Raw genomic sequence first — 57,671 nt, 5'->3', positions numbered from 1 at the left:
GAGTACGCAACGGCAAGAAGCGGCGCCCGATGTTGTATTTGCCCACGAGGCATCCTTCCTGCATCCATCTCCCTGAGGACTGGTGTGACATGCAACTCTGGAACGATTATGAAGGACAAACGATCGCTGAAGCCTACCCCCTGAACAAGCTGATCCGCCCCGAGGGCCGCAGCGCGTTCTTTCTGACCACGAACGGCACGGGAACTCCCGCGATGGTGCGCGTCATCGAGGCGCACTTCGATGAGTCGGAGATCCTGAACCGCTGGCGCGCGGTTTCGGAGATAAAGCAGGAAAACCTGGTGGCGATGCGGAAGTTCGGCGAGACGGAGCTGGACGGCACACCGCTGGTGTACGCCGTGATGGAGCCGACCGAGATTAGCCTGGCCGAGCTGCTCGAGAATCGCACGCTCACGGTGGACGAGGCCAAGCAGCTTGCCGCCAGCCTGGTGGCGGCGCTGACAGCGCTGCACGAGCGTGGGCTGATCCACGAGCACATCGATCCGGCGAACATCCTCGCGGCAGGCGAGGTGGTGAAGCTGCGCAGCGACTGCGTGCGCCAGGCCATCGCCGATCCTGAGAGCGGCCTGGGGACCGTGGCGGAACAGAAGGCTCGCGACGCGCACGCGCTGGCCGTGCTGCTGCTGCAGGCGCTCACCGGGAGGCGCAGCCTTCAGGGCTCGGCCACGCTGCTGCCGCCGCCGTTCGACGGGATCATCCGCAACGGGCTGAGCGGCAAGTGGGGGCTGGCAGAGATGGCCACCGCCCTCGGGCCGGTGAAGCCCGCGCAGGTGGCCGCGGCAGTCCCGAACGCCCAGGCCGTGGCGACACAGCCGAGCGCAAGCAAGCCCGCAGATGCTCCATCCGTGATGCCTGCCGCCACCCCGGCTACAAAGCCTGCCGTAGCACCTGAGACGCGACCTGCTGCGGCTCCCGAGGCAAAGACTCCCGTAAGCTCACGTGCGGCAGCTGCGCCGAAATCTAACGCTGAGCCCGCGGCCGCTCCGGTGCCGAGGCCCGTGGCAGCCGCGCCGACGCCGCAGCCGATCGCCCCGGCGCACGCTCCCGATGTGAGGCACCGCATCGTGAGGCCGGTAGAGCCGGCCCCGCGCCACACGCGGCTCTTCTGGATTGCTGGAGCAGTCGGTGTCGTGCTGCTGTTGCTCTTCTGGCGGATGATGCACAGCGAGTCGGCCAACGGAGCGAAGGCAGCCGCGCACCCGATCACAACGCTGGGACCGGCCAAGACCGGCGAGGGTCCGACCACGCCGCCCGATATTCCAACCCCTGCGGCAAAGCCGACAGCCGCCGTCGCCGCCGCAACCGTGCATGCTCCTGTCACGGGACGAACGCAGTGGCGCGTGGTGGCCTACACCTTCAACCGCGAGAGCCAGGCCCAGCAGAGGGCGGAGTCGCTGGCGAAGCGCAACCCGTCGCTGGCCCCGGAGGTCTTCACCCCCAACGGACACGCGCCCTACCTCGTCACGGTGGGCGGCCCCATGACGCGCGAGCAGGCCGAGGCCTTCAAAAGGAAGGCCATCAGCGCCGGGCTTCCCCATGACGTCTACGCGCAGAACTACTCACGCTGATCGCTATGTGGGAAAAACACTGCACCACCTTCGAGGCAGCTCGAGAAAAGCGGTAAAAAACTGAATCTCGCCATTTTGAGGGGAATCGAACTATCTAACCCATGGCCTCGACGACCCTCGAACTCCCCGGCGCGCAGCTCCCCGAGGCGCCCAAAGCAGATTCGCACTCCCACGTTGGATGGCGCCCACGCGTCAATCCGTGGGTCGTCGCCATGACGGTGACGCTGGCGACGTTCATGGAGGTGCTTGACTCCTCGATCGCCAACGTCGCTCTGCCGCACATCGCAGGCGGCCTGGGCGCCACGCAGGACGAGGCGACCTGGGTGCTGACCGCGTACCTCGTCGCGAACGCCGTGATCCTGCCGGCGGGAGCGTACATGACGAGCTTCATCGGGCGCAAGAAGTTCTACATGATCTGCGTCGTGCTGTTCGGCGTCAGCTCGGCGCTCTGCGGTCTCGCGCCATCGCTTCCGCTGTTGGTCTTCTTCCGCATCCTGCAGGGCATCGGCGGCGGCGGGCTTGCACCGTCGGAGCAGGCGATCCTCGCCGACACCTTCCCGCCGGAGAAGCGCGGACAGGCCTTCGCGATGTACGGACTCGCCGTGGTGGTTGCCCCGGCCATCGGTCCCACGCTGGGCGGCTACATCACGGACAACTTTGACTGGCGCTGGATCTTCTTCCTCAACGTGCCCATCTGCTTGCTCTCGCTGTTCCTCACCTCGCGCATCGTCGAAGATCCGCCGTGGGTGCACGACCAGGTGAAACAGTCGCAGAAGGGCGGCATCAAGCTCGACGTGCTGGGCTTTGGCCTGCTGGGCCTCACCTTCGGCTCGCTCGAGTTCATCCTCGATAAGGGCCAGGAGGATGACTGGTTCTCCTCGCCGGTCATCACCTTCTTCTTCGTCGCGATGATCGTCGCCTTCGTCTTCATGATCTGGTGGGAGCTGCGGCAGCTTCGTACAGGCCATCGGCCAATCGTTAATCTGACGCTGTTCAAGCGCGCGAACTTCTCCATCGGCTTCATCCTGATGTTCGTGCTGGGCTTCTCGTTGTATGGCACCACGGTGCTCATCCCGCAGTTTGTTCAGACGCTGCTGGGCTACACCGCACAGCTCGCCGGAATGGTGCTGTCACCCGCCGGTCTGATGATGATGGCGATGATGCCCGTGGTCGGCTTCCTTTCGAGCAAGGTGGACCCGCGCAAGCTGATGGGCTACGGCTTCTTCATGCTCACCACGTCGCTGATCGTGATGCACACGATGGATCTGCAGATCAGCTACGGACGCCTGGTCTTCCTGCGCGTCTTTCAGGCCTCGGGACTCGCCTTCCTGTTCATCCCGATCAACATGATCGCGTACATCGGTGTGAAGCGGTCGGAGAGCAACGACGTTTCCGGCCTCACCAATCTCGCGCGCAACATCGGCGGCTCGTGCGGAACGGCCTTCGTCGCCACCATGCTGACGCGGCGCACTGCGGCGCACGAGACCAACATGGTCCGCAACCTCACGACCGGCAACTTCGCATTTGTCGACCAGGTGAAGCATCTCAAAGAGATGTTCGGCGGCGGGCACGGTGGAGGCAACCCGTTCATCGGCACCGGCTCACACACCGCGCAGGCGTACATCTACAACCAGATGCATCGCCAGGCAAGCATGCTCGCGTACCTCGACATTATCCAGTACCTCGCGATCTTCTGCGCGTGCATGCTGCCGCTGATCTTCTTCATCCCAAAGCCGCCGAAGAACGCCAGCTCTTCGGCAGGCCACTAGCACAGTCGCTACTGCCCGGTTGCTGCGTCGAGGTTCGGCTTGTCCAGTCCGCGCAGCGTGCCGCCCATCTTTCCCTGCGCGTCGAAGACGATCACTTCGTTGCTGCCCTGCTTGAGGAACAGTGCGGGGGTGTAGAGCGTGCGCTGCGGTCCGATGTTCCATATGCGGCCGAGCGCAAGGCCGTTGAGCCACAGTTGACCCTTGGTGAAAGCTCCGGTGTCGAGGAAGGTGTCTCCTTGCGAGGAGATGTCGAATCCGCCGCGATAGAAGCACGGACCCTCGCAAGTCTTCTTCGCAAACGTCAGCTTGTCGACGTGCGTCATGGGGAGCGGATAGATCTCCCATCCGAGCAGCGGCCTGCCAGCAAGCGTGACCTGCTTCGTAATGCCAGCGCGCTCGCCGCCGATCGTCCTGCCGAAGTTCACGCGGCCTGTGTTCTCGACCAGGATATCGAGCTGCGCCCCCGCCTTCGCATCGAGCCTGATGCGGTCCTGATTGAGCCGGCGGTCGATCGTGCCCGCGAGCCTCTTGTTCAGGTACACCTGCGCGTAACTGTGCAGCTGGTCGAGCACCAGCTCGCCCTTAGCATCGACCTTCAGATGCGTGCGGTAGAGAATCCATCCGTAGGCCTGGCCGATGTCTTCCATGCTCTGCACATTTTCCGAGCTGATGGCGAGCGGCAGGTTGTCCCACAGCGATGCGGCCTCGGGCAGCGTGATCTCGGGCGCGGTGATGGCTGCAGGCACAGAGGGAACCGAAGGTGGCGTTTTGCCTGTCGCCTTCGCGATGATGTCGCGCATGGCGAAGTACTTCGGCGTGGGCCTGCCGCTCTCGTCGAGCGCGGAGTCGTAGTCGTAGCTCGTCACGTCGGGCTCGTAGTTCTTGCCGTTCGAATTCGCACCGTTCATCCAGCCGAAGCTGGTGCCGCCGTGAAACATGTAGATGCTCACCGAGTAGCCCTGCTCGAGCATCCACTTGAAGTTGGCAAGCTGCGCCTCCGTGTTGGTGTGCGCATGCTTGCCTCCCCAGTGATCGAACCATCCCGCCCAGTACTCGCTGTTGAGGAACGGCCCGTTGGGACGATACTTCTTCAGTGTCGCGAACGCCTTCTGCGCGTCTCCGTTCTTCTCGCCGCCAAAGTTGATGCCGACCGGCAGATCGGGCAGCGAACCATCGGGAACCTGCTCGGGCCCGTCGGCCGTGTAGAGCTGCGACTTGGTGAAACCGGCATCGACGAGCATCTGATGAATCTGCCGCATATACGCTTGATCGTGGCCGAAGGAGCCGTACTCGTTCTCGACCTGCGTCAGGATGATCGGCCCGCCGTTGCCGATCTGGAGCGGCGCGAGTTCGCGGCCGAGGCGCGCGAGCCAAAGCGCGGCGGCCTGCATGAACTTCGCGTCGGTGGTGCGCACAGCGATGTCGTGGTCCCTGAGCAACCACGCCGGATAGCCGCCCCACTCCCACTCGGCGCAGACGTAGGGGCCGGGGCGAAGGATGACGTAGAGGCCCTCCTGCTGGGCCTCGCGGATGAACTCCGCGACATCGTTGTTGCCGGAGAAGTCGTAGACGCCGGGCCGCGTCTCATGCAGGTTCCAGAAGACGTACGTCGTGATGGTGTTCAGGCCCATCGCCTTCGCCATGCGAAAGCGGTCGCGCCAGTAGGCCCGCGGGATGCGCGGATAGTGCATCTCCCCGGAGATCACCTGGAAGGGTTTGCCATTGAGTGTGAATTTTCCATCGGCGGCGGCGAAGGTATGTGCGCTCGCCTGTGCCTTCAGAGAAGGAGACACTGCAAGGCAAAGCCCCAGTAACGATGTCAAAACGATGTAATTTCTTCGCACTTCAATCCTCAAAACGATCGATGAACATAGGCATAGATCGCTGTAAATTACAGCACACTCTACGTTTCTTCGCAGCAGGCGTTCGGCATGGCGGCGAAGAATCCCTGGCGGGAGGCGCTCATCCAATAATGACGGGTCGTGAACGGTCACGGTCAAAGGAAACCTATGACAGAAGTCCATCCCATTGAACACAATCGCGTCCCGTCTTCGAGCAAAGTCGTAAGATCCTTTGTGCAGATTGCGGAGATCGAGGTCTCGCCAGGAGTTTGGGAGATTCCCGCATCGTCCGAGGTCAGTCTCGGTTTGTCGCTTAGCGACACCTCGGCGACTTGGTTCGAATCGGCGACGTTGCGGAACGGCACCGTCGCAGCGGGAAACACCAGCATCTGCCGTGTGGAGGAGTCTCGCAAATTTGAGATCAAGTCAGACGCGAAATTTGCACTCTTTTTCCTTCGGCCGGAGGCGTTCGCGCAAGACGAAGGCGCTAGTCGGAATATTCAGCCACACGATCTTCTCGAAGACGGTTCGCTTCGCGCCCTGCTCGGCGTTCTTCTCACTGAGCAGCGAAGCCACTTTGAAAGCGGTCTGCTCTTTCTCGACAGTATGACCAAAACCCTGGCCGAATATCTGAGGAGCAGGTACTCCACCATGCTCTCGACACGATCTCACAAAGGCGGTCTTGGGCGCTCGGCTCTTCGTCGCTGCATCGATTACATCGATGCTCACATTCACCATGACCTCCGGTTGGAGGATCTTGCTCGCGAGAGTGGCGTAAGTACGTCTCACCTCATCCGCAGCTTTCGCACTAGCACCGGAAAGACGCCGTATCAATTCGTTCTCGAACGCCGCGTGGAACAGGCGAAGGGGATGATGCACGACTCCCGGCTCGGGCTAACCGAGATAGCGCTTGCTACCGGTTTTGCCAATCAGCATCATCTGTCGCGTGTGTTTCGTAAGACTGCCGGTCTCACACCAAGTCAATTTCGTCTTGCACTGAGGTAAGCGGGATCTGCAAAATCTGCGCCTCGACCACATGTGTTTCGAAGGTCGAGGCGCAGGCTAGATCCCTACCACCGTCGTGCGGTCCTTGAGTTCCTGCAGGACCTCGCCGCCATCGCTTGAACTCGCCTGCGGGAAGTACATGTCCTGCTTCAGCGCCTCCTGCATCAGCTGGATGTACTCCTGCGGATCGGCGTCGGTGGTTACGGTCTGCGGTGAATCCACGTCGACCTCCTGTGCGAGCCGGTCGAAGAGGACTTGGTGATAGTAGACCGAAAAGCTGAGAAAGCGGCTTGGTTTATCCGTCCGGTTGTGAAACGCGTGCAGCCGGTTGATGGGAACGATCAGCGTCTCGCCGGGGCCGCATCGCACCCACTCCTCCTCCCCCGCTTCGTCGATGGCCACGAAGTCCGTGCGGCCCTGCACGACATAGAACACCTCGGCGTACGGATGGCTATGAATCGGAATGCCGTTCCCCGGAGCCAGATCCATCTCATACATGCTGGTCATGTATCCGGTGTCCTCTCCCATCGCCTTCCAGGTCAGGCGCGCATTGCCAATCTGTACAGTCTTTCCTTCTCTCGGTCCGAGTTTACGGACGCTTTTGCTCGGGATGATCGATTGAACTTTCATTGTTGTTCTCCTCACAGTTCTAGGCCCATTGTTGTGCCTGTTGTGAGTAGACCAACGATCGTCCTTCGCCTTGTATCTCTTCCTCGCGAACTGTATCCGGAATTGCAGCGAAGCTTGCCAACGAACAGATCCTGGCTCGTCAGCAGCCAAAGGAAGAGCCATCCTCAGGCGAGAGGATGGCTGCAAGGAACAGCGGCCTTCAGTTGTTGAAAGAGTTCCGGATTACATTTGCCTCCGTTGTTTTGGAACTTACTGTCGCTTAGAACTTCACGAGAAACGCAAGCGTCATGCGGTTCTCGCTCTTGCGCAGGTCGGGAGTCCATCCTTCAACAATCGAGCCCGGCGCGCCGAAGGTATTTCCTCCCGGAGGCGTCACGCCTCCCGGTCCGCTGAAGTAGGGAACGTTCGCCGCGCGGTGGTTGTACTCGAGCCTGTAGGTGAAGTACTGGCTCGGCATGTAGTCCGCAGTCCACGACACGTCCCACGCCTTGTACTGATCACCGGGGTTCTCCGTGAAGTAGGGCGTTCCCGACGCAGCCGTCGCGCCATTGATGGGCGGCAGCAGCACGAGGTAGCGGCCGGCGTTGTTGATGCGGCCGCCGCCGATGGTCATGGCGTAGCGGTCATGATCGAACCAGAAGCGGTTATAGGCCATGAAGCCGACGAAGCTCTGTTTGGGGCTGCCGTCCTTTCCGGTGCCGAAGCAGCTCACGCCGCCGCCGGTCTCGCAGCCAAGGTCACCGGTCAGCGACATGGCCATCTTGCTCAGGCGCGAGGTCGGGCGGTCGTAGTACTTGAACTGGATGCTGTCGTCGGTGTGGTACCGCGTGCGTTTCGGAACGCCGAGAGCGTCACGCCCAAACGCGTACTGGTTGCCGACGATCGACCACTTGCCGTTCGGGCGCCAGAGGATCTGCCCGCCAAAGCCGGGACGGCTGTTGAAGCGGCCGTACGACTGCCAGCCGTTAATGAACCAGGGCTCGATCTTCAGCTTGGCCGTGGGGAACCACTGCACGCGCACGCCGTTGAAGAACCACGGCGTATTCGACGAGACGTACGACGGCTGATAGGCCCAGTTGTCGAACTGATAGTAGGAGAACAGGCCGACGTAGGACATGAAGATGCCCGCGTCGACGTTGATGCCGTGCTGCACATTGAAGTGGTAGCCGCCATAGGCCTCCGAGACATAGCGGTAGGCGTTATCGAGATTCCACTGTCCGCGCGCGGGGCTGGCGTCGTTGCGCGGAGTGGTCTGCGAGTACATGCCGAACTGCGTCATCAGGCGCGCGCGCACGTTGTCGTAGTGAAAATCGCCGCCCACGCCGAACTGCGTCAACTGCACCTCGTTGGAGCGAAAGACCTCGCTCGATCCGCTGATGGTGTCGTCCTTCGGATGGCGGAAGTCATAGGTGTAGTTGGCGTCGACGCGGATCTCCGGCGTAAAGAACGCCGTCGCGTAGGGCGTGTCCTTGGTGCGCGCGTTGCCGGTCAGCCACGTAAAGTCGGCAAATGCAAACGGCTCGGAGTGAGGATTGTTCGGGTCGTTGTTTGTTTGAACAGGCGCCGTAGCCACTGCCGAGACCTCGGGTCCGGCGCCTGACGAGCTCGACGCGGAGGATGGTACGACTGCATGCGCCGCGACCTGCGGCTGCGCAGGCCCCGCTGCAGCCGGTGTGGCAGACGGCTGAGAAGCCGCTGTTGCGGTCTGCGCCCCGGTACGTGCCTGCTTCAGCGCAAGCAGCTGCTTCTGAATCTCCTCAAGCGTCTGCTGCAACGCGTCGATCCGCTGGTCCGTCGTCGCTGCTGCCGCCGCTGCTTTTGTTGCTGCGTCAGCGGGCCCGGTCTCTGCACCTTGCGCAAACGCGCGTCCGCCTCCCAGCAAGACACCAAACAATACCGCAGCCCCCGACAACGAGGCCGCGATTCTACAAACTATATGATTTTTCACTATTCTTCTCGCTTCCTGGCGATTCCGCCCACGCGTCTTCATGGCCGCGGGGCGGTCGTACTGAGGCCATGCTAGGGAACGGACGATAACGAAACCGTGAGGAAGTCGTAAAGAAGGCATAAAGGGGCGCGAGGCGAGCCGGTGAGTCATCGAAGATTCTCCTTCGTCAACTCCTTAGAGCCGCTTCCGGCCGGATTGCTGTCACATATCGGATAGTTTTCAGCCAACCCTTTGATGACCTGGTTCAAGGACGCCTCTTCGCTGACGGCCGGCGCGCACTCGGGTATGCTGTCTGGCAGACAAACCCCGAGGACCGCGGCCTGACCGAGACGCAAGCGAATCTGCAGCAGCAGAACATCGACGTCTATCGCACCGACGCGATGATCGACCAGTACTCGCTCTACCGGCTCCTTCCGGCCGAACGCATCTTCTTCGCCAAGTACTACAAGCCCGGCGACTCTGTGCTCGACCATGCCTGCGGCGCCGGCCGCACCACGCTGCGGTTGCACGAAATCGGCTTCCGCGTCAAAGGCATCGACACCTCAGAAAACCTCATCCACGTCGCGCAGAGACGCTTCCCCTACATCCCGTTCGAGGTTGGAAGCTACTGCGAGATCGAGGAACCGGATCAGTCCTATGACCACGTCCTCATCTCGTTCAACAGCCTGGACTGCGCCTGGCCGGAGCACCGGCGCGTCGACGCCCTGCGCGAGTGCCGCGTGCTGAAGCCCGCCGGCACGCTCATATTCTCCTGGCACAACATTAAGGCGTTCCACATCTCGCCCGTCTACCTGCAGCGCGAGAACCTCGCCGGCACGGCCGCCGCGTTTCGCGACCAGGCCTACGTGCGCTGCGACTCCTGCGCGACCTACTTCGCCGCGCCGGACTACGTCATCGACCAGACCGAGAAGGTCGGCTTCCGGTATCTCGAACAGATCGGCGTTCGCAAAATCACAAATCCCATGCTGAATCGCTACGTCTCGCCCTACGTTTACTACGCCTTCCGCAAGGTCTAACGGCCTTCGTTCAGTACAAGCAAAACGGCCTCAAGACATTTCGTCCGAGGCCGTTCTGCTTTCGCTTGATGCGATGCTACACAGGCAGCGGGTTGCGCTCCGTGAACTGCGTCTGGTGCCAGTACGGATACGCGCGCGCAAGCTCGCTCGCCGCGTCCAGTTTCTTGACGTGCTCGGCGTCGAGCTTCCAGCCCACTGCGGCAAGGTTCGCCTTCAGCTGCTCCTCGTTGCGCGCGCCGATCACCAGCGTCGACACAGTCGGGCGGCCCAGCAGCCAGTTGAGCGCGATCTGCGGAATCGTCTTGCCCGTATCCTTCGCAACCTCATCGAGCGCGTCGACGACCCTGTAGACGTACTCCATCTCCGGCAGCGGGCCGGCGTCATGCGCCACCTTCGACTGCAGTCGGCTGTCCTTCGGCAGCGGCTGGCCACGGCGAATCTTGCCCGTCAGCCGTCCCCAGCCCAGCGGCGACCACACCAGCGCGCCCACGCCCTGGTCCAGCGCCAGGGGCATCAACTCCCACTCGTAGTCGCGCCCCACCAGCGAGTAGTACACCTGGTGCCCGACGTAGCGCGCCCAGCCGTAGCGCTCGCTCACGCTCAGCGACTTCATCAGGTGCCAGCCCGAAAAGTTCGAGCACGCAATGTAGCGCACCTTACCCTCGCGCACAAACTTGTCCAGCGTGTTCAGCGTCTCGTCCACCGGGGTCATCGCGTCAAACGCATGCATGTGGTAGACGTCGACGTAGTCCGTCCCCAGGCGCTTCAGGCTGCCGTGCAGCTGCTGAATCATATGGTAGCGGCTCGACCCCGTATTGTTCGGCCCCTCGCCAAAGCGGAACGTCGTCTTCGTCGAGATCAGCACGCCCTCGCGCTTGTGGTGCGAGAGCGCCTTGCCCAGCGCCTCTTCGCTCGATCCGTTCGAGTACACATCCGCGGTATCGAAGAAGTTCAGCCCCGCATCCATGCAGATGCCGACGATGCGATCGGCCTCCTCCTGCGAGGTCTCGGACCACGCCTTGAAGAACTCGTTGTTCGCGCCAAACGTTCCCGCACCGAAGCAGAGCTCCGGCACCTTCAATCCTGATCTGCCAAGCAGTCTATATTCCATACGGTTTAGGATGCTCCCGCAGACGGAATCGCTTCAACTCTTGAGCCGTCAGCCCTAATCGAACAGCGAAAAATTAATCTCGCACTTGCAGGAATGCGGTCCCTCGCCCCCGTTCACTCCGTCCCCCTCAAGGCTTGGGCGCCGGTATCGTCACGTCGCGCACAATCTTCCAGCCCTGCGGTGTCTTCTCGAAGACCACCAGGTAGGACCCGCTTGCATCGCCTCCGCCCGCGGTCGTGCGCGCCAGGTGAAACCTTCCCGTAGCCGTGGCGAAGCGGTCGTCCAGCGGCTGCACCTCGACATCGCTGTAGGTCAGCGTGCCCATCTTCTCCCGCGTGGAGAAGACCGTGCGGTACTTCTCCAGCATCTGCGCATAGCCTCGGCTGATCTTCGAACCGATAAACAGTATGTCCGGCGAATCCTTATATGCCGTCGCAAACTGAGTCAGGTCGCCGCGATTCCAATCCGCGGCCTGCTTGTCGAACGATGCACGAATCTCCGCCTCAGCGGATGAGTTCGTTTGGCCAAAGACACAGGCAGGCGAGCCAGCCAGAACCAGCACAAGAGCTGCCGTCGTAAATCGATGTGAGATCAAAGTGTGCCTCCTCAGTTGTATGAGCCCTATCACGCAGTTGTGTTATCAGTGTTCCATGAAAATCCTGTTCAGCCTGGTGCTGTTCTGCGGCTCGTTTGCCTTCGCGGCTCCGAATCCATCTCCATCGGACTACAACGTCAACGTCCACGTTATTGAATCGAAGACACGCTTCTATCTGGGAGCGAAGGATCTAGGGTACCTGCGTCAACGAATCGTAGGAGTTATTGCCGGCTATAAATCTGAGCTGGAGGCTCCCGTTCGAGGTGGTGTTCTTGCCCTCGGCGACTACAAGGCCAGGCTCACCGAGAGGCAGGGAAACGGATATGACATCTTCCGGAGTTATACGTTCCTCCTGCCGGACGGAAAGACGCGAGACTTCGATCTGACCGGTATTCTGCAATAGTCGCACGACCGGTTTGGATCCCATTACTTCGCTGCAAACTCGCGCTCCACCGGAAGCCCCTTCGTCAACGCAGCAATCGCACGCCGCAATCCAGCGATGTCTTCCTCGAAGTTCCACGCGCTGATGCGCGCCAACGCATTGCGTCCCATACGCTCCGCCTCGCCCGGCACCGAGATCACACGGTCCAGAGCCTCCGTCAGCGCGGCGATATCTCCCACCGGATACACGTAGCCCTCAACTCCGTTCGTCACGAGGTCCGGATGCGCGCCGACATCGTCGGTCATGATCACCGGCCGCGCAGCATTCATCACCTCATTCACAATCAGCCCCCACGGCTCATGGCGGGCGGGCAACACGAAGACCGTCGCCAGATCGAAGAACCGCGGCAGCTCCGACTGATTGCGAAAGCCGCAGAACCGAACGTCTTCAAGCCCAGCAGCCGACCGCCCCAGCTCCGCACGGGCCTCACCATCGCCGACGATCACTAAATAAGGACCCGCGCTGCTGCGCTCGATGAGGCGCCTGTACGCCTCCAGCAGATGATCCGCATGCTTGCGATACTGCAGCTTTGAGGCGAACAGAATCACAGGCCGCCCGGCCTCCATCTTCAACTCCGCCAGAAGCTCGCCTCGGCGCGACGCGGCCTCCTCACTGCGCCTCCGAAAGAAATCATTATCGACCGCATAAGGCATTCGAAACAGCGGAACCGAGTCGCCCACCGAAGCCCGCCAGTACCCCTCATTCAGAGTCCCAATAGTCAGCACGCCGTCGATCATCTGACGAAGCCCCGCGAAGAACAGCCTCTTCGCGAAACGCTTCGCACCACCCCGCGGACGGTCAATCAACGTCGAGTCAGACCGCATCAACACCGGAATCCCCAGCGCCTTGGCCGCCACCATCGCCACCATCGAGTTCACCATCGCGTAGCCGTGCACCCACAGCAGATCGTAAGGCGCCTCGCCGCCCCGGCCGCGCAGCCTGCTGAAGATCCCGTAGTTCAAAGGTGCCGCGAACGTCTGCGTCCCCGTGTCGCGCAGCGCAGGTAGAATCTCGTACTTGTAGCCATCGAGCAGGGGTAGGTCCCACTTCAGATCCACGCCAAAGCCATCGTCCTTATAGCCGCGCACCGAAAAATCCGAGCCGTACAGCACCGTCAGGTCGATGTCGGGCTCAGCGGCGATCCGTCGCAGCAGCGGCACCTGGTATTGAATGGGATGGCTGACAAGATAAGCGAGTCGAACGGGCCGTTTCACTTCAGCCATGATACTACCGCGCCCACGCGCCACGGCTCACTCCACCGGCTTGTCCACCTGCGACTGATACACCTCTTCCACACGCTCCACCGTATCAATCTCGCTCACCGGCTTGTCGTCGCGAATCCTCACAATGCGCGGAAACCGGAGCGCGAATCCACTCGCATGGCGATCGCTGCGCATGATGTTGTTGAAGGCCACCTCGAGCACACGCAGCGGCTCCACCGTGCGAGAGAAGCCGCGGTCCTCGAGCGTATGCTCCATCATCCAAGCGCTCAGCTCCGCAATCTCCGCATCCGTCAACCCCGAATAAGCCTTGCCCACATTCAGCAGCTCGCCGTCAGCTCCGCGTACAGCAAACGTGTAGTCGCTCAGAATTCCCGCGCGCTTGCCGTGCCCGAACTCCGCTCCCGTCACCACCACATCCAGCGTCGCCAGCTCGCGCTTCAACTTCAGCCACGCCAGCCCGCGACGGCCCGGCTGATACTGCGACTCCGCCGCCTTCAGCATCACGCCCTCGTTCGCCCGCGCGCGAGCCTCCGCATAAGCGCGATCAATGTCGTCCGCACTCTCCACCAGCCGCGAAGGCGACAGCAACAGACGCTCCACGGCTTCACCCTCCGGCTCCGCAAAGATCAACCCCTGCGCGCCCTTCTTTCGCTCGTCGACCGCAAGCGGCGAGCGCACCACCTCCACCAGCCTCTCCGCCACCGCCTCCAGCCGGTTGCGCCGTTCGCGCAGCGGAAGCTCCACCAGAAGCTCGCCCGCATACATCAGATCGAACGCCATAAAGATCACCGGCACCTGCTCACGCCACGCATTCGAGACACGCTTCCGCCCGATCCTCTGCCCCAGCACCGCAAAAGGCAGCGCACGGCTCTCTTTCAAATCCCACCCAAGAATCTCGCCGTCAAAGATCAGGGGACCCACCCCCGCTTCGTTCACGCGAGCGAATGCCTCCTCCAACTCCGGATAGCTCTCCGTGATCTCCTCGCGATTGCGCGAGTAGATCGCCACCCTCCCAGGCTGCTCCGGATCGCCACAATGCAGTTGCGCCCGCATGCCGTCGTACTTGTCCTCGAGAAACGCCGCGATGTGCGCCGTCTCCACACCCTCCTCCGGAACTCCCGCAAACCGTTCCACCGCCTCCTCCGGCGAATCCACAGGCGAGGCCAGCATGAACCCCAGCGGATGAAACAGCCGCATCCGCGCCTCCTTCAGGGTCCCCGCAAACGCCCGCTGCGTCGCAGACGCCAGGTCCGCCTCGAGCATCACCGCATTGCGAACCTCCGCCACCGGCACATCCGCCGCAACCGCAATCGCCTCCTCCACCAAACTCTGCTTCACCCCAATCCGCATGTCGCCGATCATCAGCTTCAGCAGATACTTCGCCTCAAGCGGCGTCGCCCTCTCCAGCAGCCCCTCCACCAGCGCCGAGCGCACCGCCGTCGTACGCGCCGCAGCCATCGCCGCAAACGCATCCGCAATCTCCGCAAGCGTCAGCGGAGTCCCAGAACCGTGTGCCACAGAATCGGGTGCCCCATATCTGGCGGCCTCATCGCCAGATGTGGGTTCCGTCCGCGCCGAAGAATCCCGCGCCGCCATCAACTCGAACCCCGCCGCGCCCAAATCACCATGCTTGCGATAAGCCGCCGTCAGCTCCACCTGCGTCGCCCCACTCACCGCCAGCAACGCCCGGCTCAGCAGAGCCCCGCCCGCATTCAGCTTCCGCTGATCCGCCTCGGCAAACGGCGTCCCCGCGAGATACAGCGCAAACCGCCCCACGTCCTGATGATCCGAGACTGCGGCGCCACCATCCGACTCCGCCTCGTGCACCCTGCGAATCGCCTCCGCAATCGCCGCGCGCTTCTTCAACCGGCTCGACTCACCCGCCAGCGCCTCGGCCAGCTTCGCGACATCTCGAAACAGAGCCATCCTGAGAAATGACCTCGCATTTACATCCTGATGGATGCAGAAAGCCTTGCCCGCATCTAAAATCTCTTGCAGTCTGCAAGCGGCCCCAATCTATCTCCCAGGAGGACACGTGGGAAAGCGCTACAACAACATTCTCGAAACCGTCGGCCACACTCCCGCCGTCAAGATCAACAAGCTCGCGCCCGAGGGCGTCAACCTCTACGTCAAGGTCGAGGCCTTCAACCCTCTCGGCTCCGTCAAGGACCGCCTCGCCCTCGGCGTCATCGAGGACGCCGAACGCACCGGCACGCTCAAGCCCGGCCAGACCGTCATCGAGTTCACCAGCGGCAACACCGGCATCGGCCTCGCCATGGTCTGCGCGCAAAAAGGCTACCCGCTAGTCCTCATCATGCCCGAGACCTTCTCCATCGAGCGCCGCCGCCTGATGCGCTTCCTCGGCGCCAAGGTCATCCTCACGCCCGCCGCCAGCCGCGCCACCGGCTCCGCCGCCAAGGCCATCGAGCTCGCCCAGACGCATGGCTGGTTCCTCACCCGCCAGTTCACCAACGAGGCCAACGCCGACTTCCACTCCAAGACCACCGCCGTCGAGATCCTCGACGACTTCCGCGACCAGCCCCTCGACTATTGGGTCACCGGCTTCGGCACCGGAGGCACGCTCAAGGGCGTCGCCCGCGTGCTCGCGAAAGAGAGCCCCAAGACAAAGATCATCGTCTGCGAGCCCGCCGACGCACCCATGGTCACGAGCGGCCAGCCGCAGCCGCGCGACGAAAACGGCGACCCGCTCAGCGGTCACCCCGCATGGAAGCCGCACCCCCAGCAGGGCTGGAGCCCGGACTTCATCCCCAAGCTCGCCGGCGACGCGCTGGCCGAAAACAAGATCGACCAGGTCCTCACCGTCGAGAACACCGAAGCCATGAAGTGGAGCAAGGAGCTCGCCCGCCAGGAGGGCATCTTCGTCGGCATCACCTCCGGCGGAACCTTCGCCGGAGCCCTGAAGGTCGCCGCTAAAGCGCCGAAGGGATCAACCATCCTCTGCATGCTGCCCGACACCGGCGAGCGCTACCTCTCCACACCACTCTTCGCCGACGTAGGCGTCGACATGAACGACGAGGAGATCGCCATCTCACGCTCCACGCCCAGCGCCTGGCTCGAACCAGCGAAGGTGTAGCTTTCCCGAGTAGTCATTCCGAGCGAAGCCGAGGAATCTGCTTTTCTCCCGCGCAGCCAACACCGCTCGAATCGCCAAAAATCGGGTGCCCCACATCTCGATTCTGAGATGTGGGCATTCGAGCGAAGCTCGAACCGCTTGACTCCGTGAATTGGTCTAGCGGCCGTTCGACCGAAAGTCGCCAGTCCGCTTTTCTGAATTGATCGAGACTAGAAAGTCACTACAGCGAAATACGGTCACACCGTTCGTTGACGATCGACCATCAGTCGAAGTCTTGTCCGTTCTTTGGCAGTCTGTCTGAAATCCGATGCACAAGGTTCTCGTTCAACGCAAACCGCCCTCCTGCTCGGTTGGAGTCCAGATCGTGCCATTCGTATATGTCAGTGGCATCGGGTTGAAGCACGAGGGGCAGCCAGCCACGCGTAAATTCTCCCGCCTGCTCTGCAGCCGCCGCCGTTGAATAGTGCGACTCAAAATCCTCCTCGCAACCGATGGAAAATATGCAACCTAGTACCGCCGCAACAACGATCTGTTACCGCCTGTGGCTCACGGTTCGTACTTTACCCCACCCGCATCCACACCAACAGGAGTAACATCTAAAGAGAGATGCGATTCGCAGCCGAAATCCCGGTGCGCTTTCCCGGTATGGCCCCCCGGCCCGGCGTGACGCCCAGCCGTCACGACTTCGCCTAGCTGCGCCCGACTTCGCCCTCTCCCTTTTCGAAATCCCCTTTCTACGCATAGATTTAGGAGCACCCATGTTCGACCGCCTCGACCAGATGGAAGCGCGCTACGAAGAGCTCGGCCAGCAGCTCGCCGATCCCGCGCTCGTCACAGACCAGAAGAAGTTCTCCGCCACCGCCAAGGCCCACCGCGACATCGAGCCCGTCGTCGAAAAGTTCCGCGAGTACAAGCAGGTGAAGCAGGGCGTCGCCGACGCCAAGTCCATGCTCGCCGAGGACGACGCCGACATCCGCGAGATGGCCCAGGCCGAGCTCCTTACCCTCGAGCCGCGCCTCGCCGAGATCGAGGAAGAGCTGAAGGTCATGCTCCTGCCAAAGGATCCCAACGACGACAAGAACATCATCATCGAGCTGCGCGCCGGAACCGGCGGCGACGAGGCCGCCATCTTCGTCTCCGAGATGTTCCGCACCTACCTGCGCTTCGCCGAGCAGCACAAGTGGAAGGTACAGATCCTCTCCTCTTCAGAGACCGGCATCGGCGGCGGCATGAAGGAAGTCACCGCCATCTTCGAAGGAGACAAGGTCTACTCGCAGATGAAGTACGAGTCCGGCGTCCACCGCGTGCAGCGCGTGCCGGCCACCGAGACCCAGGGCCGCGTCCACACCTCCGCCATCACCGTCGCCGTGCTCCCCGAGGCCGAGGAAGTCGACATCAAGATCGAAGCCAAGGACCTGCGCGTCGACACCTTCTGCTCCTCCGGCCCCGGCGGACAGTCCGTCAACACGACCTACTCGGCGGTGCGCATCACCCACATCCCGACCAACACCGTCGTCTCGTGCCAGGACGAAAAATCGCAGATCAAGAACCGCGAGAAGGCCATGCGCGTCCTCCGCGCCCGCCTCTACGAGGTCGAGGAAGAGCGCATCCACCAGGAGCAGGCCAAGGACCGCAAGCAGCAGGTCGGCACCGGCGACCGCTCCGAAAAGATCCGCACCTACAACTTCCCGCAGAACCGCCTCACCGACCACCGCATCGGCCTCACCACCCACCAGCTCAACATGGTGATGGAAGGCATGCTGCAGCCCACCATCGACGCGCTCATCGCACACGACATCGCCGAGAAGATGAAGGCCGAGACCACTGCCGCTTGATGTAGTTTGCAGTTGCAGGTTAGCAGTTGTTTTTCCACTCACAACCTGCAACTAGCAACCTTCAACTGCTCTTCGCCAGCCTGATGTCCATCTGGTAGAAACGAAACGTGCGATCGTCGCCCGCGACCGCACTGTATCGGTCCAGCGCGTCATCGATAAAAGTTGACTTCGCCTCCTCGGGAAGCCGCCGCGTCCACTCAACGAAAGTCACCGAACCGAACGTGTGAAACCCTGCGCGTGAACCGAAGTCCCACGCCTTGTCCTTCACGTCCATGCTCACCGCGCGTAACCCGCACTCTGCGGCCAACGCCGAATACTCCTCTGCCGTCAGGTGCAGATACGGGTTCCGATAGCCATCGAAGTAGGTGCACCACTTCGCTGACTTCCTCGTCTCCTCCAGCACATCCTCCAGGCTCTTGCGCTCGCCCTTCGGGACCAGCCGCAACTGCGCCGCGCCTCCCGGCTTCATCGCGGTGTGAATCGCCCGCAGAGCCACCTCCTGCTCCGGAATCCAGTGCAGCGCGTTGAACGAGACCACCAGATCGAACTCGTCTCTGAATCCAATCCTGCGAATGTCACACACCTCGAAGCTCAGGTTCGGCCACACCGCCGCGCCATAACGCTCCTTTGCAAACGCAATCATCTCGCCAGAGGCATCCACGCCCACCACCCTGCCCTCAGGAACGCGCGCTGCGATCTCAGCCGTCACGTTGCCGGTCCCGCAGCCAAGATCCAGAACGCTCTTCGCGTCCCCTAGGTCCAGCAATGACAGCACCTCCGCAGCCATCGCATGCTGCAGTTCAGAGATCCTCGCATACTCCGGCGCGTTCCATTCCGTCACGAAAGCACCCCCACCCCACAGACTGTTGCGCAGGAATCCTAGCATCCCACAGAGTTCGCGCGGGAGCACTTGGCACAATCACCAACTCTCAGCGAGAATTCCCCGCAGGCTACTTTTTCAGGAGCACCGGTGCGGTCGCATCTCGTCATCTCCGTCGTTCTCGCAGCTCTCGTCCCCTCCAGCGGCATCGCGCAGCAGCCCGCCAGCACACCCGCTGCGCCCGCAACTCCGCCACTTCAGGAGATCCTCCTCCACCTCCAGGACAACCTCTGGGACTACCTCACCAACCTCCCCGACATCTTTGCCGACGAGCGCGTCGTCTCCGAACTCAAGCAGGAGGGCGCGCGCGGCGTCAAAACCACCACCGACTCCGTCTTCCGCCTCGTCCGCTCCCACAACGTCGGCGAGGCCCACACCTTCACCGAGACCCGCGAGATCAAGTCCGTCAACAAAAAAGCCGCAAAGGGCGAAGACATCCACGGCCCCGCTCTCTTCAGCGGAGCCTTCTCGACCGCTGTCAACGTCGTCTCGCTCGAGATGTCGCGCTGCTTCGACTACACCCTTCAGCCTACCGGCGTGCTCAACAAGACTCCCGCCATCGTCATCGACTACGCCCTCAAGCCCGACCTCACCCCCGACGACGGCTGCCCCGGCCCCGACAAACAATCCGGCCGCGCCTTCATCGACTCCGCCACCTTCCACCCGCTGCGCGTCGAGATGACCATCCCCAACCACAAGGACAACAACGGCCGCCGCGTCCTCTGGACCTGGTCCATCGACTACGCCCCTATCCCCTTTGACGCGAAACAGTTCTGGCTGCCCCGCACCATCACCTCCCGCGCCGACGCCCACGACGCCTCCGGCACCTGGTTCTTCACCGCCACCTACACCAACTACCACAAGCTCAGCGTCAGCTCCCGCATCATCCCCGACGTCGGCGGCAATCCTCCGCCGAAATAGCAGCGGGCATCTCGCAGAACACCTTGCAGTCTCACTATGTTGTCAGCGAGAATGCCGCACCCAGGATTTCAAAGGAAAGATCTGTGCGCTCGTCCTCTCTGCCTGCCGTTACCCTCTGGTCTGTTGTGCTGCTGGCACCCTCGTTTGCCCAGCAAGCCGCTCCGCTGCCGATTCCTGAGATCCTCAATCGCCTGCAGGCCAACGTCTCCACCTACCTCTCCTCCGTTCAAGCTTCTTCTGCGACGAGCACGTCGACTCCAATCTCGTTGAGCCCGGAGACGCCAGGATTACTACCGCAACTGACTCCATCTTCCGCATCCGCCGCACCGGCGAAGGCAACGCGACCGAGCTCCTCGAGAGCCGCGAGGTCAAATCCGTCAATCACAAGGCCGCCCAGGGCGAGAACATCGCCGGCCCCGCCGTCTTTCGCGGAGCCTTCACCAACGGCGTCCGCATCGTCTCGTCCGACTTCGCCGTCTGCTACACCTTCGAGCGCGCCCCCGACGAGAACACCGGCGGTGTCCCGGCCATCGTCCTCACCTACAAGACTCTGACCGAATCCCTCCTCGACAGAAGCTGCCCGACGATTCAGAGAGGCCGGGTCTTCATCGACCCCGGAAACTTTCACCTGCTGCGCGTCGAAGCCAGCATCCCCGACCACGAGATCACGCGCGGCGTCATCGGCCTCTGGACCTGGTCCATCGACTACGCCCCCGTCGTGCTCGACGGAAGAACCTTCTGGATGCCGAAGACTATCGAGTCCCAGGCCATACCCGACGACCATCGCGTCGCATGGTCCTTCGGCGCGCGCTACGGCAACTACCACAAGCTCGAAGTAACCTCACACATCATCACCGACCTCGACAGTCTTCACTCCACTCCTACCCAGTAGTCTCGCGTTTGACAAACCGGCCGAGTGCCGGGTGCCGGGTGCCCCACATCTCGATTTTGGAGATGTGGGACATTCGAGCAAAGCTCGAACCGTTTTTGAGAGAATCACATAGACAACCGACGCTCCTCCCAAGGACCAACGCCCAATGCTCCAAACCGCGCTGCGCCGCATCGCCACCCTCGCACTGCTCATCCTCACCGCATCCCTCTCCCACGCCCAACAAACCCCGCCCCTCGCCGGCATAGCCCACGTCGCCATCCGCGTCCGCTCCCTCGACGCAGCCCGCGACTTCTACAACAAGCTCGGCTTCGAAGAGGCCTTCACCCTCACCGACAAGGACGGCAAGGTCAACGAGAGCTTTATCAAGCTCAACGACCGCCAGTTCCTCGAGCTCTACCCCGCAAACCCCGACAACCCCAAGCAGGCCTCCGTCGGCTTCCTCCACGTTTGCTTCGAGGGCGACGACCTCCAGGCAATCCACGACGACTACGTCGCCCACGGCCTCACTCCCACGCCGGTCCGCAAGGCCGGAGCCGGCAACCTCCTCTTCACCCTAGCCGGCCCCATCGACGCCGCCGGCGCCGCGCAGAACATCGAGTACACCCAGTACATGCCCGGCTCGCGCCACTACGAGGACCGCGGCAAGCACATCAACTCCGACCGAGTCGCCGACACTCTCATCGGCGTCTCCCTCGCCATGAAGGACCCCGCCGCCGCGCGCGACTTCTACCTCAACCAGCTCTCCTTCAAATCCATCGCCGGCGACCCATTGTTCCTCCACATGCCCGGCGACTCCGGCCAGGAGATTGAGATCGCCACCGCCACCTCGCTCGGAACCAAAGCCCGCCTCACCATGCGCACCGCCAACCTCTCCAAAGCCGCACGCCTGCTCCACAAACAGCAGATCAACGCCATCAAATCCAAAGAAACCCTCACCATCTCCGACCCCGACGGCAACATCATCATGATCCGCGGTGAGTAGAGCTGTGGGGACGCATGTGAGGTTTGTTTGGTGTTGAGTTTTTGAAATGTCTCCCAGGCTGAACGCTCTACGCGGTTGTGTAGCAGCTTTCCGTCTTCGCGCACACTCCAAACCGCGATTCCGGTTATTCTGATTGGCTGTTGATCTGGCGTTGTTCCCATCATGCCGTTGTTCTTGCCCGTGAGACACCAGAGTGTCGTTACACGGCTTCCACTTTCATTTTGGAATATCTCGAGAACCTCAAAGTTCAGGTCGTTGATCTTAGACAAGAATTCCCATGCCCACGCGATAAACTTCTCCCGCCCCTTGACCTCGACGCCTCCAGTCGTGATGATTGCGTCCTCGGTAACGAAATCCGCGATAGCGTCTGGGTTTCTAGACTTCCAGACCGCCGTCCAAAACTCCTCCACAATCTTTACTGAATTCATGTTGCTTCCTTGCCGAATAAATTCCTGAGTGATTCTCTCCATAGAAGGAAGGAATGCCTCCGAATTGACACCGATTTCGATGACGGGAATGTCACATGCGATTCTGACCTGTCCATTTCTCAACTACTCGTACATCACAGATGCCGGTGCCCGTCCTTCGCGGCTCCCTCGCGAAAGCTAAACTATCCCTCAACGCTCCAATCACTAAGCACCATCCATTCACCGCTGCCCCATGACCGCCACCGAAGCCTTCCAACTCGCCACGCAGCAACTCGCCGCCGACCCACACCTCCGCGACTCCGCCCGCCGCGACGCCGAGCTTCTCCTCCTCCACACCCTGACCATCACCAAAGCCGCGCTACTCGCCAACCCCACACGCGCCCTCACCACCGAGCAGCAGAACCTCTACGCATCCACCATCGCCCGCCGCCTCCGCCACGAGCCCATCCAGTACATCACCGGCACCCAGGAGTTCTTCGGCCTCTCCCTCCGCGTCACCCCCGCCGTCCTCATCCCGCGCCCCGAGACCGAGCACCTCGTCGAGGCAGTTCTCCAGCGCCTCCCCCACGACCGCCCGCTCGCCATCGCCGACATCGGCACCGGCTCCGGAGCCATCGCCATCGCGCTCGCCGCGCACCTCCCTCAGACCCACGTCACCGCTCTCGATCTATCCGCCGAGGCTCTCCGTGTCGCCCAATCGAACGCCGCTGAACATGGCCTCGCCCACCGCATCAGCTTTCTCCTCTCCGACCGCCTCACCGCCATCCCACCCCCCGAGCGCGCCCAGCACTTCGACGCCATCGTCAGCAACCCTCCCTACGTCCCCACCGCCGATGCCGCCTCGCTCCACCCCCAGGTCCGCGAGCACGAGCCCGCCCTCGCCCTCTTCGCCGGCCCCGACGGTCTCGACCTCTATCGCCTCCTCATCCCGCAGGCCCGTCGCGCGCTCAAACCCGGCGGCCTCCTCGCCCTCGAGATCGGCCACGGCCAGCGAGACGACCTCGCCCGCCTCCTCGCCGGCTGGGTCGACATCACCTTCGTCGACGACCTCCAGGGCATCCCCCGCGTCGCCCTCGCCCGCAGGTAACCCGCCCGTAACCCCATCGGACAATCGTTTTTCTCGTGCACTCTTCACCCTGAAGGCCTCCCAGGACCCCTCCATGTGGTCCTACCGGGCTCTCCCTTGGTTACTCCCCTTTTTTCAAAAGAAGAACCATTTCTGTTGACAGTCCAGAAATCGCATCCATATAGTCCTTTCGCGTCCGCAAGGCCCCTTCGGCCTGTCGTGAAAAGTGGGCTTTTACTGACGCAAAACGTTTCGCTTCGAGGCCTCTTCCATGCTGAATACATTCATAAGTGGACTGTCCAATAAGACCAGACTGCTCCTGGCAGCCATCCCCATCCTCCTCTCTGTGGCGCTACCCGCAAACCTTCACGCTCAGGCCGCCGGCACCGCCAGCGTCTCGGGCTCCGTAACCGACGCCACCGGAGCCGCCGTACCCGGCGCCACCGTCACTCTCACGCAAACCGCCACCGGCGTCACCCGTGCCACCACCACCGACGGCCAGGGCCTCTACGCCCTTCCGAACGTCGCCGTGGGACCGTATTCTCTCTCCGTCGCCGCGCAGGGCTTCCAGACCTTCACCCAGACCGGCGTCCTTGAGGTCGGCAACAACATCTCCGTCGATCCCCACCTCAGTGTCGGCTCCGCTAGCGAGCACGTCGAGGTCCAGGCCTCCGGCGTCGCGCTCGAGACCGAGACCAGCTCCTTCAAGCAGGTCATCGATCAGGCACGTATCACAGAGTTACCGCTAAACGGCCGCCAGGCCACCCAGCTCGTCCTCGTCTCCGGCGGAGCCGTCACCGCGCCCTCCGGCGACATGGTCGGCTCCAAGAACTACTACAGCTCCACCGTCATCGCCGTCGCCGGAAGCCAGGGCAACTACAACAACTACGTCCTCGACGGCGGATACCACACCGACAACTTCACCAACGTCAACCTGCCCTATCCCTTCCCCGACGCGCTCCACGAGTTCTCCGTCGAGTCCAACTCCCTGCCCGCGCGCAACGGAATCCACCCCGGATCGCTCGTCAACGTCGTCACCAACTCCGGAACCAACCAGTGGCACGGAACCGTCTTCGACTTCGTCCGCAATAACGTCATCAACGCAACCAACTTCTTCTCCACCTCCAAGGACACCGTCAAGCGCAACCAGTTCGGCGGAACCTTCGGCGGACGCATCATCACCGACAAGCTCTTCTTCTTCGGCGGCTACCAGGGCACCCGCGAGCACAAGACCAGCTCCGCGACCGGCTACTGCGTGCCCACGCCCGCCATGCTCGCCGGTGACTTCAGCCAGATGCCCACCAGCGGCAACTGCGCCCGCAGCTCGATCGCTTTCAAGGACCCGTTCGCCAGCGCCACCGGTGCCACCGTACCTATACCCAGCCGCAAGCTGAACCCCGCAACCTACAGCCCCGCCGCCCTCAACCTGGTCAACTACCTCCCGCTCTCACAGGCTGACGCCGTCGGTCGCGTCAATGTCGCGCTTCCCGGCAACAACTCCGAAGACCAGTACATCGGCCGCGTCGACTACACCTGGAGCCAGCGCCACTCCATCTTCGGCCGCTACTACATCACCGACTACAACCTGCCCGCCTACTACTCGCCCACCAACATCCTGCTCACCACGCTGCCCGGCAACGACGAGCGCGTGCAGAGCTTCACCCTCGGCGACACCTTCATCTTCTCCCAGCACCTGGTCAACACCTTCCACGGCACCTACTCCCGTCGCCGAGATGACCGCGGACCGACAGCCGGCGGCATCAACGCCACCACGATCGGCGTCAACAACTTCGTCTATGCCCCCGTCGACCTCCGCATCCAGATGAACAGCGGCTTCGCGACCGGCTGCGGAACCTGCACCCCCGGCCACTTCAACGTCAACACCGAGCACTTCGCCGACGACGTCGACTGGCTCATCGGCAAGCACCAGATCGCCTTCGGCGGCGAGTTCATCCGAACCGGCGACAACACCCGCACCGGCTACCTCTTCAACGGAAGCTACTCCTTCGGCGGACAGGCCTCCGGCGAGACCCTCGCCGACTTCCTCACCGGTCAGATGACCACCTTCGGAACCTCCTTCGCCTTCAGCCAGAGCCGAACCCAGGACACCAACTATCGCCAGAGCATCTTCGGCCTCTACGCCCAGGACACCTGGCACATCACCCCCACCCTCACCGTCAACTACGGCGTGCGCTGGGAGCCCAACCTCTACCAGGTCGACAAGTACGGCCGTGGCGCCACCTTCGATCAGGCCGCCTTCAACGCCAACAGGCGCTCCACCGTATTCCCCAACGCTCCCGCGGGCGCCTTCTTCTATGGCGACCCCGGGGTTCGAAAGTCCTTCACGAAGAATCAGCTCGGCAACGTCTCGCCGCGTGTTGCCTTCACCCTCGATCCCTTCGGCACCGGAAAGACCGTTCTGCGCGCTGGCGGAGCCCTGATGTACGACTCTCCGTCCCTCTACATGTCGCAGCGCGTCGCCTCCAATCCGCCCTTCGTCAATGAGATCGACCTCAACGGTCAGACCCCCTTCGACGAGCCCTGGCGCGGCTACCCCGGCGGAATTCCCTTCCCCGGAGTCTTCCCGCCCGATGCCTCAGCCACCTTCCCCACCAACACGCTCTGGGTCCTCCTCCAGCCAGAGATGAAGACCCCCGTCATCTACCAGTGGAACGCCAGCATTCAGCAGGACCTCGGCCATGGCTGGATGTTCTCCATCAACTACCTCGGCAACCAGCAGGCGCACCAGTGGCTCGGCAACGGCATCAACGCAGGCGTCTACATCCCCGGCAACTGGACCGGCCCCGGCTCCTGCCAGGGAATGCCGCAGATCACCGTAGGCAGCGCACTCTATCCTGCAAAGGTCGGCGATCCTTGCTCCTCCATCGGTAACCCCAACGCGCGCACACCCCTCACCCTGAAGAACAGTGCCAATGGACAAGGCTACAGCCCAACCATGACGCTGATCACGGATGGCGGAACCAGCACCTACAACGGCATGATCGCCGCCATCCAGCACCGCATGTCGAACAACTTCAGCTTCCTGTCCAACTACACCTGGTCCAAGTGCCTCGCCGTCGCCGACAACCCCGGTGACATCGCGGCCCCGGCCTTCCAGCACACCCTCAACCCGCGCCTCGATCGCGGCCCCTGCGGCTTCGACGTCCGACACATCTTCAACACCACCCTCGTCGCCTCCAGCCACTTCGCCTCCCTCACTGGATGGAAAGGCGCCATCGTCAACAACTGGCAGGCCGCTCCGCTCATCCGCATCCTGAGCGGCGCTGCCCTCAACGTCACCTCCGGCGTCGATAACTCCCGGACAGGCATCGGGCTCGACCGCCCGAACCTCATCCCTGGAGTCGACCCCTACACCCACAACAAGATCCAGCGCACGGGCGCGAACCTTGCCTACATCAACAAGGCCGCCTTCACCCAGAACGCCGTCGGGACCTACGGAACCCTGAGCCGCAACGCCTTCCGTACGCCCAGCTACTACAACGTCGACCTTGCGATCAGCCGCATCTTCCCCGTCCACGAACAGTTGAACTTCCAGCTCCGCATGGAAGCCTTCAACATCTTCAACCACCCCAACTTCACCGCCACAAGCGCGAGCGGAAGCTCCGCCTTCACCACCGCCTTCAACTCCGGGACCTTCGGCAACGTTACGGGAGCCGCCGACCCCCGCATCTTCCAACTGGCCGGAAAGTTCACCTTCTAAAACCCGCATCGAAGCATCAAAACCCATGGCTGCCGGAGACCCCGGCAGCCATTCTTCCATGCCCTCCCCCGCAAGTAACCCTCCCTCACCGGCAAGGCACACCCACCTCCCGCCAGCAGCCCCCCCGTGGTCCTACCGGTTCCCTCATCGACAACCCACCCAACAAAAAAGAAAAATCATTTCTGTTGACAGCCCTGAAAACTCATCCATAAGTCCTTGCCCGTTTCGAAGACCCTGCCGCCGAGCTGCCAAACGGGCGCGCCGGCACCCCGGTTATGGAAAATACGGAAACATCAGCAGAAACTCCTTCCGCGGCCCACCAACTACCAGTTCGACGCCCAGATCTCCCGCATCTTCCCCATCCACGAGGGCTTGGCCGCAACCCTCCGCCTCGAGGCCTTCAACGTCCTCAATCACCCCAACTTCAACATCCCCACCGGCGGAACCTCCGGAACCCCCGGCGGAACCACCGGCGGCGCAGCCGTCCTCACCTCATCCACCTTCGGCCAGATCCCCTCCACCGCTAATCATGCCCGCATCTTCCAGGGATCGGTCAAAATCACCTTCTAGAGCGGCCAGAATCACCTTCTAACCCGCGAAATCACCCTCTAAACCCCACCACTCCAACAAAACCAATGGCTGCCCGCAACCCGGCAGCCATTTTCTTTAAACCTTGATGAAACTTCTTCCGCCCCATTTCACGTCATACTAAACACCATGACAGCGCCTCAGTTACAGGAACACCTGCATGCGCTCGAAGAGCGTCTACTCCACCCCGACCGCGAGAAGGACCGGAAAGACCTGTCCTCCCTCCTCGCTTCCGACTTCCGTGAGTTCTGCACCTCCGGTCGCATCTTCGACCTGCATCAACTCACCAACGCCCTGTCGGCCAGCAAGCCGCGCCCCGCCACGATGAGCCACTTCTACGTCACTCCGCTCGGCGAAAACTCCGCCCTCGCCACTTACCACATCACCACAAACAACTCCACCTCCCACCACTCCTCCATCTGGGTCCACCGCGACGGCCGCTGGCAGATGCTCTTCCACCAGGGAACCATAGCCGCATAAAGCGAGTGGTTAGTGATTAGTGGTTAGTGACTGGACCGTCCCAAACTAACCACTAACCACTAACAACTGCCTCACGAAGGCTCCCGCCCCCGCTCCTCCCACTCCCGCTCACGATAAGGACGATCCTTCTCCTCCCCCTTCTCCCTGAGCTTCCGCCGCCACTCCTCTTCCTTCCGCTCTTCGCGCCCATCGCTCATCTCGCTCCCTCCGCTAAAACAAAGTGGAACAGCCGGCTCGGCCCGTCCTCCGGCAGCAGGTAGAGGTCCTTACCCTCGATCGCCATCCCCTCTTCTGTGTACAGGCGTCCGTGATCGGTCACGCCCGCGCGCAAGCTGCGAACCTTCTTCATCGAAGGCCACGCATACCAGTCCACCGACCCCGTCTTCCACGTCAGCTTTCCCGACGCCACCAGCATCCCGCCTGCAAACTTGAGGTCCTGGTACTGATTCAGGGAGTGATTCTTGATCACCCTCGTCTGCCTCCCCTCGTGGTCGAAGACATAGAACCTGCGGCTCCCCCAGTTCCCCGCAACCAGCCCATCCGGAGTCACCGCCACGCAGCCCAGGTGGTCCTTCACCGAAATCCTTCGCTTCACCGCGAGCGTCCGCTTGTCCAGCTCCAGCAGCACCGCCGAACTGTTCGGCCTGTACTTCGCCACCGGAACCCACAGCGAGTCGCCGCTCACCGACAGCCCTCCCGGATGAAAGTCCTTCCCTTGGGTCACATCCACCTGGCGCTCAAACTTATGCGTCGCCCGATTGAACTGGTGCACATATCCTCGCTTGTGCTCGGTATCCACCGACGTCACCCAGATGTGCTCCTTGTCGAGTGCGATCCCCTGAACGTGATACAGCGTCCCCTGCATCGCCTGCACGTCCTCAAGCCGCGCCCCCTCCACGCCCTTCACCGCTGGCCACGCAACCTGCGAAGTCCACACCACCACCACACTTAATAGCAGCGTCCACAATCGAACCATTTGTTCATCCCATCACGAAACGGCCACTGCTTTTTTCTCCTCGTGGTAATCCTGCTCCGTATTGATCCCCCACAGAGCAGCCTTATCCACGAACCCACCCTCAGCCAGCCCATCCACGACCGTCATCGCCGTCAGCATCGAGTGGTCCTGATTGTTGTACTTGTGCATCCCGTTCCGCCCCACCAGAAACAGATTCTCAAAGCCGTCCGTAAACTCCCTCAGCTCATCGAAGCGATCATACGTCCCGAAGTACGCCGGATACGTCTTCGGAACCCGCACCACATGCGCGTCGCACACATCCTCCGCATTCAAGATCCCGATCTTCTCCACCTCGCCAATCGCGAACCGCTTCAGCTCATCATCCGGCATCGTCCAAAGCGCATCCGTCTCGTAGCAAAAGTACTCCAACCCAATCCAAACCTTCGACGGATCATGCACCAGGTGGGGGCTCCAGTTGTTGAAGATTTGTAACCGTCCCAGTTGCACATCCGGCTCCTGCACATAGATCCACGTGTCCTTCAGCAGCCCTCCATCCGCCTCTTTCACCTTCAACCGATCCACCAGCAGCCCCACCGTGATGAAGTCGCGATACTCCAGCCCCTCGCTCACCTGCCTCACGTTCGCCGGAACCTCAGCGTCCATCGCCCGCACCAGATCCTTCATCGGCATCGTCGAGAAGAAGTAGTCCCCCGCAAACCTCTCCCGCTCCCCGAGCGCATTCACCGCCTCAATCGCGACCACGCGATCCCCGTCACAGCACACGCGATCCACCTTCCACTCGCAGTGCACCTCGCCCCCGCCCCCGACCACCAGCCCCGCCACATGCTCCCAGAGTTGCCCCGGCCCGAGCTTCGGATACATAAACCGCTCGATCAGACTCGTATCCGTGCCCTTCTGCGCAACATCGTTCTTCGCCGAGCCCTTGCCTCTCAGCGTCTTCTTCACAAAGTGCTTCACCGCCGTCGTCAGGCTCAGACCCTTGATCCTCTGCGCTCCCCACTCCGCCGAGATCGCCTCGCACCTCGTCCCCCAAACCTTCTCCGTGTAGCTCTTGAAGAACGTCCGATACAGCTCGCGTCCGAATCGATTGATCAGAAAGTCCTCAAGGCTCTTCTCCGGCGTGATCTGCCGCACGCGCGACCACAGATAGCTCAGCCCCACCTTCGCCGTCCGCACCGCCCCCAGGTTCCCCAGCGTCCTCCCCGACAGCGCAATCGGATAATCGAAAAATCTCCGCAGATAATAGATCCTGCTCTTCCGCGGCCGTATCAGCATCACCAGATCCGGATCGGCCGGCTCCTCCGCGATCATCGGCTCCACATGCCCCGGCCCGTACAGAGCGTCGAGGTCCTCAAGCTCCTCCGCGCCCTCATCCGCGTCTTCCGCCAGTGGCCCCATCCCGCGCAGCGGAGGATGCTCCGGCAGGTCCACCGGAACCTCCACCACTCTCTGCTTGCCCTGATAGCAGATCGTCGTCTCGCTGTCTGTCTCCTCCGGAGGCACGCCCTCGGCCACCGGTGGCATCAGGTCGATCCACCACTGCATCACGCGATCGCTCTTTGAAAAGAAACGGTGCCCGCCAATATCCATGCGGTTGCCCTTGTACCGAACCGTCCGCGAGATACCGCCGATCTCCCGCGTCGCCTCCAGTACAACAGGCTGAATGTCCGTGCGACGCAGCAACTCCAGCGCCGCCGTCAGGCCCGCCGGCCCTGCTCCAATAATGATGGCTCTCTTCATACAAAAAGAGCGGGGCACAGTTCACACCCCGCTACTTCATTAGACGACACTCACCGTCAGAAGTTCACCGGAAGCGCACCTTCACCACATCTCCGCCAAAACCCTCACCCACCGGCGTCACCTCCACCGCCTCCTCCCGGAAGGCCTCATCCGTCCAGCTCCACCCCGAGTGGAACGTCGCAAACACGTGCTCCCCCGGCGTCTTCCGCAGCTCGTCGTACGACACAATTGGCTGATTCGAAAAGCGCTTCGTGTGAATCGCCGTCAGGTAGTGCGTATCGTGATCGCGGCGCCTCATCTCCTCCTCCAGCGAGTACACTAGCACCAGCCGCGACCTCAGCTCCGCATCCGGTTTCATACTCACTGGCAAACTCCCACTGCCCGACATCCTGAAAATAAATTCTGCGATCGGCCACCGCGGCCTTCACCTGCTCGCTCAGTTTCAGCGCCTCCAGCTGCGCGCGTCCATCCGCGGCCGACTCCCTCACCCGCCCCGCATTCACCACCACAATCCCCACCAGCAGCGCAGCCAGCACGCTGTAGAACACGCCCGTCTTCCGCACCGGAACGCTCAGCGCCATTGCAATCAGCGTCGCCATCCCGACGATGGCTCCGACCGAGTGCCTCACCTCCAGCGCATGCGTCACCAGCCGCCCCAGCACAAACGCAAACGTCGGCATCATCGTCAGCAGCAGCAGCGCACCCTCCGCCGCTGGCACCTTCACCTGGCCCAGCCGCACCGCCCGGATGCAACCCCACATCACCAGCACCGCCGCCACAACCAGCACGCCCGCCACCACCCTCTGCACCGCATTCGGATACTTCGCATACTCCAGCAGCATCTGCCGATACGGCTGTATCAGCATGTGGGCTGAGATCTCCGCCGCATAGTAGTGCTTCTTGAACTCGCTCGACGCCTTCACATAAAGCAGCGACGCCGCAATCGTCGCCATCCCCACGCCGATCGCCGCCGCCATCCCCCAGTTCACGGCCCGATACTAACAAACGCGCCCAGAGCATCCCCGAGCATCCAAAAGAAAAAGGGCCGGCGAACCGGCCCTCTAACCATCTGCATTTCAACTACACCGCAACTCTCTCCGCCACGTTGAACGCGAGCGCGCCATCCTTTCCCGCCTCCACCACCACATGGTCGCCGTGCAGCACCTCGCCGTTCAGGATCTTCACCGCCAGCTTATCCTGCACCAGTCGCTGGATCGCCCTCTTCAGCGGCCTCGCGCCATACGCGCGATCGTACCCAGCCTTGAAGATCGTCTTCCGCGCCGCACCCGTCAGCTCCAGAGTTATGCGACGATCCGCCAGCAGCTTGTCCAGATCCTTTAGCCGCAGATCCACAATATGCGTCAGCTGCTCATCATTCAGCGGATGGAACACCACAATGTCGTCCACGCGGTTCAGAAACTCCGGACGAAACGTCTGCTTCAGAGCATCGATCACCCGCTCCCTCGCCTCTTCGAATCCATCCTCGCCCTGCGCCCACGCGCTCGTCAGCTTGTCCGCGCCCGTGTTCGACGTCATGATCAGCACCGTGTTCTTGAAGTCCACCGTGCGACCCTTCGAGTCCGTCAGCCTTCCATCATCCATCATCTGCAGCAGCACGTTGAACACATCCGGATGCGCCTTCTCGATCTCGTCAAACAAAATCACCGAGTAAGGCCGCCGCCGCACCGCCTCCGTCAGCTGCCCGCCCTCGTCATACCCCACATACCCCGGAGGCGCGCCGATCAGCCGAGACACAGCATGCTTCTCCATGTACTCGCTCATATCGATCCGCACCATCGCCTGCTCATCATCAAACAAAAACTCCGCCAGCGCCCGAGCCGTCTCCGTCTTACCAACGCCCGTAGGCCCCAGGAAGATGAACGACCCAATCGGCCGCTTCGGATCACTCAGACCAGCACGCGATCTGCGAATCGCATTCGCCACAGCAGCAAGCGCCTCGTCCTGCCCAACCACGCGCTCCCGCAGACGATCCTCCATCTCGACCAGCTTCTTCGTCTCGCCCTCCAGCATCTTCGACACCGGAATCCCCGTCCACTTCGAGACGATCGTCGCAATGTCCTCCTCGTCGACCTCCTCCTTCAGCATCCGCCGAGATTTGGGTGCCCCATGACCTGCCCTGAGCGCAGTCGAATGGGTCGATTCTGAGACATGGGTTTCTGCCTCAGCGGCATCCTCCGCCACCGCAGCATCCTGCAGCGCCGTCAACTCCTTCAGCTCCGCCTCCAGCTTCGGAATCTCGCCATACTGCAGCTCCGCCGCCCGCTGCAGATTGCCCTTCCGCGTCTCCTCCTGCATCTCGAAGCGCAGCCGATCCAGCTGCTCCTTCAGCTCCGCAATGCGCCCGATCGCGCCGCGCTCCTTCTGCCACCGAGCACGCAGCCCCGCCGCCTGCTCCTTGATCTCCGCAAGCTCCCGCTCCACAGCCTCCAGCCGCTCCTTGGAGTTCGGATCCTTCTCCCGCTGCAATGCGGCGCGCTCAATCTCGAGCGATGTAGCCCGCCGCTCCAGATCGTCAATCTCCACCGGCACCGACCCAATCTGAATCGCCAGCGCCGCCGCCGCCTCATCCACCAGATCGATCGCCTTGTCCGGCAAAAACCGATCCGAGATATACCGGTGCGACAACGTAGCCGCCGCCACAATCGCCGAGTCCTTGATCCGCACCTTGTGGTGCGCCTCGTACTTCTCCTTCAGCCCGCGCAGAATCGCAATCGTATCCTCCACGTTCGGCTCGCCCACATACACCACCTGAAAACGCCGCTCCAGCGCCGCGTCCTTCTCGATGTACTTGCGATACTCATTCAGCGTCGTCGCTCCAATCGCCCGCAGCTCGCCGCGAGCCAGCGCCGGCTTCAGCATGTTGCTCGCGTCCATCGCGCCTTCCGCTGCCCCAGCTCCAACCAGCGTATGTAACTCATCGATGAACAAAATAATCTCGCCGTTCGAGCTCTCGATCTCCTTCAGCAGCGCCTTCAGCCTCTCCTCAAACTCGCCGCGAAACTTTGCCCCGGCAACCATCGAAGCCAGGTCCAGCGCCACCACGCGCTTGTCCTTCAGGATCTCCGGAACATCGCCCTGCACAATCCTCCGCGCCAGACCCTCCACAATCGCCGTCTTACCCACGCCCGGCTCGCCAATCAGCACCGGATTATTCTTCGTCCTTCGCGAAAGAACCTGAATCACGCGACGAATCTCATCATCACGCCCGATCACCGGGTCCAGCTTGCCCTTCCGAGCCAGCTCCGTCAGGTCCTTCGCATACTTCTCGAGCGCCTGAAACTTGCCCTCAGGATTCTGATCCGTCACTCTCTGCGCCCCGCGAACCTCCGCCAGCGCCTTCAGAATCGACTCATGCGTCGCGCCAAACGACGTCAGCGCACTCGCCACCGCATCGCCCTTCGCCTTCGCCAACGCCAGCAGCAGATGCTCGGTCGAGACGTACTCATCCTTGAAGTTGTCCGCCTCTTTGAACGCCTGCTCCAGCACTTTTTGCGTCGCATTTGCAAGCCCAGGCTGCGCACCGCCCTGCACCTTCGGCAGCTTCTGAATCGCAGCATTCACCCCACTCAAAAGCTGCTGCACCGGCACCCCAATCTTCTCGAGCACCGGAATCACCAAACCCTCGCGGTCCTCCAGCAGCGCCGCCATCAAATGCAGCGGCAACACCTCCGGATTCCCATTCTCGGAGGCATACGAAACCGCACCCTGCACCGCCTCCTGAGACTTCACCGTCAACTTCTCCCACTTGATCGCCATTCAACTCCCCCTCACAAAACACACATGGAGACCCGTCTCCAAATCCTAATCCTCGACCCCGGCGTCGTCATACAACCCCGTCGTCATACAACCCCGGCGCCGTCATACAACCCTGGGGTCGTCATACACCCTGGCGTCGTCATACACCCTGGCGTCGTCATACACCTGGCGTCGTCATTCTGAGCCGAAGGCGAAGAACCCCCGCATTTCACACCGCCTGTACTGCCACCAAACCTCATCTCACACAACCACCTTCCACCAAACGTCATCTCGATCGGAGCGCGCAGCGCGTAGTGGAGAGGCCCCTGTATTTCGTACGTCAGTCTCGCCCTGCCCCTCTGAGGGTCGCCGCTCGCTGCGGGTACCCATTCATGCTGCTTCATCGCCAGGTGCCCGTTCATTCCGCGATCTCATCGCGGCATGAACGGGACATTCGAACGAACCTCGAACCGCATCTAGGTACGCGTCATGAGTGGAACATTCGAGCAAAACTCGAACCGCTTCTAGGTACGCCAAGCCTTCAGAGTGTGCTGAAAAACCCGTCCTGCTTAAGGGCACGGCTTCAGCCGTGCCGTAATTGCCCTGTCTGAATGCGGCTTAGCCGCTGAGGTCGCGTTTTCCCCCGCGAGCCACTTTTTCAGCACCCTCTTCAGGCTTGGCCCTCTCCAGCCCCCAACAAAGAGGGGCTTCAGCCCCTGGGGTATGTCTCTCAAACCCGCCAAAACAGAAAGAGCGGGAGACTGGTTCATCCCCCGCCCCGCACAACAGCGGTGCAAAAAACCCATTACGCCGCCTCGATCTGCTTCGGCCTCTGGCCCTCCGCCTTCGCACCCGTACCGATGCCGATCTTCACCTGCTTCGGCTTCGCCTCGGCCTTCTTGTTCAGCGTGATCGTCAGAACGCCCGAGTCATAGTTCGCCGAGATCGACTCCGGGTCCACCGTCTGCGGTAACGTAAAGCTGCGCACAAAGCTGCCGTAGCGGCGCTCGATCCGATGGAAGTTCTCCTCCTTCTCCTCGCTCTCAAACTTGCGCTCGCCTTTCACCGTCAGGGTGTTGTTCTCCACCCGGACGTCCAGATCCTCCTGCTTGATCCCCGGAACCTCGACCTTCATTACGACCTTGTGCGGGTCCTCGTACACATCCACCGCAGGAATGAAGTTCCCAGCCGAAAGCGACTCATCGCGCTGGCCCGACGGCCAGGAGAAGTCCTGAAAGATCGTGTTCAACCGGTTCTGCAGCAGCGCCATGTCGCTCAACGGGCTGCGGAACGGAGTAAATCGAGTGATAGCCATATCAACTTCCTCCAAGAATCAGGTATTTGTCGCCGGTCTATCCAACCGAGCTACTCATAAGACGCAGGAAGGTTATAAAAGGTTGCAGATAATCTGACAATAACTAACTAAGGTTTCTGCATCACGCCCGTCATTCTGAGCACAGCGAAGAATCGCAGTAGTTCCTCCGAGGCGCCAATCTCTGCCGGGTGCCGGGTGCCCCATTCATGACGCAGCCGGGTGCCCCACATCTCGATTCTGAGATGTGGGTTCATTCGCGCGAGGGCGCGAACCGCCTGGGTACGCCAGGCCTTCAGGCCTGGCTCTCTCCAAGCTCCAACATCAGGGGCTTCAGAAGGCGCTGGAAAACCCTGTTTTGCTTAGGGGCACGGCTTCAGCCGCGCCGTAACTGCCCTATTATGAGTGCTGCTTTAGCCGCTGAGGTCACGCTTTTCGCTCGCGAGGCACTATTTCAGCACCCTCTCTTCAGCCCTTGGGTATGCCTTCGCTTTGCCAAGCCCCCAAAATCTCGAAACTCCCCATAAATCGTTCCCCATCAAATAAATACATCCACCCACCAGGTTGCCGATTAATTCCCTCCCGCCTGCTATCCTTAAAAAATCATCTGGAAGAACAACGAACATCCTGAAGAATCAAGACCTTGCAGGACGCTCTCCCACCAAATCAATACTTTGCGCCAGAAGTACCCACCTAAGGTTTCTGGATCGAAGACTTTGCGCAATTTACAGGGGAGGGGAAGGCTAACCCGTTTGAGGGATTCCGCCACCCCGCCCCGCCGCGGTAGGCTCATCTCTCCGGCACGTAAATCAAGCCAGAACAGGAGATAGCGAGACCCCGCCCGAGCCGCCGCCCTCGGATGTGCGGACCCCGTCCAGCCCACCCGAACCTCCACCCCCACCTCCACAACCCCGGTCACCACTCCCGCCCCCAACACCACCACCGGAACCCTCACCACCGCCGCCTCCGACGGATCGACCTACGGCGGACGCCAGCCCATCGCCGGCTCCCACGTCTAACTCTTCGCCGCCAACACCACCGCCTGGGGAGACCCCAGCATCCCCCTCCTCCGCGCCTCCGCCCCCCGGAGTCCAAATCGACGCCAACGGAACCTACGTCACCACCTCCAGCTCCGGAACCTTCAACCTCACCGGACACTACCAGTGCACCCCCGGCCAGCAGGTCTATATCTACGCCTCCGGCGGCAACCCCGGCATCCCTGCCGCCACCAACGCCGCCATCGGGATGCTCGCCGTCCTCGGAGCCTGCCCCTCCGACGGAACCTTCGCCGGCCACCTCTCCAGCTTCATCATCAATGAAGTCACCACCGTCGCCGCCGCCTACTCCCTCGCCGGCTTCATGACCGACCCCACGCACGTCAGCTCCGGCCCCTCCGCCAACGCCCGGCAGGGCCTCGCCAACGCCTTCTCGACCGTCACCAACCTCGTCGATCTCACCACCGGAACCGCGCTCCCCGGCAACGAGGACGGCAACGGCTTCTCCGCGCAGGCCAAGCTCAACGCCCTCGCCAACCTGCTCGCTCCCTGCGTCAACTCGAGCAGTCTCGGCTTCGCCTGCCAAACCCTCTTCTCCAACACCCGAACCTCCCCCACCGCGCCGCCCCCAGCCAACACCGTCGCCGCGCTCCTCGCAATCGCGCAGCACCCCGTACAGAACGTCATCCAGCTCTTCGGCCTCACCGCCGCCGCCCCGCCCTACCAGCCCACCCTCTCCTCCGTCCCCAACGACTGGACCCTCGCCATCACCTTCTTCTCCGACAACATGCCCGGCCCCTACTATCCCGCCTTCGACTCGCAGGGCAACCTCTAGGTCCCCGGCTACGCCAGCAACAACCTCACCAGATTTTCCCCCACCGGCAGGGTCACCGAAGCCTACGGTGGCCCCAACCAGCCCTTCGCCGTCGCAATCGACGCCAGCGACGATCCTTGGGTCGTCAACTTCGCCCCCAGCGGAGCCTCCACCGTCTCCGTCTTCCGCAACGACGGAACCCCCATCACCTCCACGCCCTACCCCTGCGCCGCCACCTGCTTCTTCCCAGCCTTCGACTCCAACGGCAACCTCTGGATCTCCAGCGCCAGCCGCACTACCGTCCTCGCCTCCAACGGCTCGAAGGCCGCCGCCTTCGCCACCGACGCCTACACCTCCGGCCTCGCGCTCGACTCCTCCAACCGCGCCTGGACCCTCGGCCACAGCCGCGCCCTCTACCGACTCACACTGCCCGCGGCGACCACGCAGCTCTCTCAGCCTCTTACCACCGCCGCCGGCAACGACCTCACCCCCGTCGCCATCGACTCCGGGAACAACATCTGGTTCGCCAGCAGCCGCTCCAGCGTCCTCGGCAAGCTCGACCCCAACGGCGCGCTCCTCTCCCCCTCCACCGGCTTCACCGGAGGCGGCCTCAGCGGCCCCGCCGGGATCGCCATCGACGGCGCCAACCGCGTCTGGGTCGCCAATCGCGACGGCAACTCTCTCTCCGCCTTCGCGAGCGACGAACCCCGCTCTCCCCCTCCACCGGCTACCGCGCCGATAACGTCAGCGGCCCTCGCGGAATCGCCATTGACGCCTCCGGCAACGTCTGGGTCGCCAACTTCACCTACAACTCCGTCACCGAGTTCGTCGGAGCCGCCACCCCCGCCGCCACGCCCATCAACCCCACCAACCACGGCCAGCGCCCCTGAGCCTCAGTAGCTCCCTGAGCCCGAGCTCACGTAAGGTCCAAAGCTCCCCACTACCCTTCCTGACTCATCCGCGTTCGTCGTCAGGAAGACACGAAAATCTCTCGCCGACCTCCTTCACTCGCACCACCACATGGCCGTTCGAACTCTTGAAGTTGATGGCAAAGGGATTGCTCTAAGGACGCCGCGTGTCGTTCTGCGCAAAACCCTTCTCAAGCTCGCGCCGTATCTCGGGAGTGTCTTCCTGCACACCGCATCGTTCAAACCTGACTGGCGAGTCCTTGGTTACGTATTGATCCCTTGAGTCATTTCCGATGGCAAACACGATGTATCGTCTTCCGGGAACCAGGTGTTCGTCTTCGCTGGACGACGAAGCATAGTAATTAAGGGTACTTACGATCGCGCCAGGCAGCCAGGGAGCGGACTCCTTGAGTGAACTGACAACCCGTACCTTTGCCACCTCGCGATGGAACTCGCCATAGTCCTCGTGAACCTTCACGATCTTTGTCGAAAGTACCTCGACGGCCAGAACATAGCGAGTGTCCCGCGCCTGCGCCCACGCAGGAATGTCGCAGGGTTTTTCCGGCAAAGGGCTTTGCTTCAGTTCGTCTTCTTTGTAGAGATGCCACTCTTTGGCCGCAGGCAGTAGATCTTCAAGCTCTGCACATGGGTTGAACCGGGTAAAGCAGGAAAAGTCATACGAGGTCAGACGCTCGATCTCGGCCGGTGGAGTATGAGTGGAATATATGAGTGGAATAGTAGACAGACCCTATCTGGCAGTTGGGCTTGCAGCCCCCAGGCCTCCCCACTTTGTAGTACGGGTGTTGGGCGAGTTCCTCCTCGGAGCCCATAAAAACCCTCCAATTCTCTAGTGTCCGATGAAGTCTCTGGTAACTTCCAGCACCAACAGAGAGACTCCTGTCGAAATCGTTTTCCCTTCGCATCCTTCTGCTAGGGACACTGATGCCGATCGAAGCGCTTTCCCTCCAGATGGTCCCGTCGTGAACCGTGAAGGAGGCTCTAACCGCTGAGTCGCGTCCGCCGAACCACTGATAGAGATTGAATCGGTCGTGCATGAGAAGCCAATCAAGCCAGGCATGGCGTGGAACCCGGGGTTGTAACGGGCGATGCTGTCCATCTCGATCTCGTACTTGCAGCTTTCAGCAGTGCAGCTTCCATCGTAGTGGCCCCACGCACCCCAGCGGTGCATCAGCCGCTGCGCATCGGCCCATGTGCTCTGGTAGAGGCGAATCTGGTGCATATCCGCCAACAGCCGCTCAGCGCGCCAACGCAGCATTCGCTGTTGTATCTGCACCGCGAGAAACGTGAGGAGCACCAGAGACAGGACCACCCCACCTGCAAAGAGGACAAAGCGTACAGCCCACTTTCGAAACATCATCTTGAGTTAGACACCAAGGACAGTGAGTGTGCTCCCGGCTTGACCCAATAGTGCGTTAGGCATTCCTACAGAAGCTCAACGATTTCGGCGAGTCCTCGCGATTTGTCTGTCGACCCCCGTGCTAGCCTGACCCCATGCGTGAGGTCACTGTCTTCGTCGGCGGATCCGTCGGCTCCGACCCCTACTCTCCCGGAACATGGTCAGGCTCATCGGCGTTTCTGCTCAACGCCATGAAGAACGCGGACCTGCTCGACAAGGCCGTCGGTATCCGCCTGCCCAAGCTCCAAAACTACGCTCTGCTCGCGAAAAACTTCACCCGCAACCGCGCCGTCTGGCGCAAGCACTTCTACTTCGACCGCGCCTACCGCAAGGCCCTGACCAACGCGGCAAAGGCCGTCCCCGCAACCAGTCCCGTGCTCCTGCAGATCGACCACATGTTCTCACTGCCCACCGCCTTCCCCGGCCGCAGGTGCGTCTCCTACCTCGACGGCAATCTCGCCGAGCTCGTCGCCAGCGGCTTCGGAACCGAAGGCGTCTCGCGCCGCCGCATCGACCAGGCGCTCGAATGCGAGATCGACGTTGCGCAGAAGATGACCGCCATCTTCACCTTCAGCGAGTACCTCCGCCACTCCTTCATCCGCAACTACAGCATCGCCCCTGAGCGCGTCCACAACATCGGCGGCGGCATCAACCTCACCGATCTCCCCGAGCCCGCGCACAACAAGGACTACCGCGGCAGCCGCATCCTCTTCATCGGCTCCGAGTTCACACGCAAGGGCGGCCCGCAGCTCCTCCAGGCCTTCCGCATCGTCCGCCAGTCCATCCCCTCCGCCGAGCTGCACATCGTCGGCCCCGCCCAGAACAGCAGTCAGCTGAGCGACCTCCCCCCCGGAGCCTTCGCCCACGGCCATCTCACGAAGAACGACCCGGCGCAGCGCCTCCGCCTCGAGTCGCTCTTCCGCGACGCCACCCTCTTCGCCCTGCCCTCGCTCTACGAGCCCTTCGGCATCGAGCCGCTCGAGGCCATGCTCTACCAGCTCCCCGCCGTCGTCACCAACGCCTGGGCGCTCCGCGAGTTCGTCACCCCCGGCGTCAACGGCGACCTCGTCGAGAAGGGCTCCGTCGAAGACCTCGCGACCAAACTCACCCAGCTGCTCTCCAGCCCCGACCGCCTCGCCGCGATGGGCCAGCGAGGACGCGAACTCGTCCTCTCCCGCTACACCTGGCCGTCGGTCGTCGACCGCATGGCCGAGGTCATCCGCAAGTTATAAGATTCTCCCTCCAAAAACAGAACGGGGACCCCGAAGGGTCCCCGTCCGAATTACATCTTCGAAGTGACTAAGCGGCTATGCCGGATGCCATCGTGCGGCGGCGGCTGTAGACCACACCCGCCAACGCACCCGCACCCGTGACCAGCAGCACCCACGTCCCCGGCTCCGGAACAGGGCTCGAGCCCGGAACGCTGACGATGAACTCCTGCGTGGCGAACGTCTCAAGCCCGGCCTCGTCGAACAGATCTAGCGCAACGAAGTTGCCGCCGTAGACACCGGGGGCGATAACCCCGGGCAGCGTCAGAGTAAACAGCGTGCCCGTAAAGCTCTCACCCGGATTCAGCGCCAGGGGGAAGTTGTTGAAGAAGGAGCTGTCGTCGATATTGAGAACAGTGAACGGGCTGGTGCCCGGGATGGTGAAGGTATCGCTGATCAGCGACACCGCTCCGCTATTGCTCGCCAACACCGAAACCGTAGCCTCAAACGTCAGCGTCGATCCCCCCGAACCCGTCTGCACCGGGCTGGTCAGGGCAAAGTTGATGGTATCTGCGTGGGCCGCCACCGGCAGCGCAACCACCGCTGCCAGCAGAAGAGTAAAGAGAGAAAGGGCCGATTTCTTCATTGTTTCCTCGTTTCCAGGTAAATAGTCGTTTTCACAAAATTTCTATTTGCCGCTCGGAATCACTGTGCGGATGTTGCTGCTGAACGTGCCGCCTGTGTAGGTGCCCGTAATCCGTTCCACCGCTGCAGAACCGAGAGCCCCCGCCGACGCCGGGAAGACAACCACAACCGAAGCCGATGCTCCCGGTTGAATATCTCCCAACGCCGCAGGCAGCGGCGAACCGCTGGTGCTGCCGATAATTGCTCCCGTAATAGTTACATTCTGCGCCGTGCCCGTGCCGTTGTTCTTCACCGTCACCGTCGCCTGATAGCCGCCAGCGACCCCAGTCAAGGCCGACGACAGCGCCAGCTGCACCGTTCCTGTAACCGGAGGAACCGTGAAGTACGCCACCGCGGGATCGTGATCGCTGATCCGCGTCGGACTCGTCGCATCGTTCAGGTTCACCAGCGGCCAGTCCGAGTCGATGTGCGCGTACACCAGCCGCGTGTTCCTCGGAAGCAGGTCCTGCGTCACGATCACGTGATCCAGAACCTGCGCGTTGCCGACTTCCACGTAGCTCTGGCGCTGATCCGCCGGAAGCAGCGTCACCAGATCGACCAGCGGAGGATTCGCAAGCCCCGCCACCGGAGGCGTCACCACCTGCGATGCCGGAACCGGAGTGCCCTTCGTCACCCCAAGGACATCGACAAAGCCATCCGAGAACTCGAAGCCGTTGTAGTCGCCCACCGTCACCACGTGCTCGCCCGCCGCCTGATAACCCTGGATCAGGTTCGCCAGGTACTCGGCCTGCGCCTCGCGCTTCAGCCGCACCGTCGCGCCCGTGCTCGTCGGATCATCCACGTTGATCAGCGACCGCTGATGCACCGAGATCACCGTCACCGGATAGTCCGGAGCCGTGCCCCCGCGCTTGATCCCAGCATGCAGCACCAGCGGCGTGCGGTCGTTCAGAGTCGCCTGGTTGCCCACCGAGTTCGTGAACGTCGTCGTCAGCCCAAGCTGCTCCACCTTCACCGTGTTCACGCGCGTCGACTTCACCAGGAAGCCCGTGTTGATCGCCGTGCCGTCGTTTGCCAGGAAGAGATACGGCACATACAGCGGATCCGCCTGTCCCGCCACCACCGCATCCGCGCTGATCTTATTCGCCAGATCCGTCAGCACCGCCAGGTTCTCGATCTCCTGCGTACCGATGATGTCCGGCATGTTCAGCACATTGCGGATCGCCAGCGAAGCCTTCGTCAGCCTGCGCTGATACGCCGCCGTCGTCACCGTCACCGCCGAGCTGCCCGGATTATCCTGGTCCGACTTGTCGTTGTAGAACCGCTCCATGTTGAAGCTGGCGATCGTGAACTCATTGCCCGCCTCCATCGGAGCCGCCTGCACCGTCATCCCGCCCGTCACCGTCGGATGGTTCGCAGCGTCCAGGATGATCTCCGGGCCGCCGAACGAGAAGTCCATCACGCCCGCAAGCCCCGTCACCGTCGTGTTGCTCGTCAGGTTGATCGGCGTGCCGCTAAACGTCTTCGAGTCGATCTGCAGCAGCTCGGGGTTCGAGTCCCACACCGTAACGCCCGCCGGAATCTGCCCGAACGTCGTATCCGTCACCGCAACGCCGGGCTCGCGGAACGGCCGCGCCACTCCCGTCACCACGCCGTAGAAGCGCCCATTCGATGTGTTGATCTCTGCAGCCTCGCTCAGCGAAGCATCCGTTCCGCTCGTCGTCGTCAGCGAATCGATCGCCACACGCGTGCCCTCAAGCCGCGAGAACTGGAAGATGCCGCCCGAGGGCGAGTCCATCGCCGTCGTAATCGTCACCGGCGCCGGCAGCGCATTGCCCGTCGACAGCAGCGTATACGTCAGCGGCCCGTCCAGCTCCGTCCCCGGAGTAAGCCCGGTCGCCGGGAACGTGCCCACCGTACCCGTCACCTGCACCTCGTTGCCCAGGGCGATAAACGAAGGCTTCGCCGTCGAGCTCGTGAACACCAGAATGCCTTGCGGAGTCGCCGGGTTCGTCGTCGCGTCCTTCGCCTCGATATAGAAGCCGTTCGACTTCACCCCGATCACGATGCCGCTCGTGGTCACTACCTTGCCCACGAACGCCGAAGGCTTCGTCGCCTGGATCGCCTGGATCGTCTCCGTTGGAGGAGGCACCACCACCGCCAGCGAGATCGTCGTCGCCGCCGTCCTCGCCTGCGAGTCCATCGCCACCGCCGGCAGCGAGAACGCGCCACTCGTCGAAGGCGTCACCATGGTCGAATAAATGTTGTCGCCAGCCGTCACGTCGCCGTTGTTTCCGTCATCCACCAGCGGCTGCGTCGAAGACCCGCCGATCGCGCTCAGGTCCGCCATCACCGTAACGCCCGTGCTCGAAGGATTCGTCCCCGGCGTCACCGTCACCGTCAGCAGCGTCGAGTTGCCCAGGTTTACCGTCGCAGGCGTCGCCAGACCTGCCGCTGTCAGCGGCCCCGGACCAATCTGGTTGCACGCCTGAAGCTGGCTCGTGGTGTTGCGCGGATTCGGCGCGCCCGTCGAAAAATCCGTCGAGTTGTTGTTGTTGTCGATGCAGAGATTCGTGCGCAGCGCCGCCGTCGTGTTCGACAGCGTCGCCGTCGGAGCAGTCTCCGAGCAGTTCGCCGCACCGAATCCCACAAAATCCACCACGCCCGTCGTCGGGCACGCGCCGCTCAGCGCCGTCGTCGCACTCACCAGCGCCACCTTGCCCGCCGTCGCGCTCATCGCAATCGTGCCCGTCGCATCCGGCGTCGGCAGCGGAGTCGTGCCGGCCGAACCCTGCGACTCCTGAACCAGCAGAAACTGACCCGGCGCAAGCGTAATGCCGGGAAGATTCGTCACCTGCCACGAAGTCCCCGCCGAGCTCGCATACTGCACGCTGTACCCGGCAACGCTCAACGGTGTCGGCGTCGGATTGAACAGCTCAATGAAGTCGTTCGTCAGCGTCGCGCCCGAGTTGCCGCCGCCGCCATACACTTGCGAGATCACAACATGATTTGAGGTCTGCGCCACCGCAGGCGCAGAAAACAGGGCAAGGGCCGCAACCGCAGACACAAAGGCCGAGAGCGTACGACGAAAGTTGTAAAGGGACATGGGAGCGATACTACCGGAGTTCGGAGAAATCTCACGGTAAAAAATCTGCTAATTCATTGAAATGCGATATGTTGCACCAAAGCGCACCTTCATTTCCCACATGCAAACGACGTGCCAATTTCACTCGTGCGTTAACAAACAAGTCATTCCGAGCGGAGCAGGACGCACGCACCCCACCGAAACGTCATTCCGACCCGAGCAGGATAGCTTCACCGTCCTGCGCAGTGGAGAAACCCCTGTATTCCGACGAGCACCACCCACCCCAAACATCCAAAGCAGCCGAAGCCGGGTGCCGGGTGCCCCACATCTCGACTCTGAGATGTGGGTTCATTCGAGCGAAGCTCGAACCCGCCTTGCTTAAGGGCACGGCTTCAGAGCCTGCCCTGAGTGCCGTAAACGTTCCTGTCAGGAATGCGGCTTCAGCCGCTGAGGTACCGCTTTCTCTTCGCGAGCCCCTCCAGCACCGGCCCAAGCCCATTGTCCTTCTACCCCACTCGGCAAACCAGACACTTCAGATAACTCGTCTCCGGCAGCGTAAGCACCTCCGGATGATCCGGAGCCGCGCCCCTTACCTCCAGCACCTGCACCCTTCGCCGAGCATCCGCCGCAGCCGACCCCACAACCCCCGTAAACTCCTCCCGCCCCACATGGTGCGAGCACGAGCAGGTCACCAGCGTGCCGCCCGGATTCAGCATCTTCATCGCCCGCAGATTCATCTCCTTATACCCGCGCAGCGCCCCCTCCACCGCGCGCTTCGACTTCGCAAACGCCGGCGGGTCCAGCACGATCGTGTCGAACCTCTGCCCCGTCGCCTCATACTCGCGCAGCAGCTCAAACGCGTCCGCCTCGATCCAGTCCACGTCCGCCCGCAGCCCCCCATTCGCGATCTGATTCAGCTCCAGATTCCGATCCGCCACCTCTAGCGCCGCCCGGCTCACATCCACACCCGTCGCCCGCTCACACGTCTGCGCCAGATGCAGCGCAAACCCGCCCTGGTACGTGCAAACATCCAGAGCCACACCCCGAGCATGCCTGGCCGCCGCAGCATAGTTCAGCCGCTGATCCAGAAACGCCCCCGTCTTCTGCCCCGACCCCGCGTCGAAGTGAAACCGCACTCCATTGATGGTGAACACAGTCGTCACCGCCGACGCCTCCCCCCGCCGCACATACAAAGGCTCCGCCGAAGGAGCCGCCAGCTCCTCCAGCTCCCGGATCTTCGGATCCGGCCGCTCCAGAATCGTCCTCACCCCATCGCCCAACCTCGCGCCGATCACCCCCGCCAGTACCGCGCGCAGATCATCCTGCGCGGTCCCCTGCGCCAACAACTGCACGATCACAAGATCGTTGTACCGGTCCGCAATAATCCCCGGAAGCCCATCCGCCTCCGCAAAGACCAGCCGGCACGAATCATTCTCCTTCGACCACGGAGCCAGCTCCTCCCGCAACGCCAGCGCCGCGCGCAGCCGCTCGGCCACCTCGGCCAGATAAGCCTCACGCCCCAGCCGAGCCTCACTCCCCACCATCCGCACTACAATCTGCGACGCCGAACTATACAGCCCCGACCCCAGCGGAATCCCCCGCCAATCCACCACCGTCACCAGCGCCCCGGCGGCGATCTCCGTCTCCCCCTCGCCCGGCACCAGCTCCTCCGCATCCGACCGGTACACCCAGAGATGCCCCGCCCGCAGCCGCTCCGCCGCCCGCCGCGCAATCACCACCGCCGGCCCATGCGCCTGCCCCGCACTCACCCGCGGAGTTCGTTCTCTCTGTTCTCGCGCCATCTCTCCATGTTACGGGCATTCCTCCCCGAACCGTCATTCTGAGCCGAAGGCGAAGAACCCCCGCATTTCTCCTGGAGCACCACTACCCCTCTGAGAGCCGCCATTCGAGCGAACCTCGAACCGCCGGGTGCCCCACATCTCGATTCTGAGATGTGGGTTCATTCGAGCGAAGCTCGAACCGATCTTCGCCAATGCCACCACTCATGAAGTGTCATCCTGAGCGAAGCGCGTAGCGCGCAGTCGAAGGATCTGCGGTTCGCCGGGTGCAGGTGCCCCATTCATGACGCGGCCTTATCGCGGCATGAGTGGGTTCATTCGAGCAAAGCTCGAACCGTCTAGCTTAAGGGCACGGCTTCAGCCGCTGAGGTACGTCTTCCTGTGCTTGGTTTAGTTGGGGCGCGATTTTGATATCGTCGAAACCATGCTTGCTCCGATTCTCTTGGTATCCTCTGGCTCGTTTCAGCAGTTCGGCCAACTTGATATGTCTAAAGGCGCGGCTCTTTACCACGCGTGTCAGACCGCCATTCGAGTCCACGAGCATCCTGCTGCTGCAGCAACGACTGACGACCACTACTTTGCCGGAACCTGCGATATATACTTCGGTGGTTTCGTAGATGCAGCGCTTATGTCGCACTCGATATGCGCTACTGGAGTGAGCATCGGAACCATGATCAAAACCTACGTTGCCTACATGGGCAACAACACCAAATTTCTCGATCAACACAAAGCCATTGGTGTCCTTGCCGCCTTACGCGACGCCTATCCGTGCGCTGCTAAGAAGTGAGCGAACTGTCGCCGAAACGCCCATTCATGACGCAGCCTCATCGCGGCATGAGTGCGTCCCTGCGGAGCGGAAGCTCGAACCGCCTCTAGGTACGCCAAGCCTTCAGGCTTGGCTCTCTCTCTGGCCATCCTGAAAAGGGGCTTCAGCCCCTGGGGTGCCGTGTCAACCCCCTCTCTCCAGCCAACGACTCACAAAATGCACAAAACAAACAGCTTACACTAAAAAGTAATTCCAAAAAATGCGCCGATCAATTACCTCCAGTTCCCTACAATATAAGTAGTGGCAAAAAAGAAAGCCCCGGGAGATTCTCCGGGGCTTGCATGTTGCGAGGAAGTACCAGGCTAAAGTATCTGTTTCTAAAACTTTGCACAAAAAGTACGGGGGGGGGGACCCTCAGGGCCGCTGGTTCAGAGCATTGTTCTGGATTGCCACCGAAGCCGGCGTCACCACCGGAGCCGCCGCGCCCACAATCTCCGTGATCATCCCGGTCCCGGCCGTCGAGGTCCCCAGGTTCGCGACCCAGACGTTGCCCGACTTGTCGATCGCCACGCGCACCGGGTTTGCCATCGCCGCGCTCCCGTAGCCGCTGCCGCCCGACTGCGCCCTGCCAGTCGACAGAAACTCCGACACGCTGCTCGTGCCCGAGTTCACCAGCCACACGCTGCCCAGTCCGTCCACCGCCAGGTCGATCGGCGAGCTCAGCCCCGCACCGAAGTAAGGGCTGCCAAACACCGCCGTGCCGTTGCTGGTCAACCGGCTCAAACTGTGGCCCGTGCGGTTCGCCACCCACGCGCCGCCCGTCGAGTCCACCGCAACCGCAAACGGATCCGTAATCCCCGCCCCACTGTACGGCGAGCCGGGAATCTGCGCCCCGTTGTTGTCGAGCACGATCACCGTGTTGCTGTTGCTGTCCGCAATCCACGCGTTGCCCGAGGTGTCCAGCGCCAGGGCCGTCGCCGCCGACGAATCGCCCAGGCTGAACCCCGCGCCCGGCGAAAGCGCCGCGCCGTTCGCGCTCAGCTTGCTCGCCGTCGGCCCGTTGTTCAGCGTCCACAGGTTGCCGTAGCCGTCGAACGCCATCGGCCCCGGCCCCTGCACTCCGCCGCCCGTAAACGGATTGCCCACCCGCGTGCCCGAGCTGCTCAGCTCCGAGACGTTCGAGTAGAGTGTGCTCGTCACCCACGGCTCGTCATACGGATCGAGCGCCATGCGGTTGTACGTCACCCCCTGCTGCGGGAACGTCGCCAGCAGACCGCCCGTGTTCAGAATGCTCACCGTGCTCGAGTTGGCATCGCCGCTCCCCATGCTCAGCACCCACGCGTTGCCCTGCGAATCGATCGCCAGGTCGCTCGGCAGCGTGAACGCCGGCGAGACGTAGTTGATCGCAAGCGTCCAGTCCGGCGGTGCAATCGTCAGCAGCGGCTGATAGGTTCCCGTCGGCGAAAACGCGCTGAACAGCGTCCCGACGTTGTGTCCCGGATTGCGCGCGATATCCAACGCCGCCGTAATCGTGTTCGTCGGAGTGCTTCCTCCCGAAGGAGTCGCCGCCGTAAACAGCCGCCCGCAGCCCGCCGACGCCGCCGTGCTGCCGTTCGAGTTCACGCACGACGCAAGGATCGCCCCCAGCGTCCCGATCTCCGCCGATGGAACTGTAGCGATGTTCGCCGCCACCCCCGGAGTCTTCCCCGTGTGGATGTCCACCAGCGCCTGCGCCGTCGTGAACGCATTCGCCAGCCCCTGCGCGTTCGCCGGGCTGGTGCCGATGTGCGCGTAGTCCGTCATGAACGGCGCCAGCGCCCACACCGCCGCCACCGTCGTCAGCTCATTAATCACAAAGGAGCTCGAGGCCGTCATGTCGCCGCAGTTGCCCAGCAGCCCCATCAGCGCCAGCGCCGAGTTATTCGTCCCCGCCGGCAGCCCCGGATTGCCACCCGTAATCACCAGATAAACCGGCGTCGACGCCGAAGGACACGTATACGCGCCGGTAAAGTTGAAGTGCCCGTTCGCATCCGAGGTCACAGTCCGGTTGAAGAGCGTAGCCGCTGTCGCCGCATACCCGCTCGTGCTCGGCGTGTAGAGTTGGATGTTCGCCCCCGAGACCGGCTGGCCCCCGCCCATGATCACCCCGTTGAACTCCTGGCCGCTCAAAGCCGACGGCGACGAGATCTTCCCCATCCCGCAGCCGGTCGTTCCCAGAACACAGACTGCCGCTGCGGCCGCAAGCACCGCAGACCGCAGACCTTGATGTTGATCTCGCAAAAACATAGACATAGCTCTCCTCACACTGCTGCAACCACGATTTGAAGTTGCTTCCGTTTCGGCAACAATGACCCTAAAGTTGCAACACGGTTGATATCCTCAGGACTGAGGATTGCGTGCACACCGCTGACGTCGTAGTTCTGGGAGCAGGCGCCGCCGGGCTGATGTGCGCCATCGAGGCGGGCCGCCGCGGCCGACGCGCCGTCGTCCTCGACCACGCCGACCGCATCGGCAAAAAGATCCTCATCTCCGGCGGAGGCCGCTGCAACTTCACCAACGTGAATGCGCGCGCCGAGAACTTCCTCTCCGCGAACCCCCACTTCGCCAAATCAGCCCTCGCCCGCTTCACCCCCGCCGACATCATCGCCCTGGTCGAAAAGCACGGCATCCCCTACCACGAGAAGACCCTCGGCCAGCTCTTCTGCGACCACTCCGCCCAGCAGATCGTCACCATGCTCGAGCGCGAGTGCCGCGACGCCGGCGTCCGCATCCTCTCCGCCACCACCATCCACTCCGTCACGAACTCCGGCGCCGCCGCTCGCTTCCTCGTCGAGACCACCGCTGGCACGTTCCGCACCAACTCCGTCGTCGTCGCCACCGGCGGCCTCTCCATCCCCAAGATGGGCGCGACCGATCTCGGCTACCGCATCGCCAGCCAGTTCGGCCTCAACATCATCCCCTGCCGCCCCGCCTTGGTCCCCCTCCTCTTCAATAATGAAGATAGCCAACGCTGGTGCGACCTCACCGGCGTCTCGACCGAAGTGATCGCGGCAACCGACGGGAAGCACCCCACACGCTTCCGCGAGAAGATGCTCATCACGCACCGCGGCCTCAGCGGCCCAGCGATCCTGCAGGCCTCCTCCTACTGGCAGCCTGGAGGCACCGTCGAGCTCGACCTCGCACCAGGCTCCGAGATCATCGCCCCGCTGCTCGCCCGCAATGCGAGACGCGATCCAGCGTCTGCGCTCAACGCCCTACGCGCCGCCCTGCCCACACGCATGGCCGAGCGCTGGCTCGCGCTCACGCCGCCCGCCGACTGGACCAACGCCTCGCTCACCCGCTTCGAGTGCGACCTGCACGCCTGGCACATCCCCCCCGCCGGCACCGAAGGCTACGCCAAGGCCGAGGTCACTGCCGGAGGCGTCGACACCGGCGAGCTGGACGCGAAGACCATGGAGAGCCGCCGGGTGCCCGGCCTCCACTTCATCGGCGAGGTCGTCGACGTGACCGGCTGGCTCGGCGGCTACAACTTCCAGTGGGCCTGGGCCTCAGGAGCCAGCGCCGGCCGCGCCGTCTAACGTTCGCTGTCTCGCCCATAAGTTGTCAGCCCGACCGGCCCATGAGTTGTCATCCTAACCAGGCCCATGAAATTGTCATCCTAACCAGGCCCATGAAATTGTCATCCCGACCGGAGCGCGCAGCGCGTAGCGGAGGGACCTGCTTCTCAACCACGAACGCCAACCGCACTACTGCACTACCAGCGTCAGATTCACCGTCCGTGTAAGCCCCGCGGCTGTCGCAGTCACAACGATGTTGTAGCTCCCCGCAGGCGTCGGCGTACCCGAACCTCCCGAGCCCGGGCTGCCGGAGGAGGGAATCAGCCGCCCCGAGCCGCATCCGCCTGCAACCAGCAGCACACAAAGCACCGCAACTGCCGCCATCCGCCTGCGCCGCACAGTAATCAGCCCGAAGGGCGCCAGCAGCGCGGCCCACATGATTCGCCCGTGCCACGGCGCCAAAGAAGCCGAGCCCGCAACCCCGGTCAGCACCGTCACCGAGACCGTCGTCGAGTTACCGTCCACCGCCACGCTCGACGGCGCAACCTTGCATGTCGAATTTGCCGGAGCCCCCGTGCACGCCAAGCTCACCGTAGTTCCCGCAACCGCAGGCCCGGAGCGCAGCAGCAGAGGAAAGACCGCGCTCTGGCCGCTCGTCACCGTCACCGCCGACGGTCCGTTGGGGGCCAGCGAATAGTCCACCCCGACCCGCTCAGCGACAGCGCCTGCGGAGAGTTGTTCGCGTTGTCCGCAATCGTCAGCGCGCCCGAGCGCGAACCCCCAACCACGGGACGGAAGGCGATCTGCATCGTGCAGGCATCGCTGATCGCGAGTCTGTCGCCGCACGTGCTGCTGCCCGGAACTACCGCGAAGTCGCCGCTCACCGCTACCGTCGCGATCGCCAGAGGAAGGCCGCCGTTGTTCGTCAGGGTCACGGTCTGCGTGGCCGAGCTCAGCCCCACGCCCGTCGCCGGAAAGCTCAACCCAAACAGCGGCGACAGCGATACGCCCGGCGGCGCCACCCCCGTCCCGCTCAGCGCGACGCTCTGCGAGCGGAACTCGTCCGCAACCGTCAACACGCCCGGCGGCGGTCCCACACTCTTCGGCTGAAAGACCACGCTGATCCCGCAGCTCGCATGCGCAGCCAGCGAGTTGCCGCAAGAGTTCACCGCCACAAAATCGCCGCTCGCAATCTGCGCCGAGATCAGCGTCAGCGCAACGTCGCCCGCATTGGTCAGGGTCACCTGCTGGGCCGCGCTCGACGTACCAAGCTGCTGCGCCGCAAAGCTGAGGCTCGCGGGCGCAAGCGTATCCGTCGCCGGAAGCACCGCAGTGCTGTTCAGCTGAGCCGTCAGCGTATCGGCGCCGGCCGCGATCGTGAAGCTTCCCGTACGCGTGCCCGAAGCCGTTGGCGCAAAGACGATCGCAACAGTGCAGCCGGTGTTCGCCGCAAGCGTCGCGCCGCAGGTGTTGGCCGAGATCCTGAAGTCTCCCGTCACCGCAGCGGCACCAAGGCTCAGCGACGCGCCGCCCGTGTTCGAGACCGTAATGTTCTGCGCGGCGCTCGTCGCGTTCACCGCCGTCGACGGAAAGCTGAGCACCACTGGCGTCAGCACCACCGCGCCCGCAGCCGTCGCCGTGCCGCTCAACGCAACCGTCCCCTGCCCGCCCGCAACGTTGCCGGAGATGGTCATCGTCGCGCTGCGGTTCCCCGTCGCGACCGGAGCGAAGGTCACCTGCACCATGCAGCTCTGGCCCACGGCAATCGGCGCGCCGACGCAGTTGTCGGTCTCCGCAAACTCGCTCTCGGGCCCGAGCGGCGTCGATGCCTGGCTGATCGCAATCTGGCTGATCGTGAGCGCAGCACTCCCTGTATTTGTAACCGTCACCGGCTGCGGCGCGCTCGCCGTCGCCACCGCCTGGCTCGCAAATGTAAGCACCGAAGGAGACAGCGAGATCGCAGGCTGCGCCGGTGTCGCAGCCGTCAGCAGCGGAATCTGCCACACGCCGCGCCCGTACGTCGCTGCGCGCAGCTCGCCCGCGCGCCCGTCGCCGGTAGGCAGCGCCGAACCCACAACCAGCTGCGTCACCGGAGCGTTCGGAAGCCCGTGCCGTACACGCTCCAGCAGTTCGCCGTCTCGCATGTCGTCACCTGCGTCGTCACGTAGACGCCCGTATCCATCGCGACATACACCGTGTTCGCATCGTTCGGATCGATCACGACGCTGTTCGCCGGTGCCGGCGGAAGGTTCCGCGTGATGTTCGTCCAGTGCGCTCCCGCATCCACCGAGCGATACACATGCGCGCTGTTAAATCCCCATCACCGTCACGTACACGGTGCGGCCCGTCCCATCGTGCGGGTCCACCGCAATCGACGAAAGATCGTAGCCGTTCGGATTGAACGTGCTCGTCAGGCCGTTCGTCGTCACCGGCGAGGCAGTCATATCGCTCCACGCGCTCGCGCTCGTCACCGTGCCCGCGGCCTGCGTGACGAACAGGTGACCGCCCGCGCTGCCGCCGCCGTCCAGCGCCCCCGCCATCCCCGCGTAGATCACCTGCGCACCGGCGTTCTGCGCGCTGGTCGCATTTGAAGCAGGTCCGCCCGCCGCCAGCGAGCGAATTACGGGATTCGTCGTCGCGCACGCCGGACTCTGCGATCCTCCAAGCATCTGGCTGATCGCGTTCGCCCCGGACCACAGCGCTCCGCTCGCGCCCGGCCCGCGCCACATACGGCACGTCCCCACCATCACATTCGAAGACCGCGCAGGATCGAGCAGCCACGGCGTGTCGATCAGCGAGAGATCGCGCGAGGTCTCGGCAGGCCCGATCGTCGGCGCACCGGCAAAGTCGGCGGCCGTGCACGCGCCACCGTTCGCGCAGCGACGTATGCTCACCCCCGCCGCCGTCGTGATGTACCACAGCGCCGGATTCGCTGGATCGATCGCCACGCCGCCGCCCTCACCCGCCGAAAGCTGCGGCCACGCTGCGGTCGCGCTCGTGGCCGTCGTTGTCGCAGCGGTCCCGTTCGCTCCCATCCCCACCACCAGCGTCGCCGCATCGCTGGGATGCTGCGCGATACTCACTACCTCAGCCAGCGAGCCCAGGCAGGCCGCCGTTCAAATTGTCGAAGTGCGCAGCGTTGTCGGCCGAGCATGGCGTCGCCTGCTGGTTCACGCCGTCGCTCGAGCGCCACACACCGCCGTCGTTGCCCACGAAGAGAAGTGGCTGCCCCGTCGTGGCCAGCGCCGCCAGAGCATGCTGCGCGGGAGCCACCTTCGCCGGAGCGCCGCAACCGTTCAAAGCATTGGTCGTGTTGCGCAGCGTCGCGCAGCCGCCCGAGAGCGCGCACCGATAGAGATCCACCGTCCCCGCAAACACCAGCGTGTCGCCCCAGGAGGCGACCGCCGCTAGCGCAAGGTTGTAGTCGCCCTGCGCAATCGTCGTGCTTCCCGCGCCCACCTCGAGCGACGTTCCACCAAGCCGCTGCGCAAACTGAACGCCGCCCGCGCAGCCGCTGCCTGTGTTCGCGCACGCATCGCGCCACAGCCCCTGATCCCTGTTGCTGCTATCGACGGTCAAGGCAAACATGTCACCGCTCGCCGGCTCCACCGCGAGCGCCCCGCGAGAGATCGGGCAGCCGCTGTTGCCGACGGTGTCCGTGTTCGCCGGGCACGCGCTCGTCGTCAGCCCCGTTCCCGGCTGCTGCGCCAGCCGCGTCCACGTGATGCCGTCGGCCGACTCGTAGTAGCCGTGAAACCGTAGCGCCGCGTGGAAGCGCTTGCGCACGGGATTCCACACCACCGCCGTCGCCGCGTTGCCGCCCTGACCGCCCGACAGCAGCGGACGCTGCACGATCTGCGCGCCGTCCATCACCGTGCTCATCTGCCACGTCACGCCCGCGTCAGTCGAGTAGTACAGCCCCATCACGCTCGCCTGCGTATCCGCCGCTCCCACCACCGCGCCCTCGGCCGAGTGCGAGACAGCCGCCACCACCGTTCCTGGCGACGCCGTGCTCCATGCAAAGCCTGCAAAGCTCAGCCCCGTAAAACGATGATTGCCGTTCGCGCCGTCCTGCGAGTTGCGGATCAGCGTCCACGTCAGCCCTCCATCGGCCGACCGCAGCAGCCCCTCGCCGTAGAAGGAGTCGGTCGCATCGTTCGGGTCGCCCGTGCCCGCCAGCACCACGCTGCCCTCGACGCTTACGGCGCCGATGCTCAGCGACGGGATCGCCGCCGTGCCCGCATTCGCGCTGAAGACTGGCAGCGTATCGGTCAGCGGCGCAAAGCTCACCGCCGCCGCCGGACCCGCCGCGTTGGTCGACTTCCACACGCCCCCACCCGTCGTTCCCAGGTACACCGTGTTGCCGCTCGCGTCCGTCGAGTCGATCGCGATCGCGGTCACGCGCCCCGTCACCTTGCCGTAGGCCGCGCTCAGCACCTGCGCCGGGCCCAACGGCTGCCACGCCGTATCGAGACTCGTAAGCCGGGGCGACAAAGCCTGCGGCGAGAAGACACCGCGAGCCTGCGCGATGCGTTGCCCGATACCCTGAGCAACCGTCTGCTGCGAGGCAAGCGCCGCATGCTGCCCCCACGCCGCCTCCATCGCCTGCGCGCCGCCCCCACTGCCGTCTGCCGAGCGGCCCGCAAGAAACCGCCGCGCCCGAAGCTCAGGCGAAGCCGAAGCACCGCTCGCCGAAGCGTCCGTCGACTCAGCAGGAAGCGCCGGCCGAACCTGCGCCTTCGCGACCATCAGCGACGCCGGCCACAACAGGAAGCCGAGCACCAATGTGCCCGCAAGCCCGCGAACGCCGTACCACCGCTGATCGAGTTGTAAGGATTCCCCTGGCCCCATAGGCGCGCCGACTGCTCTACTTGCAGACACCTGCTCTCGATGCTGCAAGCAGGTGGGCGCGAAGTCAATGCCGCAGAAGGGGAGAACCCCGAGAAATAATCAGATCAGGATGAGAGTTTTCTTATAGTTTGAGGGCTCTCCGCAGCAAGAGCCAGATCAGCAGCGTGAACCTGAATCAGCAGCGCATGATCTTCGGCGAATCGATCGACCGCGTTGCATTCCTCGTATCGATCACCAGCCGCGACTGCTCGACGATCTCGCCGAAGTTGTACAGCGAGTGGTCCGTAGCGATCAGCACGCAGTCGAACCGCCCGAGATTCTCAAGCGGCGTCGAGCGCCGGCGCAGGTCGTAGTGGCGTCCGCGCCCCACCTCGGGGAAGAAGGGATCGTTGTACTCCACGGTCGCTCCCTCGCGCTCCAGCAGATCGATGATCGTCAGCGACGGCGATTCGCGCAGGTCGTCCACATCGCGCTTGTAGGCCACGCCCAGCACCAGTACGTTCGCCCCGCGCAGCCCGGCTCCCTGGCGCTCGAGCGCGCGCTGGGTGGACTGCACGACGTAGCGCGGCATGTCCTCATTCACCTCGCCGGCCAGTTCGATGAACTTCGCCTGAATGCCGAACTGCTGCGCCTTCCAGTTCAGGTAAAACGGATCGACCGGGATGCAGTGACCGCCCACGCCTGGCCCCGGATAGAACGCCTGGAAACCAAAGGGCTTGGTGCCTGCCGCCTCGATCACCTCCCAGATGTCGATGCCCATCTTCAGGCAGATTTGCTTCAGCTCGTTGACCAGCGCGATATTCACCGAGCGGTAGATGTTCTCGAGCAGCTTCGTCATCTCCGCCGCCGCCGGCGAAGACACCGACACCGTCTTGCGAAACACGCTTCCGTAGAGAGCCGAGGCCGCCGCCGTAGCGCGCGCATCCACCCCGCCGATCACCTTCGGAATATCGCGCCGCGGCGTAATCAGGTTGCCCGGATCCTCGCGCTCCGGCGAGAAGGCCACCATCACGCCGTCCAGATCCCGCGAGGCATCCGATGCCTCTCCGCGCAGCGCTTGGACGCCCTTCGCCCGTCCATGGCGATTGATCGTCTCGACGATGATCTCCTCGGTCGTCCCCGGATACGTCGTGCTCTCGAGCACCACCAGCTGGCCCGCGCGCAGATGCGGCGCGATCGCCTCGATCGTCGAGACCACGTAGCTCATATCGGGCGTATGGTCCGGATTCAGCGGCGTGGGTACGCAGATCAGCACCGCGTCCATGCCCGCAATCTCGGAAAAATCCGCAGTCGCGCGGAAGCCGCTGCGCTGCGCCGCGCGAATATGCTCGGTCTCGATGCGATGAATGTACGACGCGCCGCGGTTGAGGCTCTCTACCTTGTTCAGGTCGATGTCGAAGCCCGTCACTCGGAAGCGCTCCTCGCTAAACAACAGCGTCAGCGGCAGCCCAACATATCCCAGGCCAATGATCCCCACTCGCGCCGTACGGCGCTCCACTGCCTGCATCCACTGCCCCAGTTCAAATCCACTTGCAACCTGCGGCGATTCAACGAATTTTGTCGACGTCACTCTTCTCTTCCTGACCAGCAAATTCGTCGCGATTCCATGCGACGGTGCGGCGCAAACCTTCGTCGAAGCCAATCCGCGGCACATACCCCAGCGCTTCGGTGGCTGCTTGAATATCAGCCAGGGAGTCGCGGACGTCCCCTTCCCGTTCGGGCCCGTATATAGGTGGATGCGCAAAACCGAGTAAAGTTGCGAGCAGCCCGTAGGTTTTGTTGAGCGTATGTC

General features: G+C 62.8%; 49 protein-coding genes and 2 pseudogenes (1 of these 51 running past the window's edge). 18 read left to right on the top strand and 33 right to left on the bottom strand.

Annotated features, from left to right (window positions below):
• The first annotated feature begins 89 nt into the window (after positions 1-89).
• Together Q363_RS02360 and Q363_RS02355 are read left to right on the top strand one after the other, a co-directional pair.
• Positions 90-1,586, top strand: coding sequence for a protein kinase domain-containing protein (locus Q363_RS02360; RefSeq protein ID WP_169746907.1), 1,497 nt, complete (start codon positions 90-92; stop codon positions 1,584-1,586).
• A 101-nt stretch (positions 1,587-1,687) separates the two neighbouring features.
• On the top strand, positions 1,688-3,355 hold the full coding sequence (locus Q363_RS02355; protein ID WP_035347490.1) for a DHA2 family efflux MFS transporter permease subunit: 1,668 nt from the start codon (positions 1,688-1,690) through the stop codon (positions 3,353-3,355).
• Between the two features lie 8 nt (positions 3,356-3,363).
• Here Q363_RS02355 and Q363_RS02350 read toward each other — a convergent pair whose 3' ends face one another.
• Complete coding sequence (locus Q363_RS02350) at positions 3,364-5,178, bottom strand: glycoside hydrolase family 35 protein (protein ID WP_211256103.1); 1,815 nt, start codon at positions 5,176-5,178, stop codon at positions 3,364-3,366.
• 186 nt (positions 5,179-5,364) lie between these two features.
• Here Q363_RS02350 and Q363_RS35610 point away from each other — a divergent pair, with 186 nt between their 5' ends.
• Positions 5,365-6,201 carry a helix-turn-helix domain-containing protein gene (locus tag Q363_RS35610; protein ID WP_051978251.1) on the top strand — a complete coding sequence of 279 codons (837 nt, stop codon included), beginning with the start codon at positions 5,365-5,367 and terminating at the stop codon, positions 6,199-6,201.
• Between the two features lie 57 nt (positions 6,202-6,258).
• Here the strand turns inward: Q363_RS35610 and Q363_RS02340 are convergent, their stop codons facing one another.
• Both Q363_RS02340 and Q363_RS02335 read right to left on the bottom strand, forming a co-directional pair.
• Positions 6,259-6,831, bottom strand: coding sequence for a cupin domain-containing protein (locus Q363_RS02340; RefSeq protein WP_035347489.1), 573 nt, complete (start codon positions 6,829-6,831; stop codon positions 6,259-6,261).
• A 259-nt stretch (positions 6,832-7,090) separates the two neighbouring features.
• Positions 7,091-8,779 (bottom strand): outer membrane beta-barrel protein, encoded by a 1,689-nt coding sequence (locus Q363_RS02335; protein WP_245631985.1) that lies wholly within the window; start codon positions 8,777-8,779, stop codon positions 7,091-7,093.
• Between the two features lie 380 nt (positions 8,780-9,159).
• Between Q363_RS02335 and Q363_RS35605 the strand changes: the two genes are divergently transcribed.
• Positions 9,160-9,795, top strand: a complete 636-nt coding sequence (locus Q363_RS35605; RefSeq protein WP_051978250.1) for a class I SAM-dependent methyltransferase — start codon at positions 9,160-9,162, stop codon at positions 9,793-9,795.
• A 76-nt stretch (positions 9,796-9,871) separates the two neighbouring features.
• On the opposite strand, the gene Q363_RS02325 is transcribed toward Q363_RS35605, so the two are convergent.
• Complete coding sequence (locus Q363_RS02325) at positions 9,872-10,906, bottom strand: aldo/keto reductase (RefSeq protein ID WP_035347487.1); 1,035 nt, start codon at positions 10,904-10,906, stop codon at positions 9,872-9,874.
• Positions 10,907-11,033: 127 nt separating this feature from the next.
• Positions 11,034-11,501 (bottom strand): YybH family protein, encoded by a 468-nt coding sequence (locus tag Q363_RS02320; RefSeq protein WP_051978249.1) that lies wholly within the window; start codon positions 11,499-11,501, stop codon positions 11,034-11,036.
• Between the two features lie 55 nt (positions 11,502-11,556).
• Between Q363_RS02320 and Q363_RS02315 the strand changes: the two genes are divergently transcribed.
• Complete coding sequence (locus Q363_RS02315) at positions 11,557-11,904, top strand: hypothetical protein (RefSeq protein ID WP_035347485.1); 348 nt, start codon at positions 11,557-11,559, stop codon at positions 11,902-11,904.
• A 23-nt stretch (positions 11,905-11,927) separates the two neighbouring features.
• Here Q363_RS02315 and Q363_RS02310 read toward each other — a convergent pair whose 3' ends face one another.
• Together Q363_RS02310 and Q363_RS02305 are read right to left on the bottom strand one after the other, a co-directional pair.
• Positions 11,928-13,166: a glycosyltransferase family 4 protein gene (locus tag Q363_RS02310; protein WP_035347483.1), complete on the bottom strand. Its 1,239-nt coding sequence runs from the start codon at positions 13,164-13,166 to the stop codon at positions 11,928-11,930.
• Between the two features lie 27 nt (positions 13,167-13,193).
• Positions 13,194-15,092 (bottom strand): ATP-dependent DNA ligase, encoded by a 1,899-nt coding sequence (locus Q363_RS02305; protein WP_035347481.1) that lies wholly within the window; start codon positions 15,090-15,092, stop codon positions 13,194-13,196.
• 109 nt (positions 15,093-15,201) lie between these two features.
• Here Q363_RS02305 and Q363_RS02300 point away from each other — a divergent pair, with 109 nt between their 5' ends.
• Positions 15,202-16,260: a PLP-dependent cysteine synthase family protein gene (locus tag Q363_RS02300; RefSeq protein WP_035347480.1), complete on the top strand. Its 1,059-nt coding sequence runs from the start codon at positions 15,202-15,204 to the stop codon at positions 16,258-16,260.
• A 262-nt stretch (positions 16,261-16,522) separates the two neighbouring features.
• Here the strand turns inward: Q363_RS02300 and Q363_RS47455 are convergent, their stop codons facing one another.
• A complete protein-coding gene (locus tag Q363_RS47455; protein ID WP_483782883.1) occupies positions 16,523-16,753 on the bottom strand; it encodes a YbbD-related protein in 231 nt (76 codons plus the stop codon).
• A 265-nt stretch (positions 16,754-17,018) separates the two neighbouring features.
• Between Q363_RS47455 and prfA the strand changes: the two genes are divergently transcribed.
• Positions 17,019-18,095: a peptide chain release factor 1 gene (gene prfA / locus Q363_RS02295; protein ID WP_035347479.1), complete on the top strand. Its 1,077-nt coding sequence runs from the start codon at positions 17,019-17,021 to the stop codon at positions 18,093-18,095.
• Between the two features lie 61 nt (positions 18,096-18,156).
• Here prfA and Q363_RS02290 read toward each other — a convergent pair whose 3' ends face one another.
• A complete protein-coding gene (locus tag Q363_RS02290; protein ID WP_245631984.1) occupies positions 18,157-18,981 on the bottom strand; it encodes a class I SAM-dependent methyltransferase in 825 nt (274 codons plus the stop codon).
• A gap of 84 nt (positions 18,982-19,065) precedes the next feature.
• On the opposite strand from Q363_RS02290, the gene Q363_RS02285 reads away from it, so the two are divergent.
• Complete coding sequence (locus Q363_RS02285) at positions 19,066-19,896, top strand: hypothetical protein (protein ID WP_035347477.1); 831 nt, start codon at positions 19,066-19,068, stop codon at positions 19,894-19,896.
• A gap of 226 nt (positions 19,897-20,122) precedes the next feature.
• On the opposite strand, the gene Q363_RS02280 is transcribed toward Q363_RS02285, so the two are convergent.
• Positions 20,123-20,524, bottom strand: coding sequence for a hypothetical protein (locus Q363_RS02280; RefSeq protein ID WP_169746906.1), 402 nt, complete (start codon positions 20,522-20,524; stop codon positions 20,123-20,125).
• A gap of 114 nt (positions 20,525-20,638) precedes the next feature.
• Here Q363_RS02280 and Q363_RS40010 point away from each other — a divergent pair, with 114 nt between their 5' ends.
• Both Q363_RS40010 and Q363_RS02275 read left to right on the top strand, forming a co-directional pair.
• Positions 20,639-20,788 (top strand): hypothetical protein, encoded by a 150-nt coding sequence (locus tag Q363_RS40010; protein ID WP_157466478.1) that lies wholly within the window; start codon positions 20,639-20,641, stop codon positions 20,786-20,788.
• Positions 20,789-20,933: 145 nt separating this feature from the next.
• Positions 20,934-21,770 (top strand): VOC family protein, encoded by an 837-nt coding sequence (locus Q363_RS02275; RefSeq protein WP_035347473.1) that lies wholly within the window; start codon positions 20,934-20,936, stop codon positions 21,768-21,770.
• Positions 21,771-21,853: 83 nt separating this feature from the next.
• Here Q363_RS02275 and Q363_RS37715 read toward each other — a convergent pair.
• Positions 21,854-22,198 (bottom strand): annotated as a pseudogene (locus tag Q363_RS37715) (ester cyclase); the annotation flags it as partial.
• 232 nt (positions 22,199-22,430) lie between these two features.
• On the opposite strand from Q363_RS37715, the gene prmC reads away from it, so the two are divergent.
• From prmC to Q363_RS02255, 4 genes are all read left to right on the top strand, one after another.
• Positions 22,431-23,285: a peptide chain release factor N(5)-glutamine methyltransferase gene (prmC, locus tag Q363_RS02270; protein WP_035347472.1), complete on the top strand. Its 855-nt coding sequence runs from the start codon at positions 22,431-22,433 to the stop codon at positions 23,283-23,285.
• Between the two features lie 250 nt (positions 23,286-23,535).
• Complete coding sequence (locus Q363_RS02265) at positions 23,536-26,985, top strand: TonB-dependent receptor (RefSeq protein WP_035347470.1); 3,450 nt, start codon at positions 23,536-23,538, stop codon at positions 26,983-26,985.
• A gap of 216 nt (positions 26,986-27,201) precedes the next feature.
• Positions 27,202-27,555 (top strand): outer membrane beta-barrel protein, encoded by a 354-nt coding sequence (locus Q363_RS02260; RefSeq protein ID WP_035347469.1) that lies wholly within the window; start codon positions 27,202-27,204, stop codon positions 27,553-27,555.
• Between the two features lie 147 nt (positions 27,556-27,702).
• Positions 27,703-28,053, top strand: coding sequence for a nuclear transport factor 2 family protein (locus Q363_RS02255; RefSeq protein ID WP_035347467.1), 351 nt, complete (start codon positions 27,703-27,705; stop codon positions 28,051-28,053).
• A gap of 71 nt (positions 28,054-28,124) precedes the next feature.
• Here Q363_RS02255 and Q363_RS45305 read toward each other — a convergent pair whose 3' ends face one another.
• The 7 genes and pseudogenes from Q363_RS45305 to Q363_RS02225 form a co-directional block, all read right to left on the bottom strand.
• Positions 28,125-28,250 (bottom strand): hypothetical protein, encoded by a 126-nt coding sequence (locus tag Q363_RS45305; protein WP_281175961.1) that lies wholly within the window; start codon positions 28,248-28,250, stop codon positions 28,125-28,127.
• Positions 28,247-29,029, bottom strand: coding sequence for a DUF6454 family protein (locus Q363_RS35600; RefSeq protein ID WP_157466477.1), 783 nt, complete (start codon positions 29,027-29,029; stop codon positions 28,247-28,249). The genes Q363_RS45305 and Q363_RS35600 overlap by 4 nt, the downstream gene beginning before the upstream one ends.
• Positions 29,030-29,041: 12 nt before the next feature.
• A complete protein-coding gene (locus tag Q363_RS02245; protein ID WP_035347464.1) occupies positions 29,042-30,769 on the bottom strand; it encodes an NAD(P)/FAD-dependent oxidoreductase in 1,728 nt (575 codons plus the stop codon).
• 146 nt (positions 30,770-30,915) lie between these two features.
• Positions 30,916-31,758 carry a hypothetical protein gene (locus Q363_RS02240; RefSeq protein ID WP_157466476.1) on the bottom strand — a complete coding sequence of 281 codons (843 nt, stop codon included), beginning with the start codon at positions 31,756-31,758 and terminating at the stop codon, positions 30,916-30,918.
• A gap of 91 nt (positions 31,759-31,849) precedes the next feature.
• Positions 31,850-34,546: an ATP-dependent chaperone ClpB gene (clpB, locus tag Q363_RS02235; protein WP_035347460.1), complete on the bottom strand. Its 2,697-nt coding sequence runs from the start codon at positions 34,544-34,546 to the stop codon at positions 31,850-31,852.
• A 102-nt stretch (positions 34,547-34,648) separates the two neighbouring features.
• A pseudogene (locus Q363_RS46040) lies at positions 34,649-34,714 on the bottom strand (hypothetical protein); the annotation flags it as partial.
• A gap of 616 nt (positions 34,715-35,330) precedes the next feature.
• Positions 35,331-35,840 carry an Hsp20/alpha crystallin family protein gene (locus Q363_RS02225; RefSeq protein ID WP_035347457.1) on the bottom strand — a complete coding sequence of 170 codons (510 nt, stop codon included), beginning with the start codon at positions 35,838-35,840 and terminating at the stop codon, positions 35,331-35,333.
• Between the two features lie 858 nt (positions 35,841-36,698).
• Here Q363_RS02225 and Q363_RS41950 point away from each other — a divergent pair.
• Positions 36,699-37,667 (top strand): hypothetical protein, encoded by a 969-nt coding sequence (locus Q363_RS41950; protein ID WP_169746899.1) that lies wholly within the window; start codon positions 36,699-36,701, stop codon positions 37,665-37,667.
• Between the two features lie 62 nt (positions 37,668-37,729).
• On the opposite strand, the gene Q363_RS45300 is transcribed toward Q363_RS41950, so the two are convergent.
• From Q363_RS45300 to Q363_RS02200, 4 genes are all read right to left on the bottom strand, one after another.
• On the bottom strand, positions 37,730-37,861 hold the full coding sequence (locus tag Q363_RS45300) for a hypothetical protein (RefSeq protein WP_281175960.1): 132 nt from the start codon (positions 37,859-37,861) through the stop codon (positions 37,730-37,732).
• Between the two features lie 3 nt (positions 37,862-37,864).
• Complete coding sequence (locus Q363_RS45295) at positions 37,865-37,987, bottom strand: hypothetical protein (protein ID WP_281175959.1); 123 nt, start codon at positions 37,985-37,987, stop codon at positions 37,865-37,867.
• Between the two features lie 721 nt (positions 37,988-38,708).
• Entirely contained in the window at positions 38,709-39,122 is a 414-nt protein-coding gene (locus tag Q363_RS02205) for a hypothetical protein (protein WP_035347448.1), read from the bottom strand.
• Positions 39,123-39,401: 279 nt separating this feature from the next.
• Positions 39,402-39,884 (bottom strand): hypothetical protein, encoded by a 483-nt coding sequence (locus Q363_RS02200; protein WP_157466474.1) that lies wholly within the window; start codon positions 39,882-39,884, stop codon positions 39,402-39,404.
• 182 nt (positions 39,885-40,066) lie between these two features.
• On the opposite strand from Q363_RS02200, the gene Q363_RS35595 reads away from it, so the two are divergent.
• A complete protein-coding gene (locus Q363_RS35595; protein WP_051978247.1) occupies positions 40,067-41,203 on the top strand; it encodes a glycosyltransferase family 4 protein in 1,137 nt (378 codons plus the stop codon).
• 67 nt (positions 41,204-41,270) lie between these two features.
• On the opposite strand, the gene Q363_RS02190 is transcribed toward Q363_RS35595, so the two are convergent.
• The 3 genes from Q363_RS02190 to Q363_RS02180 all read right to left on the bottom strand — a co-directional run bounded on the left by Q363_RS02190 (position 41,271) and on the right by Q363_RS02180 (position 46,708).
• Positions 41,271-41,825, bottom strand: coding sequence for a PEP-CTERM sorting domain-containing protein (locus tag Q363_RS02190; RefSeq protein WP_035347444.1), 555 nt, complete (start codon positions 41,823-41,825; stop codon positions 41,271-41,273).
• A 42-nt stretch (positions 41,826-41,867) separates the two neighbouring features.
• The gene (locus tag Q363_RS02185) at positions 41,868-44,927 is read right to left on the bottom strand and encodes a lamin tail domain-containing protein (RefSeq protein ID WP_051978246.1); all 3,060 of its coding nucleotides are present in this window, start codon (positions 44,925-44,927) and stop codon (positions 41,868-41,870) included.
• A 485-nt stretch (positions 44,928-45,412) separates the two neighbouring features.
• On the bottom strand, positions 45,413-46,708 hold the full coding sequence (locus Q363_RS02180) for a class I SAM-dependent rRNA methyltransferase (protein ID WP_051978245.1): 1,296 nt from the start codon (positions 46,706-46,708) through the stop codon (positions 45,413-45,415).
• A gap of 391 nt (positions 46,709-47,099) precedes the next feature.
• Between Q363_RS02180 and Q363_RS02175 the strand changes: the two genes are divergently transcribed.
• Positions 47,100-47,492: a Rap1a/Tai family immunity protein gene (locus tag Q363_RS02175; protein WP_035347442.1), complete on the top strand. Its 393-nt coding sequence runs from the start codon at positions 47,100-47,102 to the stop codon at positions 47,490-47,492.
• Positions 47,493-47,885: 393 nt separating this feature from the next.
• On the opposite strand, the gene Q363_RS02170 is transcribed toward Q363_RS02175, so the two are convergent.
• Positions 47,886-49,757, bottom strand: a complete 1,872-nt coding sequence (locus tag Q363_RS02170; protein WP_035347440.1) for an NHL repeat-containing protein — start codon at positions 49,755-49,757, stop codon at positions 47,886-47,888.
• A 110-nt stretch (positions 49,758-49,867) separates the two neighbouring features.
• Between Q363_RS02170 and Q363_RS02165 the strand changes: the two genes are divergently transcribed.
• On the top strand, positions 49,868-51,049 hold the full coding sequence (locus tag Q363_RS02165; protein WP_157466473.1) for a BaiN/RdsA family NAD(P)/FAD-dependent oxidoreductase: 1,182 nt from the start codon (positions 49,868-49,870) through the stop codon (positions 51,047-51,049).
• A 168-nt stretch (positions 51,050-51,217) separates the two neighbouring features.
• On the opposite strand, the gene Q363_RS43640 is transcribed toward Q363_RS02165, so the two are convergent.
• The 7 genes from Q363_RS43640 to Q363_RS02150 all read right to left on the bottom strand — a co-directional run.
• On the bottom strand, positions 51,218-51,730 hold the full coding sequence (locus Q363_RS43640; protein WP_051978244.1) for a hypothetical protein: 513 nt from the start codon (positions 51,728-51,730) through the stop codon (positions 51,218-51,220).
• Positions 51,691-53,172 (bottom strand): choice-of-anchor D domain-containing protein, encoded by a 1,482-nt coding sequence (locus tag Q363_RS43635; protein ID WP_245631983.1) that lies wholly within the window; start codon positions 53,170-53,172, stop codon positions 51,691-51,693. Before Q363_RS43635 ends, Q363_RS43640 begins: the two co-directional genes overlap by 40 nt.
• Positions 53,115-53,327, bottom strand: coding sequence for a beta propeller repeat protein (locus tag Q363_RS43630; protein ID WP_051978242.1), 213 nt, complete (start codon positions 53,325-53,327; stop codon positions 53,115-53,117). Before Q363_RS43630 ends, Q363_RS43635 begins: the two co-directional genes overlap by 58 nt.
• A 10-nt stretch (positions 53,328-53,337) precedes the next feature.
• Positions 53,338-54,111: a hypothetical protein gene (locus Q363_RS43625; RefSeq protein WP_051978241.1), complete on the bottom strand. Its 774-nt coding sequence runs from the start codon at positions 54,109-54,111 to the stop codon at positions 53,338-53,340.
• Between the two features lie 4 nt (positions 54,112-54,115).
• Positions 54,116-55,909, bottom strand: a complete 1,794-nt coding sequence (locus tag Q363_RS43620; protein WP_245631982.1) for a WD40/YVTN/BNR-like repeat-containing protein — start codon at positions 55,907-55,909, stop codon at positions 54,116-54,118.
• 145 nt (positions 55,910-56,054) lie between these two features.
• Positions 56,055-57,386 carry a nucleotide sugar dehydrogenase gene (locus Q363_RS02155; protein ID WP_035347754.1) on the bottom strand — a complete coding sequence of 444 codons (1,332 nt, stop codon included), beginning with the start codon at positions 57,384-57,386 and terminating at the stop codon, positions 56,055-56,057.
• A 40-nt stretch (positions 57,387-57,426) separates the two neighbouring features.
• Positions 57,427-57,671, bottom strand: partial view of an SDR family oxidoreductase gene (locus Q363_RS02150; RefSeq protein WP_035347436.1) — the final stretch only. Its footprint extends 736 nt past the window's final position; the window shows 245 of its 981 coding nt (coding positions 737-981); the start codon falls outside the window, past its right edge; it ends in the stop codon at positions 57,427-57,429.

Source organism: Edaphobacter aggregans DSM 19364, from assembly GCF_000745965.1.
In the GTDB taxonomy this organism is placed as follows: domain Bacteria; phylum Acidobacteriota; class Terriglobia; order Terriglobales; family Acidobacteriaceae; genus Edaphobacter; species Edaphobacter aggregans.
This window is presented reverse-complemented; position numbering and strand designations above follow the sequence as displayed.

Excerpts from the sequence above, each read along its gene's own strand:
- Q363_RS02245 (WP_035347464.1), bottom strand. The coding sequence starts at position 30,769 with ATGAAGAGAGCCATCATTATTGGAGCAGGGCCGGCGGGCCTGACGGCG.
- Q363_RS02170 (WP_035347440.1), bottom strand. The coding sequence starts at position 49,757 with ATGTTTTTGCGAGATCAACATCAAGGTCTGCGGTCTGCGGTGCTTGCG.
- Q363_RS35610 (WP_051978251.1), top strand. The coding sequence starts at position 5,365 with ATGACAGAAGTCCATCCCATTGAACACAATCGCGTCCCGTCTTCGAGC.
- Q363_RS02360 (WP_169746907.1), top strand. The coding sequence starts at position 90 with ATGCAACTCTGGAACGATTATGAAGGACAAACGATCGCTGAAGCCTAC.
- Q363_RS02225 (WP_035347457.1), bottom strand. The coding sequence starts at position 35,840 with ATGGCTATCACTCGATTTACTCCGTTCCGCAGCCCGTTGAGCGACATG.
- Q363_RS02315 (WP_035347485.1), top strand. The coding sequence starts at position 11,557 with ATGAAAATCCTGTTCAGCCTGGTGCTGTTCTGCGGCTCGTTTGCCTTC.
- Q363_RS02155 (WP_035347754.1), bottom strand. The coding sequence starts at position 57,386 with ATGCAGGCAGTGGAGCGCCGTACGGCGCGAGTGGGGATCATTGGCCTG.
- prfA (WP_035347479.1), top strand. The coding sequence starts at position 17,019 with ATGTTCGACCGCCTCGACCAGATGGAAGCGCGCTACGAAGAGCTCGGC.
- Q363_RS35600 (WP_157466477.1), bottom strand. The coding sequence starts at position 29,029 with ATGGTTCGATTGTGGACGCTGCTATTAAGTGTGGTGGTGGTGTGGACT.
- Q363_RS02310 (WP_035347483.1), bottom strand. The coding sequence starts at position 13,166 with ATGGCTGAAGTGAAACGGCCCGTTCGACTCGCTTATCTTGTCAGCCAT.
- Q363_RS02275 (WP_035347473.1), top strand. The coding sequence starts at position 20,934 with ATGCTCCAAACCGCGCTGCGCCGCATCGCCACCCTCGCACTGCTCATC.
- Q363_RS40010 (WP_157466478.1), top strand. The coding sequence starts at position 20,639 with ATGCCGAAGACTATCGAGTCCCAGGCCATACCCGACGACCATCGCGTC.
- Q363_RS02265 (WP_035347470.1), top strand. The coding sequence starts at position 23,536 with ATGCTGAATACATTCATAAGTGGACTGTCCAATAAGACCAGACTGCTC.
- Q363_RS02355 (WP_035347490.1), top strand. The coding sequence starts at position 1,688 with ATGGCCTCGACGACCCTCGAACTCCCCGGCGCGCAGCTCCCCGAGGCG.
- Q363_RS43635 (WP_245631983.1), bottom strand. The coding sequence starts at position 53,172 with ATGCGAGACGGCGAACTGCTGGAGCGTGTACGGCACGGGCTTCCGAAC.
- Q363_RS02325 (WP_035347487.1), bottom strand. The coding sequence starts at position 10,906 with ATGGAATATAGACTGCTTGGCAGATCAGGATTGAAGGTGCCGGAGCTC.
- Q363_RS35595 (WP_051978247.1), top strand. The coding sequence starts at position 40,067 with ATGCGTGAGGTCACTGTCTTCGTCGGCGGATCCGTCGGCTCCGACCCC.
- Q363_RS02190 (WP_035347444.1), bottom strand. The coding sequence starts at position 41,825 with ATGAAGAAATCGGCCCTTTCTCTCTTTACTCTTCTGCTGGCAGCGGTG.
- Q363_RS35605 (WP_051978250.1), top strand. The coding sequence starts at position 9,160 with ATGATCGACCAGTACTCGCTCTACCGGCTCCTTCCGGCCGAACGCATC.
- Q363_RS02180 (WP_051978245.1), bottom strand. The coding sequence starts at position 46,708 with ATGGCGCGAGAACAGAGAGAACGAACTCCGCGGGTGAGTGCGGGGCAG.
- Q363_RS45305 (WP_281175961.1), bottom strand. The coding sequence starts at position 28,250 with ATGAGCGATGGGCGCGAAGAGCGGAAGGAAGAGGAGTGGCGGCGGAAG.
- Q363_RS02305 (WP_035347481.1), bottom strand. The coding sequence starts at position 15,092 with ATGGCTCTGTTTCGAGATGTCGCGAAGCTGGCCGAGGCGCTGGCGGGT.
- Q363_RS02255 (WP_035347467.1), top strand. The coding sequence starts at position 27,703 with ATGACAGCGCCTCAGTTACAGGAACACCTGCATGCGCTCGAAGAGCGT.
- prmC (WP_035347472.1), top strand. The coding sequence starts at position 22,431 with ATGACCGCCACCGAAGCCTTCCAACTCGCCACGCAGCAACTCGCCGCC.
- Q363_RS02290 (WP_245631984.1), bottom strand. The coding sequence starts at position 18,981 with ATGCTAGGATTCCTGCGCAACAGTCTGTGGGGTGGGGGTGCTTTCGTG.
- clpB (WP_035347460.1), bottom strand. The coding sequence starts at position 34,546 with ATGGCGATCAAGTGGGAGAAGTTGACGGTGAAGTCTCAGGAGGCGGTG.
- Q363_RS02340 (WP_035347489.1), bottom strand. The coding sequence starts at position 6,831 with ATGAAAGTTCAATCGATCATCCCGAGCAAAAGCGTCCGTAAACTCGGA.
- Q363_RS02185 (WP_051978246.1), bottom strand. The coding sequence starts at position 44,927 with ATGTCCCTTTACAACTTTCGTCGTACGCTCTCGGCCTTTGTGTCTGCG.